The sequence below is a fragment of the Shewanella sediminis HAW-EB3 genome (assembly GCF_000018025.1).
GTDB classification, from domain to species: domain Bacteria; phylum Pseudomonadota; class Gammaproteobacteria; order Enterobacterales; family Shewanellaceae; genus Shewanella; species Shewanella sediminis.
In genome coordinates this window covers 230,687-288,357 of sequence record NC_009831.1, presented here as the reverse complement: position 1 = coordinate 288,357, position 57,671 = coordinate 230,687, and the positions used below count along the sequence as shown (strand labels likewise).

The 57,671-nt window shown below is 46.7% G+C and carries 52 protein-coding genes and 1 pseudogene (2 of these 53 running past the window's edge); 22 read left to right on the top strand and 31 right to left on the bottom strand.

What is annotated here, in order from left to right; translation table 11 throughout:
- On the bottom strand, positions 1 to 1,020 hold the 5' portion of the coding sequence (locus SSED_RS01290) for a multidrug effflux MFS transporter (protein ID WP_012004393.1). It extends 183 nt beyond the left edge of the window; 1,020 of the gene's 1,203 nt are visible here — the first part of the coding sequence; it begins with the start codon at positions 1,018 to 1,020; the stop codon falls past the left edge of the window.
- A 107-nt stretch (positions 1,021 to 1,127) separates the two neighbouring features.
- Between SSED_RS01290 and SSED_RS01285 the strand changes: the two genes are divergently transcribed.
- The gene (locus SSED_RS01285) at positions 1,128 to 2,090 is read left to right on the top strand and encodes a LysR substrate-binding domain-containing protein (RefSeq protein ID WP_012004392.1); all 963 of its coding nucleotides are present in this window, start codon (positions 1,128 to 1,130) and stop codon (positions 2,088 to 2,090) included.
- A 194-nt stretch (positions 2,091 to 2,284) separates the two neighbouring features.
- A complete protein-coding gene (locus SSED_RS01280) occupies positions 2,285 to 2,653 on the top strand; it encodes a hypothetical protein (protein WP_012004391.1) in 369 nt (122 codons plus the stop codon).
- A gap of 131 nt (positions 2,654 to 2,784) precedes the next feature.
- Here the strand turns inward: SSED_RS01280 and SSED_RS01275 are convergent, their stop codons facing one another.
- The 3 genes from SSED_RS01275 to SSED_RS01265 all read right to left on the bottom strand — a co-directional run bounded on the left by SSED_RS01275 (position 2,785) and on the right by SSED_RS01265 (position 6,326).
- The gene (locus tag SSED_RS01275) at positions 2,785 to 4,023 is read right to left on the bottom strand and encodes a hypothetical protein (protein ID WP_223295940.1); all 1,239 of its coding nucleotides are present in this window, start codon (positions 4,021 to 4,023) and stop codon (positions 2,785 to 2,787) included.
- A gap of 109 nt (positions 4,024 to 4,132) precedes the next feature.
- Positions 4,133 to 5,551: a tetratricopeptide repeat protein gene (locus SSED_RS01270; protein ID WP_012004389.1), complete on the bottom strand. Its 1,419-nt coding sequence runs from the start codon at positions 5,549 to 5,551 to the stop codon at positions 4,133 to 4,135.
- Positions 5,552 to 5,609: 58 nt separating this feature from the next.
- Positions 5,610 to 6,326, bottom strand: a complete 717-nt coding sequence (locus SSED_RS01265; RefSeq protein ID WP_012004388.1) for a hypothetical protein — start codon at positions 6,324 to 6,326, stop codon at positions 5,610 to 5,612.
- 184 nt (positions 6,327 to 6,510) lie between these two features.
- On the opposite strand from SSED_RS01265, the gene SSED_RS01260 reads away from it, so the two are divergent.
- Both SSED_RS01260 and SSED_RS01255 read left to right on the top strand, forming a co-directional pair.
- On the top strand, positions 6,511 to 7,029 hold the full coding sequence (locus SSED_RS01260; RefSeq protein WP_041421484.1) for a DUF2780 domain-containing protein: 519 nt from the start codon (positions 6,511 to 6,513) through the stop codon (positions 7,027 to 7,029).
- A 118-nt stretch (positions 7,030 to 7,147) separates the two neighbouring features.
- On the top strand, positions 7,148 to 7,600 hold the full coding sequence (locus SSED_RS01255; RefSeq protein WP_012004386.1) for a tellurite resistance TerB family protein: 453 nt from the start codon (positions 7,148 to 7,150) through the stop codon (positions 7,598 to 7,600).
- A gap of 60 nt (positions 7,601 to 7,660) precedes the next feature.
- Here SSED_RS01255 and SSED_RS01250 read toward each other — a convergent pair whose 3' ends face one another.
- The gene (locus tag SSED_RS01250; RefSeq protein ID WP_012004385.1) at positions 7,661 to 8,266 is read right to left on the bottom strand and encodes a methyltransferase domain-containing protein; all 606 of its coding nucleotides are present in this window, start codon (positions 8,264 to 8,266) and stop codon (positions 7,661 to 7,663) included.
- A gap of 262 nt (positions 8,267 to 8,528) precedes the next feature.
- Here SSED_RS01250 and SSED_RS23825 point away from each other — a divergent pair.
- Positions 8,529 to 8,669, top strand: a pseudogene (locus SSED_RS23825) (AsnC family transcriptional regulator); the annotation flags it as partial.
- Between the two features lie 102 nt (positions 8,670 to 8,771).
- Here the strand turns inward: SSED_RS23825 and SSED_RS01245 are convergent.
- From SSED_RS01245 to SSED_RS01225, 5 genes are all read right to left on the bottom strand, one after another.
- Positions 8,772 to 9,062, bottom strand: a complete 291-nt coding sequence (locus SSED_RS01245) for a cytochrome c3 family protein (RefSeq protein ID WP_012004383.1) — start codon at positions 9,060 to 9,062, stop codon at positions 8,772 to 8,774.
- Positions 9,063 to 9,083: 21 nt separating this feature from the next.
- Positions 9,084 to 10,025 (bottom strand): cytochrome c nitrite reductase subunit NrfD, encoded by a 942-nt coding sequence (nrfD, locus tag SSED_RS01240; protein ID WP_012004382.1) that lies wholly within the window; start codon positions 10,023 to 10,025, stop codon positions 9,084 to 9,086.
- The gene (locus SSED_RS01235; protein WP_012004381.1) at positions 10,022 to 10,699 is read right to left on the bottom strand and encodes a 4Fe-4S dicluster domain-containing protein; all 678 of its coding nucleotides are present in this window, start codon (positions 10,697 to 10,699) and stop codon (positions 10,022 to 10,024) included. The genes nrfD and SSED_RS01235 overlap by 4 nt, the downstream gene beginning before the upstream one ends.
- A 15-nt stretch (positions 10,700 to 10,714) precedes the next feature.
- Positions 10,715 to 11,188, bottom strand: coding sequence for a multiheme c-type cytochrome (locus tag SSED_RS01230; RefSeq protein WP_012004380.1), 474 nt, complete (start codon positions 11,186 to 11,188; stop codon positions 10,715 to 10,717).
- Positions 11,189 to 11,275: 87 nt separating this feature from the next.
- The gene (locus SSED_RS01225) at positions 11,276 to 11,776 is read right to left on the bottom strand and encodes a DUF2726 domain-containing protein (RefSeq protein ID WP_012004379.1); all 501 of its coding nucleotides are present in this window, start codon (positions 11,774 to 11,776) and stop codon (positions 11,276 to 11,278) included.
- Between the two features lie 531 nt (positions 11,777 to 12,307).
- On the opposite strand from SSED_RS01225, the gene SSED_RS01220 reads away from it, so the two are divergent.
- Positions 12,308 to 13,273, top strand: coding sequence for a LysR family transcriptional regulator (locus tag SSED_RS01220; protein WP_012004378.1), 966 nt, complete (start codon positions 12,308 to 12,310; stop codon positions 13,271 to 13,273).
- 217 nt (positions 13,274 to 13,490) lie between these two features.
- On the opposite strand, the gene SSED_RS01215 is transcribed toward SSED_RS01220, so the two are convergent.
- The 5 genes from SSED_RS01215 to SSED_RS01195 all read right to left on the bottom strand — a co-directional run bounded on the left by SSED_RS01215 (position 13,491) and on the right by SSED_RS01195 (position 19,068).
- The gene (locus SSED_RS01215; RefSeq protein ID WP_012004377.1) at positions 13,491 to 14,489 is read right to left on the bottom strand and encodes a LysR family transcriptional regulator; all 999 of its coding nucleotides are present in this window, start codon (positions 14,487 to 14,489) and stop codon (positions 13,491 to 13,493) included.
- Between the two features lie 785 nt (positions 14,490 to 15,274).
- On the bottom strand, positions 15,275 to 16,978 hold the full coding sequence (locus SSED_RS01210) for an aryl-sulfate sulfotransferase (RefSeq protein WP_012004376.1): 1,704 nt from the start codon (positions 16,976 to 16,978) through the stop codon (positions 15,275 to 15,277).
- A gap of 33 nt (positions 16,979 to 17,011) precedes the next feature.
- Positions 17,012 to 17,755 carry an outer membrane protein OmpK gene (locus SSED_RS01205; RefSeq protein WP_012004375.1) on the bottom strand — a complete coding sequence of 248 codons (744 nt, stop codon included), beginning with the start codon at positions 17,753 to 17,755 and terminating at the stop codon, positions 17,012 to 17,014.
- 60 nt (positions 17,756 to 17,815) lie between these two features.
- Complete coding sequence (locus tag SSED_RS01200) at positions 17,816 to 18,451, bottom strand: disulfide bond formation protein B (RefSeq protein ID WP_012004374.1); 636 nt, start codon at positions 18,449 to 18,451, stop codon at positions 17,816 to 17,818.
- Between the two features lie 8 nt (positions 18,452 to 18,459).
- Positions 18,460 to 19,068 (bottom strand): thiol:disulfide interchange protein DsbA/DsbL, encoded by a 609-nt coding sequence (locus tag SSED_RS01195; protein ID WP_012004373.1) that lies wholly within the window; start codon positions 19,066 to 19,068, stop codon positions 18,460 to 18,462.
- 243 nt (positions 19,069 to 19,311) lie between these two features.
- Here SSED_RS01195 and SSED_RS01190 point away from each other — a divergent pair, with 243 nt between their 5' ends.
- Positions 19,312 to 20,067 (top strand): TetR/AcrR family transcriptional regulator, encoded by a 756-nt coding sequence (locus SSED_RS01190; protein WP_041421483.1) that lies wholly within the window; start codon positions 19,312 to 19,314, stop codon positions 20,065 to 20,067.
- Between the two features lie 39 nt (positions 20,068 to 20,106).
- On the opposite strand, the gene SSED_RS01185 is transcribed toward SSED_RS01190, so the two are convergent.
- The 6 genes from SSED_RS01185 to SSED_RS01160 form a co-directional block, all read right to left on the bottom strand.
- The gene (locus SSED_RS01185) at positions 20,107 to 20,583 is read right to left on the bottom strand and encodes a hypothetical protein (protein ID WP_012004371.1); all 477 of its coding nucleotides are present in this window, start codon (positions 20,581 to 20,583) and stop codon (positions 20,107 to 20,109) included.
- A 40-nt stretch (positions 20,584 to 20,623) separates the two neighbouring features.
- A complete protein-coding gene (locus SSED_RS01180; protein ID WP_012004370.1) occupies positions 20,624 to 21,283 on the bottom strand; it encodes a TorD/DmsD family molecular chaperone in 660 nt (219 codons plus the stop codon).
- Positions 21,284 to 21,360: 77 nt separating this feature from the next.
- Positions 21,361 to 22,038, bottom strand: coding sequence for a DMSO/selenate family reductase complex B subunit (locus SSED_RS01175; RefSeq protein ID WP_012004369.1), 678 nt, complete (start codon positions 22,036 to 22,038; stop codon positions 21,361 to 21,363).
- Between the two features lie 14 nt (positions 22,039 to 22,052).
- Positions 22,053 to 24,569, bottom strand: a complete 2,517-nt coding sequence (locus SSED_RS01170; RefSeq protein ID WP_012004368.1) for a DMSO/selenate family reductase complex A subunit — start codon at positions 24,567 to 24,569, stop codon at positions 22,053 to 22,055.
- Between the two features lie 34 nt (positions 24,570 to 24,603).
- Complete coding sequence (locus tag SSED_RS01165; RefSeq protein ID WP_012004367.1) at positions 24,604 to 26,613, bottom strand: MtrB/PioB family decaheme-associated outer membrane protein; 2,010 nt, start codon at positions 26,611 to 26,613, stop codon at positions 24,604 to 24,606.
- Between the two features lie 14 nt (positions 26,614 to 26,627).
- Positions 26,628 to 27,578 carry a DmsE family decaheme c-type cytochrome gene (locus SSED_RS01160; protein WP_012004366.1) on the bottom strand — a complete coding sequence of 317 codons (951 nt, stop codon included), beginning with the start codon at positions 27,576 to 27,578 and terminating at the stop codon, positions 26,628 to 26,630.
- A 764-nt stretch (positions 27,579 to 28,342) separates the two neighbouring features.
- On the opposite strand from SSED_RS01160, the gene menD reads away from it, so the two are divergent.
- The 4 genes from menD to menE are packed head-to-tail and all read left to right on the top strand — an operon-like array spanning position 28,343 to position 33,410.
- On the top strand, positions 28,343 to 30,052 hold the full coding sequence (gene menD / locus SSED_RS01155; protein ID WP_012004365.1) for a 2-succinyl-5-enolpyruvyl-6-hydroxy-3-cyclohexene-1-carboxylic-acid synthase: 1,710 nt from the start codon (positions 28,343 to 28,345) through the stop codon (positions 30,050 to 30,052).
- On the top strand, positions 30,052 to 30,834 hold the full coding sequence (menH, locus tag SSED_RS01150; protein WP_012004364.1) for a 2-succinyl-6-hydroxy-2,4-cyclohexadiene-1-carboxylate synthase: 783 nt from the start codon (positions 30,052 to 30,054) through the stop codon (positions 30,832 to 30,834). Before menD ends, menH begins: the two co-directional genes overlap by 1 nt.
- Positions 30,831 to 31,886, top strand: coding sequence for an o-succinylbenzoate synthase (gene menC, locus SSED_RS01145; RefSeq protein WP_012004363.1), 1,056 nt, complete (start codon positions 30,831 to 30,833; stop codon positions 31,884 to 31,886). Before menH ends, menC begins: the two co-directional genes overlap by 4 nt.
- Before the next feature lie 9 nt (positions 31,887 to 31,895).
- Positions 31,896 to 33,410: an o-succinylbenzoate--CoA ligase gene (menE, locus tag SSED_RS01140; RefSeq protein WP_012004362.1), complete on the top strand. Its 1,515-nt coding sequence runs from the start codon at positions 31,896 to 31,898 to the stop codon at positions 33,408 to 33,410.
- Between the two features lie 427 nt (positions 33,411 to 33,837).
- On the opposite strand, the gene rpoH is transcribed toward menE, so the two are convergent.
- The 4 genes from rpoH to ftsY form a co-directional block, all read right to left on the bottom strand.
- On the bottom strand, positions 33,838 to 34,695 hold the full coding sequence (gene rpoH, locus SSED_RS01135) for an RNA polymerase sigma factor RpoH (RefSeq protein WP_012004361.1): 858 nt from the start codon (positions 34,693 to 34,695) through the stop codon (positions 33,838 to 33,840).
- Positions 34,696 to 34,959: 264 nt separating this feature from the next.
- The gene (ftsX, locus tag SSED_RS01130) at positions 34,960 to 35,925 is read right to left on the bottom strand and encodes a permease-like cell division protein FtsX (protein ID WP_012004360.1); all 966 of its coding nucleotides are present in this window, start codon (positions 35,923 to 35,925) and stop codon (positions 34,960 to 34,962) included.
- Between the two features lie 2 nt (positions 35,926 to 35,927).
- The gene (ftsE, locus tag SSED_RS01125; RefSeq protein WP_012004359.1) at positions 35,928 to 36,620 is read right to left on the bottom strand and encodes a cell division ATP-binding protein FtsE; all 693 of its coding nucleotides are present in this window, start codon (positions 36,618 to 36,620) and stop codon (positions 35,928 to 35,930) included.
- Between the two features lie 29 nt (positions 36,621 to 36,649).
- On the bottom strand, positions 36,650 to 38,272 hold the full coding sequence (gene ftsY / locus SSED_RS01120; protein WP_012004358.1) for a signal recognition particle-docking protein FtsY: 1,623 nt from the start codon (positions 38,270 to 38,272) through the stop codon (positions 36,650 to 36,652).
- 429 nt (positions 38,273 to 38,701) lie between these two features.
- Here ftsY and rsmD point away from each other — a divergent pair, with 429 nt between their 5' ends.
- On the top strand, positions 38,702 to 39,283 hold the full coding sequence (gene rsmD, locus SSED_RS01115; RefSeq protein ID WP_012004357.1) for a 16S rRNA (guanine(966)-N(2))-methyltransferase RsmD: 582 nt from the start codon (positions 38,702 to 38,704) through the stop codon (positions 39,281 to 39,283).
- Between the two features lie 62 nt (positions 39,284 to 39,345).
- Positions 39,346 to 39,636: a DUF1145 domain-containing protein gene (locus tag SSED_RS01110; protein ID WP_012004356.1), complete on the top strand. Its 291-nt coding sequence runs from the start codon at positions 39,346 to 39,348 to the stop codon at positions 39,634 to 39,636.
- A gap of 634 nt (positions 39,637 to 40,270) precedes the next feature.
- On the opposite strand, the gene SSED_RS01105 is transcribed toward SSED_RS01110, so the two are convergent.
- Positions 40,271 to 40,834 (bottom strand): NapC/NirT family cytochrome c, encoded by a 564-nt coding sequence (locus tag SSED_RS01105; RefSeq protein ID WP_012004355.1) that lies wholly within the window; start codon positions 40,832 to 40,834, stop codon positions 40,271 to 40,273.
- Positions 40,835 to 41,241: 407 nt separating this feature from the next.
- Here SSED_RS01105 and SSED_RS01100 point away from each other — a divergent pair, with 407 nt between their 5' ends.
- The 6 genes from SSED_RS01100 to SSED_RS01075 all read left to right on the top strand — a co-directional run bounded on the left by SSED_RS01100 (position 41,242) and on the right by SSED_RS01075 (position 49,027).
- Positions 41,242 to 41,754 carry a hypothetical protein gene (locus tag SSED_RS01100; protein WP_041421481.1) on the top strand — a complete coding sequence of 171 codons (513 nt, stop codon included), beginning with the start codon at positions 41,242 to 41,244 and terminating at the stop codon, positions 41,752 to 41,754.
- Between the two features lie 193 nt (positions 41,755 to 41,947).
- A complete protein-coding gene (locus SSED_RS01095; RefSeq protein WP_012004353.1) occupies positions 41,948 to 42,373 on the top strand; it encodes a DUF2057 family protein in 426 nt (141 codons plus the stop codon).
- A 129-nt stretch (positions 42,374 to 42,502) separates the two neighbouring features.
- On the top strand, positions 42,503 to 42,940 hold the full coding sequence (locus SSED_RS01090; protein WP_041421480.1) for a hypothetical protein: 438 nt from the start codon (positions 42,503 to 42,505) through the stop codon (positions 42,938 to 42,940).
- A gap of 264 nt (positions 42,941 to 43,204) precedes the next feature.
- On the top strand, positions 43,205 to 43,783 hold the full coding sequence (locus SSED_RS01085) for a heavy metal-binding domain-containing protein (RefSeq protein WP_012004351.1): 579 nt from the start codon (positions 43,205 to 43,207) through the stop codon (positions 43,781 to 43,783).
- A gap of 22 nt (positions 43,784 to 43,805) precedes the next feature.
- Complete coding sequence (locus SSED_RS01080) at positions 43,806 to 45,758, top strand: efflux RND transporter periplasmic adaptor subunit (RefSeq protein ID WP_012004350.1); 1,953 nt, start codon at positions 43,806 to 43,808, stop codon at positions 45,756 to 45,758.
- Between the two features lie 131 nt (positions 45,759 to 45,889).
- Positions 45,890 to 49,027: an efflux RND transporter permease subunit gene (locus SSED_RS01075; RefSeq protein WP_012004349.1), complete on the top strand. Its 3,138-nt coding sequence runs from the start codon at positions 45,890 to 45,892 to the stop codon at positions 49,025 to 49,027.
- Positions 49,028 to 49,094: 67 nt separating this feature from the next.
- Here SSED_RS01075 and SSED_RS01070 read toward each other — a convergent pair whose 3' ends face one another.
- Both SSED_RS01070 and SSED_RS01065 read right to left on the bottom strand, forming a co-directional pair.
- Positions 49,095 to 51,128, bottom strand: a complete 2,034-nt coding sequence (locus SSED_RS01070; RefSeq protein ID WP_012004348.1) for a methyl-accepting chemotaxis protein — start codon at positions 51,126 to 51,128, stop codon at positions 49,095 to 49,097.
- A gap of 119 nt (positions 51,129 to 51,247) precedes the next feature.
- Positions 51,248 to 52,036, bottom strand: coding sequence for a VOC family protein (locus tag SSED_RS01065; RefSeq protein WP_012004347.1), 789 nt, complete (start codon positions 52,034 to 52,036; stop codon positions 51,248 to 51,250).
- Between the two features lie 223 nt (positions 52,037 to 52,259).
- Here SSED_RS01065 and SSED_RS01060 point away from each other — a divergent pair, with 223 nt between their 5' ends.
- Both SSED_RS01060 and SSED_RS01055 read left to right on the top strand, forming a co-directional pair.
- Positions 52,260 to 52,673: a globin family protein gene (locus SSED_RS01060; protein ID WP_012004346.1), complete on the top strand. Its 414-nt coding sequence runs from the start codon at positions 52,260 to 52,262 to the stop codon at positions 52,671 to 52,673.
- Positions 52,674 to 52,852: 179 nt separating this feature from the next.
- The gene (locus tag SSED_RS01055; protein ID WP_012004345.1) at positions 52,853 to 54,043 is read left to right on the top strand and encodes a GGDEF domain-containing protein; all 1,191 of its coding nucleotides are present in this window, start codon (positions 52,853 to 52,855) and stop codon (positions 54,041 to 54,043) included.
- Positions 54,044 to 54,101: 58 nt separating this feature from the next.
- On the opposite strand, the gene SSED_RS01050 is transcribed toward SSED_RS01055, so the two are convergent.
- Entirely contained in the window at positions 54,102 to 55,325 is a 1,224-nt protein-coding gene (locus SSED_RS01050) for an HlyD family secretion protein (RefSeq protein WP_012004344.1), read from the bottom strand.
- Positions 55,318 to 55,653, bottom strand: a complete 336-nt coding sequence (locus SSED_RS01045; protein ID WP_012004343.1) for a hypothetical protein — start codon at positions 55,651 to 55,653, stop codon at positions 55,318 to 55,320. Before SSED_RS01045 ends, SSED_RS01050 begins: the two co-directional genes overlap by 8 nt.
- 137 nt (positions 55,654 to 55,790) lie before the next feature.
- On the opposite strand from SSED_RS01045, the gene SSED_RS01040 reads away from it, so the two are divergent.
- A complete protein-coding gene (locus tag SSED_RS01040; RefSeq protein WP_041421479.1) occupies positions 55,791 to 56,807 on the top strand; it encodes an AraC family transcriptional regulator in 1,017 nt (338 codons plus the stop codon).
- A 70-nt stretch (positions 56,808 to 56,877) separates the two neighbouring features.
- Here the strand turns inward: SSED_RS01040 and mtr are convergent, their stop codons facing one another.
- Positions 56,878 to 57,671: the 3' portion of a tryptophan permease gene (mtr, locus tag SSED_RS01035; RefSeq protein ID WP_012004341.1), read on the bottom strand. The gene runs 463 nt beyond the window's last position; the window shows 794 of its 1,257 coding nt (coding positions 464-1,257); its start codon lies off the right edge, out of view — the gene reads right to left on this strand; its stop codon occupies positions 56,878 to 56,880.

Below are 57,671 nucleotides of genomic sequence, written 5' to 3'. Positions count from 1 at the left end.
TGCCGTTCCCGCTCGTTCACCGAATGCAGCCAGTGCCATACTCGTCGCAGGACCAAGCAGCAGGGCGAAGCCGATACAGAGCAACATCATAGGCAACATAAAGCTTAATGCTGCAGGTAGTCCGGTTGCCGGTCCCCATTGCTGTAAGAGCACCTGCATGATAGCCGATACAAGCATAGTGCTTAACGCCAGCATCACCGTTGGTCGATTGCCTAACTTAGCGATCACCATAGGCGCGGCAAAACAGGCAACAATATTAACCGCGGCATTGAGGCCAAATAGTCCGCTGAATGTCAGCTCTGACATGCCTAAAGTTTCGATTATCCAAACCGGCGCGTATGAGACATAACTCAGAATAGCGGCCATACCCGCCATGCATGAGAAGGCATAGAAAAGAAAGTGTGGCTCTATGATAACGGGCTTGTAACGTGACCAACGATATAGCGGCCCTGTCGTCACAGTGTTCGCAGGACGGGTTTCGGGCAGACGATACCCGACCAGGACCATCATGACGATGGCATAAAGCGTCATAAATACAAAGGTGGAGCGCCAGCCGAACTGCATTGCCAGTAGGCCACCTAAAGTTGGGGCCAGCGCCGGGATCACACAGATAACTCCGTTCAGATAACTGTAATAGCGTGCGCTCTCTTTGGGTGTGAAACAATCACGCACGGCGCTGAAGACCACTATTGAGGTAGAACAAGCAGCTAACCCCTGAAGCACCCTGGCTATCTGCAGCCAATGAAATTCCATGGCCACAGCCGCGAGTATACTGCTGGCGATATAAAGCAAAATACCACCCAGAGCGATGGGGCGACGACCATATCTATCGGCCAGAGGACCTATAACAATTTGCCCTACTCCCATAGCGAACAAAAAGAGTACCAGTGTCGACTGCACCTCACTTGCCGATACCGAGAACTCGGCAGCCATCGTTGGCATGGAAGGCAGGTAAATATCGATGGCTAAGGGACTTAACACAACCATAGACATTAAGATGGGTAACAGATTTCGACGCATGATTTCTCTCTATTTGGAACGTTATTCTATGAAAGCTATTTTAGCGCACCCAAGTTATGAACAGAAATGGTATAATTTCAGAACTGAATTTCCCTGTAGGAATATCTATGAATCTTGATAACCTGGCTAGAATCGATCTGAACCTGCTGGTGATCCTGCAAGTACTACTCGAGGAACAAAGTGTCACCCGAGCAGCCAGTCGACTCCACCTGAGTCAGTCGGCACTGAGTAAGAGCCTCAACCGGTTACGGGATACCTTAGATGACCCACTTTTTATTCGTACCGCTCATGGGTTAAAGCCGACTGCTCACGCAGTACAACTCAGCGATAAACTGCCAAGCCTACTGGAAAATCTATCACAACTGACTCAGCCGCCCACTTTTACTCCTGCGAGCAGCGATCGCAAATTCTCTTTTGCTATGGTCGAGAGTGCCTATGAGACTCTACTTCCCTACTTTATCGGGCCATTGCTAAGCAATGCGCCTAACTTAAGGCTGGATAGCTATGGTTGGATGGGGAAATCGATACAAGATCTGCAAAAAGGTCAGGTAGATTTTGGCATTGCCGGGCGCGATCTCCACCCCAAATCAAACGTTCATATGGATCGCCTACCTGATGGCATTGCCCATCAGTTACTTTTTACCGATCATCAAATATGTCTGGTCAGAGAGGAGCACCCCATCCTCTCTGCCATCACGACAGGCAACTGGAACCTGGATATCTACCTAGAGATGTCACATGTACAAGTTCGTTGCGAAGGGAATGAATGGTGGGCTTTAGATTATCATCTGGCAGAGCAAGGTCATAGGCGGCGACTTAGCACAACCGTTCCTGATTTTTATGGGGCTGCAAGTGTCTGTGCCCACAGCGATCTGATCTTTACCGTACCCTCAAGCTTTGCTCGTCACGCTAAAAAGTTATACCCATTGGTTGAGCTACCGCTACCTTTTGACTTTATCCCTTTAGCCTATGTACTCCTGTGGCATGAACGTAATAATGACGAACCCGGACACAGGTGGATGCGAGAAACCATCTGCAAGAGTGTTGCCGATGCGTTTAGTAATATTTAGAATTGGGCATCATTATGCTATTCAGCTTACATTAACCATGAGTATCGTATCATAGTCATTTATCGCCTCAGGTCGCTACATTAGAGGCCTTGAAGACAATCTGTTACATTTTCTGCCCAAGATTAACTGAATTTAACGTGATCTGAGGTCAATAAATATGCAGACTAAGTATCAGACTATTTTTTGGAGTTTTTATGATCTACAGTCAATTTCAGCAATCACCTTTCCAGAATAGGTTCTCCGGTGTCAAAGGCTGGATGGCTTTCGCGATAGGTCTGGCCGTGATAACACTAACACTGATAGCACTACCGTTTGTGTTGCTTATCGGTGCAGTCAGTTTCATTTTATTGAGCCTATTTGGACGTATATTCCTTAAGAGGCAGCTTGCGCGTTTTCGTCAGCAGCAGGAACAAGGAGTCTACGGCGCACAGCAGCAGGAAGCAGATTTTTCACAGGCCAATGTAGAGAGAGACTCTCAAGTATTCACAGAGAGTCCTTTTGCCGAACGCCGTCCCCGAGTGACCCCACATCAAGGACGTACCTTCGAGCACGATCCGAGCTAATACATCACTATTAACTCGTGACTAGTAGAAACGCTTGCCTCGGCAGGCGTTTTTTCGTTTTAGGGAGTCATGAACCAATACCATTCACAAGTAACTACTGTTTAGAGGATTAGGGGCTTAGAGGTAAGTTTTTAGATCGTAAACTGAGATGCGCTAAGCGGTCTTCTCAGCAGGGCTTCGAAACGTCTCCAACGCTCAACTGGTGTGGTATTACCGCCTCTCTCCACCCAACGCGCCACACTCTCTTCACCATGATTATAATTAATAACATAGGCACGATTAGAGAGATAAAACTTGACCCTCTGCCTGGCGCGTGACTCGCTATATAATCCGTAATCTCTCAAGAGACATTCGGCATCACTCACACAGATATGGCCATCGGTTAACTGCTCACATACCAGATTATCCAGATAAGCCAACCTCTTATAACAGGTGAGCACCCTATGGTAATGCTCAATATCTCCCTCGATGCCAGCTAAGGGCATCAGATAATCACGCTCAAACCCGAGCACTTCATCTTCTGACATGATCAGACGCAAGCCATAGTTAGCACTGCCTTCCGACAAAAATGAGATAGGGCTATAGAGTGGGTATATCGCATATTCTATCCACTGTTCATTTCTGACTAAATCTTGTTCCTGCAGCAGATTAAACACGTGATGGCCAGGATAGCCTTCATGACTGGCAAGCTCCAGGCAGCGCTCGATATAGAGAGGTTGATCTTGATTGAGCTGTATCAGACTCTGATAGTTACCCTGATACCAATTGTACGCCGTCCAAATCTTGTCATTGACAAACTCCATGCTGAAACTTTCACTCTCGGGCAGGGAGATATGAGCGCCGGTTAAAGCTCTTGCCTTCTCAACCGCCGCCTCGAACACCTGCGGCACTCTGTTTTGAGGTACGATAAAACCGGATCTGAATGCTTCGAAGCGTTCGGCTAACGGCCCTTCACCCGGTAATAACCCGGCCATCTCCGTCAGAACAGAATCAAAAGACTCCAGGCTGAACTTATTAGCCTGAGTGTCGTATAGCCCCATAGATTCAACATCGAAACTTCCCCTCTCTCCCTGCAGGTGACGAATAAAGTACCCAACCGAAGCGACTTGTGTTCTCAGGAATCTCTGCCGTGAAACCAGCTTAGCGTCGGCATTAGCCAAGGCAACGGCATCTAACTCGCAAAGCAGTCTTTTAGCATCGAGATCCAATAAGGAAAGTGGCACTAACTGGCACTCTTTGCGCCACAACTCCGGGCCATAATAGGCGTCGACATAGAAAGGGTCATGCATACCGACAGCGAGCACCAGCTTTACATAAGATTGTGCCAACTCATTGAGTCGTTCATTTTCTGATTGGGAAGCGGTAGGCAAGGGTATTTCCATTCACATAGGACAAGGAAACAATGCTACCACTTTGAATATTGTATGCAAAGATTTGAGTGATCATAAACTCACAATGAGAGTATCGACACGTTAAGGATTAAGAGAGCAGCTCTTTTGCCCGCTGAAGAGAGGCGACTTCATCGGTGTTATCAGTCATCGACAACACGTTTTCAACCTGCAGGGACAGTGACTCCCACAAGGGTTCTATCACGGCCAGCTCTTGGGGATTACTCCGCTCACGAGCCAGTTTTAGCAGGGCCGCAGATCCCACGACATCAATTTTTCCCAACATACCATCGGCAAGCGCGATACTCAGTTCAATCATAGCGGGTACACTGTGGCCATATTTAATCGCCTCCCGTAAGTACAGCTCGGCCTGTGAGAGGTCGCAACCGAAAGCATTATCGTCATTCAACATAGATTGTGCGCGGGCCAACATAGCATCTACCTGTCCCTGCTCCGCCGCCTCGGCCATCCACTGCTCACCGGCAATCGAATCGGCATCGCAACCCTCGCCTCGAGCCAACATTAACGCCAGATGATACTGAGCATGGGGAAAGCCTGCCTGAGCCGCTTTAGCGATAAAATGCTTCGCCTTTTCAAGATCGCCGCGCTGATAAAACAGGACCCCTAAATTGGCTATTGCTTCTGATTGTTCAAGATCTGCAGCCAGCTGAAGATAATGCAGGGCCTTATCCGAATCAAGTTTAATGCTCTCACCGCCTACCAGATGAAAATAGCCGAGTAGCGCCATGGCATTAGCCACATTCGCCTCAGCTGCGGCCGCAATGACTTGTTCACCGGCTGCAATATCGACCTTACCGCTATAACCATGAATAAGGGCCACGCCCGATTCATAGAGCGCATCCATATTGCTATCGGCGGCTTGAGTAAACCAATACTCGGCTTTTTTGAATGTACTGTCAGAAAACTTATCCGGGGGGGATCCTTGTTCTTCCTCCGGCTCGGCTAACGCCTGCTCCTGCTCTCGCTGCATCAAGGCTTTAGTCTTAAGCGACATGCCGACTAAGTATTGCGCCTGAGGGTCTGACTCCATCACGGCTCGATAACAGAGATCCCGCCCGGCAAAAGAGTCGAACGCTTCGAAGCGATATTCGGGAAGGGGGTTGGTGGTAACTTGAGTAAACAGAGACGCGACCAGGCTCAGCAGTTTCTCTATCGACTTTTCACTTAACTCGAGTAACTGCTCAGAAGTCAGGTGATACTTTTCCGGATGTGCCCCGCGGTTACCGTCACCTCGCAATTTGTGCAAAGCTCTGGTGGTACGCACGTTGATCACTCGCTTCCGGTTAAGCATTTCGATCCTGTCGTATAGGTTGGGGCTATCGAAGGTTATTCGTTTAGGCTTAGCCAGCAGCTCGGTCAGCTTATGAGTAAAGCTGCGGATTTGAAGCAAGGCTTGGGTGGGGACATCCCGGACATAGCTTTTGGCTACCCCGTAATCATGGCCCAGCTCAGTAGAAAACTGAGTAACGAATTCGACATCAGTAAGCACAACAGCTACTCCGGGGAATTGAGTTCCCAGGCGCTAATGCCTGGGAACGTCTTTGATGTTAAGCCTGCTCTTCCACTTTAGGACGTGACACCATATATAAACGGAACAGCGCAACGTTGACGAAAAGCCCAATGAAGGCAATAAAGACTTCAACGATCAACTGAAGTGGGAAGCCAACTGCATCTTGTGCTAAAGACGAGAGCGTACCACCTATCAAAGACAATGGGATATAAAGCATCAACACCAACAGGGTTTTGAATGCTATAGCACCACTGAACTTAAAGCTTCCCTTAATCGCTTCCAGAGGAGTTAATCGCTCGACAACCACCATGAAGTTTACGTAGGCCAATCTGGCGAAAATATAGATACTAATGACCAGTCCCACCAGCCATAGCGGTCCGAAGGCAGCAAATAGCATGACAGGCGCTAAGATAGCTAAACCAGAGAATACCCCCGCGAGCAGTAGTGGAGGTACGAAACTCAAACTCGTTTTAAGAATAAGCGCCGTATTCGCTTCATGTCCCTGTGAACGTATCTCCATGAAGAGTGTTAAAGATGCGATCAGCAGAGAGAATACCAGTAGCAACGCCATTACGGCCGCCATATGCAGCGCACCAAACTGAGGATTTTCCAGATCTGCGTTCGCCATCTCCATACCCAACCAAAGTTGAATACCTACCTGAATAAATAGAATAGGAACAGTGAGAGCAGCTAACTGACTAATATGATTGCGAAAGAAGTTATATGCTTCGGTAAATATCGCGGACAATGACATGCGCGTTTCCAATTAATAAATTAAATAAGACAATAAGGCCAATAGAATACCCAAGTTTCATATTGTTTGCACAGAAGAAATGGACAATTGGTGAGCTATCTAACGTAAAAAAGCTGCAATGTTTTTGTTAAAAAAGCTAGAATGCTCGCAATATTCGGATTTATTCACCACTGGAAGGCTAACAATGAAACTATCTGCTGTGACAGGCTTACTACTCGGCAGCCTAATGATGAGCTCACCTGCAACGGCAGGTTGGTTTGACGATCTAACGTCAAAGAAAGAGGTGAAACCCCAGGTAACACAAACCCAGAGCAGTGACCTCGTTGGCAGTGTTATGTCGCAGCTCGGACTCAATCAGTCTCAGGCTGAGGGAGGCTTGGGCAGCTTGTTTTCTCTGGCTCAATCCACATTAGGTAGTGATGACTTCGGACCGATAGCCAGTGCCATTCCAAACATGGATAGCCTACTCTCTGCGGCCCCGGCTATCGATAGTGGCTCGGGAATTTCCGGACTCCTCTCTCAAGCCGGCGATCTGGGGGCTTCTCTGCAAGGTGGCGCTCAAATCTATGATGCCTTCGAGAAGCTTGGGATCTCAAAAGAGCTTGCGGTTCCTATGATAGATATTGTCAAAGGCTACTTAGATGCCAATGCAGGCAATGGCACCACAGATCTCTTGATCAAAGGGTTAGGTGCGATTCTTTAAGCTCCATATCAGAGTTCATTTTTCGCCCCCTCATATTGATGAGAAGTGAACTCTTAGCTCTTCTATGACTCTAACCCTGTATGCTTCAATCTTTAGATTATTCACAGGTATCCCATTCATGATTGCGAAATTAAAAAAGTTTCTGAGTTCACACTCACAAGCCGTGACGCCGGAAGAGCAGGCTCGTCAGCTTAATTTGGCCGCAGTGAGCTTACTGTTGGAAGTGGTATTTGCCGACGAGACCTTGTCTACGGAGGAAGCTAAACTTCTGCCTACACTTTTAACTTCTGCGCTGTCATTGACTCAAGCCGAGGCAGAAGAGTTGGTAGATGAAGCGAAGAAGATACAGGGGAACTCGATTTCACTCTATGAATTCACCCATGAGATCAATCAGCAATGTAGTATTGAACAGAAACAAAAACTGATCCTCGCCATGTGGAAACTCGCCTACGCCGATGGCCAGTTATGTCGCTATGAAAATCAGATAATTCGCCGCACATCGGCTCTGCTTCACCTGAAACACAGCGAACTGATCCAGATGCGTAACCTGGCCATAGAGAGCCAGCGCTGATTATTCACAACTTAACGACGCGGTTAACCTGCCCCTGTCCAATCTGACCACCAGTTACACTTAGTTTGTCTGCGGTTTTGTAAACTTCAACATATAGCGGCTCGTCTTCCCTCTGATTGCCTTATCGAACACTGAGATGGTAAGTGGGTCTGCATCATTCTTAAGAAGACCGGCGCTATCGGTTAATACAAACCCTGCCTGAGTCATCTTGCTAATGACATGCTCTGATGATAATCGATGAAACTCCTGTGCCGTCTCTTTCCCTGCACCGGAAACGGCATCATGATCGATTACCGCAATAATTCCGCCCGGCTTAAGACTATGAAATAGATTGGCAACCAGTTTGTCATCATCAATCTCGGGCCAGGTTTCATCACGGTAATAGATATCATGAAACCCCAGAATATAAAAAACTCTGTCGAGAGAATCTGCCGCAAAATTCAGATCATTAGCCTCGCTTAACAAGGGAGTGACATTCGGCAGCCTAGTGGCATAACTGCGTTCATCGAGATCTTCTTTCGCAAAAGGAAGGTAAGCCTGATTATTGTGAGCAATAACTTCCCCTTCTCCTCCGACAACATAAGAGAGAAGTTCGGAGTAATAGCCACCTCCGGAGAAGAGATCTAAGACAGTTTGCCCTTGCTCAATCTCAAAGAAAGCCAACACCTCTCAGGGGTGTCGGGTCGCATCCCTTTTAATATCCCTATCTAAGCGAGATTCGGACTGAACTGCAAGATGATATATGTCATAGGTTAGAGCCTGACGAGCCCATGATGCAGAGCTCAAGAAGAGCACGAATAGCGTAAATAAAATCCCTTTAATTAATTTCATCAGAGCTCCCTTCAAATATTAGCTTCAAAAAAATAACTTTCAAAAGGATAGCTCCAACCAATAGTTCATAGGTGAAGCATTTGTAAGAAATTAATTCGACATGGGTCTACTTGCCTATGTACAGGGGAACTCGATGAAAAGATTACATGAAATTCGAGAATATATTGATGCGCAGACAGATATCATCAAGATCAAAACCCATGTAGTTCTGAGTGAGTGGATAGACAATCAGGGATAAGAAAAATCATCAATCTAAAAATTCTGGTGAAGAGGGCGATAGGCTTAAAAATCTAGAAAGAAAAGCCACCCCAAACTAGCGGGTGGCAAACCATTAAACAAATTAGTGACAATTGTCGCAGGAATCCTTAGCCAATGCCTCCTCATGCACCACATGGCAGTCATTACACAACAAGGCGCCTTCATGTTTATTATGAACATCACTATCAAATTCCTTCAAGGGCCCGTGGCAAGAGGCACAAGCTTCATTTTCAAAAGCCCCATCGTCCGAGGGGGCCCCGTCCTCATGGCAGGATTCACAGCCTGACATTTCGGCATGAGAATCGGCAATTCCCCCCGCAAATACAGCTCCAGAAAAACTTATTAATATTGATAACCCTAAGGCTTTAAACATGGTGAACTCCCAATTAGATAGTTAAGCAACAGTCATCTGTCCGGTATACAGAATGAAATTACGCAGAAGAAATACCCCAATCAGGCTACAACTGGCGGTAATAGCCACATAGGAGAATTTACGCTTCGAAGAGGCCTTCATGAAGAGATTGAATGCCAGTGGTAAGCTTAGGCCCACAATGATTATGCCTCCCCAGAATACCCAGCCCCAAAAACCTTCACCTATAGCAGTCAGGGCAGCGATTTTACTTTGGCCCCCCGAGATGATGAGTCCAATGAAGAAAGTAAACAGCAGCACCAGCTCCACTAAGATGATCGGGATCTCTATGTTATGTATGAAGTGCACCTCTTTACCGTCAGGGTTACCCTTAAGCAATACACCACCTAGCAGGGTACCTGCGGCACCCGAAGAAAGTCCGGAGATCAAGAAGAGTAAGGGCAATACCGGATTGTTCAGCATTGGATAGGTGGTCAGCGCAGAGAGCAGGAAGCCAGTATAAGCCCCCAGAGAAAGCGCGAGAATAGTCAAAAAACCGGTAATGCTCGGCTCATGCTTAGCCAAAGCACTCAATAACCGGTTAACCAGAGGCCAGCGACCATGACACCAATTCAATACTGGCTCTTTAAATACACAGATTAGCCAGGCAAAGAGGATCAGTTGATAGATCATCAGTACGGCAACGCCGACAGACATCACTGAAGTCCCATTGTAAAAAACCAAGATCTTCCAAAAATCGAATGGCTTGGTGAGATCCAGCACCAAGATACCCAGCCCAGCGAAGACTGATAAGGGAGCGATGAGACAAGCGGCCTGAATGAAACCGGATTTATAGGCGTTATTACCCAGCTTAAAATGCTTAAGTAATATGGCAAAAGTTATAGCTCCGGCGGAGACTCCAGCCAAAAACAGATAGATGGCAATTGGCCAATGCCAGACAAGGCCGTCAAAGTGAAATGGACTCATAGCGTTACCTCTCCCTCTCTTGATGCAATACGGAACACCTTAGGCCGGGTACCAAGCTCAGTCTTACTGCGATAATTGGGAGCCGACTTAAGTACTTTGACTATATTTGACTCGGGATCTTTCAGATCGCCGAAGGTAAGTGCCTGGGTCGGACATGCTGACACACATGCGGGCTGCTTCCCCTCTTTTAAGCGCGTCTCTTTGCAGAAATCACATTTATCGGCGGCGTGGGTAACAGGATTAATGAAACGCACCTGATAGGGGCAGGCAGCGATACAATACTGACAACCGACACACTTCCAAGAATCGACACTGACGATGCCCGTTTCCGGGTCTTTATAAGCGGCCCCGGTGGGGCAAACTTTGACGCATGGTGTATCTTCACATTGCTGGCAAGATTTACGCGTAAAGCGAAAATATTGATCCGGATATTCACCATAGGGCCCTTCACGCTCAATCTTTAAGCGACTGACACCCTCGGGGACCTGGTTAACTTCCCGGCAGGCGATGGAGCAGGCATCACAGCCAATACATTTCGTTTCATCATGCACCAGGGCATATTTTTTTCCGTCAATTTCCACAGACTCAGTGGAACTCTTAGCAATCGTATAACCCGATGCGGCAACGACAACGGCACACGCGCTCTTAAGGAAGAGTCTTCTTGAGTTTTTCATTGGGTATCCTCCTGGTTATTTGGCACTATGGCAGCCGCTGCACAATTCGCTACGATCAAGCGCTGTCACGCCTATGATAGGATCGACTTCAGGGTGTAACTGATGGCAACTGGCACAATTAACCTTGTTGGAATGCACATCGTGGGTCCAATCGGCCTGACTCAGCGTTTCAACATCATGGCATTGAAGACATGCGGCAGTTTGAACGGCAGGTTCGGCGACAGATTTAGCACTAAATCCGATTAGCTCGGATGCTTTCCTCGGATGACCAGCCTTTTCACCATGGCAATTTTGGCAGGTTAGATCCAATGCATCATTAGCATGAAGTCCAAACATTTTTCCGTTGCGCTTATGGCACATGATGCATTGTTTATTCTGGTTTATTTTTAACTCCACTTTCCCAGCAGTCGCTGCAGGAGAGAAGGATCCCAGCACCAACATGAGTATTGAAGCCAGTAGCGGAGTGACGAATCTATCAATTTTGGACATAAGGAGTCCTCACATAACGAGTGATACAGATTTCTAAGAAATTAGGAAAGGCGGTGCCGCAGTCTATGCTACAGCACTCAATTAGTGCTATGCGGCCAAGCCGTTTCTGATAAGACTTTCATCCCACTTTTGATTCTTGGCGAGGTGAATGACCTTAACCCCGACTTCTGCTAATGAATTATCGATAAATTCAGATTGCTCGGGTGAGTTATGCTCAGGGTCGGTGATCACCAGTTTTACCGATGATGATTCACTGTCGACCAGGACATAATCCAGATGACATCCTCTCAAATAGGAGTGGACATCGTCAGGCGTTTCCGCTTTGTCAATATCCAGTATGCTATCGAGACAGGTTCCATATAAAACATTGTATTTATCTTTAACGATCGTATTCAACTTATTAATAAACCCAACCGACTTAGGTTCCATTGGGTGACGGCTAAACTTTATTTTAGCTCCTACGGATTCCGTATCGTTTGGTTTAAAAAACTTTATACAGGTCATGGTGAATGTCACTAGAACAAATGGCACCACAAGGAATAATACAAAGTACATAAAAGCATAGCTAAAAATTACTGATGCATTCATAAACGCCTCCAAAACTACAGTTTAATTATTTGATTTCATTTTTAACGCACAGCTAGTATTCGTATTGACCACAATTAAAACCTTGATTTAAATCAAACAATCAAATTTATTGTTATTTTCATATTTAAACATCAAGGCCAGCTTAAACTACCAAATTCAACAATTAACAAGAAAACAATTTCAAATGCTGAATTTGTATATTTCAGCATTTGAAATTTCACAAAACATCAAGCTAGAGCGCCAAAAATCAAGAAACGAGTTTGAAACAAATACAACCAAAGCTGGCAACAGGCAGCGGCGAGTGCAACTATAGGCCTTAAAAACAATTGGTTACAAAAACAAGAAAAATTTCAAATTTAAAACCAATATTCTTCCAGTCATTCAATATTGATATATTTAGTATCGAATATGTGAATAACCAAATTAGTGACTTAACAAACAGTTTTACAAAGCAACTTGAATAAAATGATATAATAAAATTCAAATTAGTTATTATGGAAAAGCAAACATCATTTAAAAGAGGCATTAATAATGAGGGATATAACTTTTAGTGACTTGGATTTATTGAGTTTAAATATACTGGTTAATCTCTATGAGAGTAAATCGGCAACTTCTGTATCTCACAAGTTAAACATTCCCGCACCGAAAATTAGTCGATGCCTCAAGCATGCCAGAGAGCTCTTTGGTAATGAGCTATTTATCAGAAAAAAATATGGCTTGGTACCGAATGAATTCGCAGGAAAAATTTATCCAATTGCGAAGGAAATTGTAGAATGTTCGAAAAGCTTGCAAAAGCTACACTGTGAAAATAGTGTCGAACTAGCTCACCATTTTGAAATAGCCTCACCAGACCTTATCTCCTACACATTCCCAAAGGTACTATTAACCTCTATTAGGAATGCAGGAAAAGATATGAGCTTTAATATCTCAACCTGCACAAGAAAATCAATAGATAGTATCGTCACCGGTGAAATTGATATAGGCCTCTGCTGCTGTAATATTATTGATGACATCAAGAATATTGATGAGAATCTCGAAGCCATACCATTAAAAAAACTGAATAAACTCTTTCTCATCTGTCACCATGAACATCCAATACTCAAGCAAGAGATCACCTTAGAATCTATTGCAGCGTATCCGTTTGTTAACGTGAATGTTGATGACACCAAACAAAAAAGGAGTCCATTTCAAGCGTATTGCGATGCAAACAACATCCAACTTAACACAGAGATGGATCTCAGCAGTCTATCCGGCATATTTGAATACCTGAGATCGACCCAAGCCGTTGCCTTGCTCCCCTACAGTTCGATATATAACATGATAAACAGTACCCATAACCTGCATGCTTGTCGGATTTCAGATGTCGAGTCAGAGCGACTCTATATGCAAATCAAAGTGCCAACTTTATATCTGGTTTACAATAAAGCCAAAGCAGATCCTAATCTGCAATGGTTATCGACTCAAATTCAAGACTTAGTCAACACCGCACTGCACTGATACTTGGCATTATTAATACTGGGGCTCAAATACTTAGCCATCTGTACTTGGGCATCAATAGTGAGTGAACAAGTACTCAGTATTTTGACAAATATCGACACAAAACATACTGACTCGAGTTAAACACAGCTATGACACTCGTCCCTAGCGATTAAATAGCAAGTTAGACTCGCCGGTATCAGGCACCTTTCATCTAGCCAGGTTCGACGGCCCGACGTTAGCTCGCGACGAGTGATTTAGCTTGTTCATATTCGTCTTGCATCAAGTCAAGTTTACGCTTCATTATTTCCGACAAAAGATGAGTAAATTCATGCTCATTAGAATGATGATATTGCAGGTAATAATAATCTTTTTGATGCTCTGCCGGCGCCAACTCTTTTTTAGCCTTAGCTAACTCAACATGACTGAAGTCTGTGGCATCGAAAAAGTCAGTATCATCACGATTCTTAAAATTTTGATAGGCAAAAATGGATGCAGTACAACACACATCATCGGATTTAACGATATGATCCAGCGCCATGTTGAGACTAGAGGTCTTTAAGGTTAGCTTTAATTCCTCACCCCGCAGCTTCACACTGGATTCGAACCAGTTAGGCTTCGAGCCCACTTGGCAGTAATTGATGAAAACCAGTCGATTCTCGATAAGCCCTGAGTAGCTCAGGGGCTTTCGAAAAATGGGATGACCTTTCTTGGCGACGACGAACCGATAACGCACCTCCCCCAGTTCGAGGTTTTCTATCATCTCGTGGTAAGTTGAATTGACTGTAATCGCATAGTCAAGCTTGCCCTGAGCAATCAGCTGGGAAACATTGTCACACCAGGACTGAACATTGACGACTACTTCCTGGTTCAAATGAACGCTGGCTTCCGATATTGCCTCCAAAAAAAATGCAGACATATGCTCCTGAACCGCGACATTTACGACACGTCTCGTATCCGGTTCACTCATAGCCACAAGGTCTATCTCTTCCAGTGTAGCGACTATCGATTTAGCCAGGGGATAGATTTTTTCGGCCATCGAATTTGGCTGTAAGCCATACTGCTGACGCACAAATAATTCATTCTGGATCACTTCACGGAGACAGCTCAAGGCGCGGCTGACTTTAGGCTGAGTTGTATTTAGTTTCTCAGCCACGACACTGCAACTCTTAAACTCAAATAAACCGATGAGCACTTTAAGAGTGAAATAATCTAACCTAGAGAGTTCCTTTCGCATTAAAAGACATCCATGAATAAATGAGGGTTAAATCTACCAATAAATAATATTTCTTTCCGTTGCATCAATCACACATATACATCTGCAACTAAAGATTAAACCTAATCTCACTATTAGGTAAGCTTACAAACACCAACAACAAGGATACAAACTGTTACACCTTTCATAATTCCTAATAACTAGCAACGAATACAAGAGGACGCCCCCTAAAGAGGTGGTGATTAACACATAAAACACAATAACTTAGACATTGAAGGAGGACGAGACAGCTAGGTTATTGAGGGTAATTTTGGGCTTTAATTATCTATCCAACCAATATCTATGTTCGCAAGTTATATATTAGTTATAAAATAGAATCAGCAAGTACCAACTCTGAATTGATTGCGCACACAAACCTTACCAATGCAAATATTAATAACAATTAAAATATGGTAATAGTAAAGATATAATAACAGTCATATGTTATAAAGGCTCCGCCACAATATCACTCACTCTATAAAAACAATGGAAACTAAAACATATTCATTTCAACAGCTTTTATTTCTGTTTAGAATTATTCCTAAAAAGCTATTTGCAGTGTCATAAATTCACGTAATACCATCATTAATTCTTAAGGGTTCATCGCCTGCTTGGGCTTTCGGTAAATTAGCAAGCACTTAATAATCGGCGATATGATAATAGACACTTAAGAATGACTAACTTAGTCATCCGGCAAATATTCGGATAAAGATAGCATCAAGCCTCTGCCATAGCAGAGGCTTGATAAGTTTATAGCATCTTACCTGTTAGAACATGATATTAGGATCGATGATCAGGGCGCGATAGCTAGGTTCTGTCTTAGCCATAGAGTTGATGGTCATCTCAACTTTTACCTTGCCCTTCTCGGTGACCTCATTAATAAAGTGCTTACCGGGCTCGCCCGTAAACAGACCCGCCGATGCCGAGTACATGAAGAAGGTGTCTTTATCTTCACGCCATTCTATGTTTGAAGTGATAGGTGAATACCACTCATATCCACGCTCTTTACCATATTCGAAGGTTTGCTGAACCGTCATCTTCTCTTCGTCGATCTTGTACTCGACACCACGGCTGTACTTCATCGTAGGCATCGCCGGCTGTTCGAAGTTGCGACCATCACCGTTATCAAATGACACTAAGGTGCCGCGACTGGTCAACCAAGAGGTGTGTTGCGTCCATGGGAAGTCAAAGTTTGTCTCACACTCACCGGTATTGTTATTACACTTAAGTGGTTTGCCTTTGGCGTTCACCGGAGTTAGCACCTTGTCAGAGAGATCTCCCCAACCTTTATTGGCAGCCAGAATCCACTTAACTTCATGATCTCGACCGACCTTCATCGTTCCCTGATGGCGCAGTGACAAAATAATCGAATCATCTTTCTCGTCATAATCGATTGAGTTCACGTGTGCCCAGTTACGTCCGGCCGCCACGCCTGGCAGATCACCGAATGGTGCATCTGGCTCCAGTTTTGCTGTCTCTCCGGCATGAGATTCATCGACATTCAGGCATACGGCTCCGGCATCTAAGCCTTTAAGCAGATCGTCCCGCATGTTGTCGAAAATCTTGTTCAGGTCCCAGACCTCTACAACCTTACCGTTGCGGTCGACTTCGATGATATGATCGCGCACGGTATCGATCCGCTTGCCATCTTTACGCAGGTAATCCTCTTTCGCGACACGAAGCAGGTAGTTGCCATTTGGCATCTCTTTCATAGCATGACTAAAGCCATTGAAGCCTCGCGGAATATCACGCTTAAACACTTTACGACCTAAGAGATCGTAGCGGGCATAATAGCTTTCAAATCCCCAATAAAGGTCGCCATTATCAGCCTGATGAAAGCCCATGGCGATACCGGGATCATTTTCTTGATCGTAAACGGCGTCCCAATCCATAAACCAGCGCACTTCACCCTTAGTGTCGGTCACAAAAACTACCGGGTAGTTATCCCAGCCTACGGTGTTTTCATCGGCACCTAAGTGATTGACCATGTATAGACGATCTTTAAACTTCTTATCCACGGTAACCGGCTTTACCTCCGGGAAGGTTCTAACCTGGCCATCGAACAGTAAAGGCTTTAAGGGACCAGTTTTAATCTTATATTTCTCACTGATCTTCTTACCATTTTTCACATATTCGACGCTTACGGTATTTTCAAAGTCCGGATATAAGCCAAACACCGGGATACCGTTATGGGTCGTGACGCCCTCCTTAGTCACCGGATAGTCGATAGCAACGCCGCCTTTTTTAGGCTCTACACGCACATGAACATCACTGATCTCAAAACCGTTAAGATCGATAAGCGCCGTCAACGGAGCGAAATCATAGGGGTTAACCTTAACGATACCCAACTCTCCCTGGGTATTGACCGAAGTCAGATATTTATCCGCCCAATCATCACCGGCAAAGACAGGCTGAGCGCCGAGTCCCATTAATCCAATACTTAACGCTGCGACCAAAATAGATTTTTTCATTATCATTCTCCCTCTCGATGGCTACCGAGATAATTAAAAGTTGTATTGCAATGAATAGAACACGCCGTCATGAAAACCCTCTTTCCCCATATTGTTTTCTGCATAGCGGTAGGTCAGGGCTGCGGAGATCTGCTCATGAAAATGCCAACGCAAGATAGCCGAACCATTAAAACCAAAATCTTTGCCATCACCGGAGAGCTTCAAATAGAGGTCATCCCGGCCAAAAAAGTGCTCCTGCCACCAGACAAAGGAAAAATTCTGATCACCGATATCGAAGTCCTTCATCAGGGTGTAGATAAAATACCCCCCGTTGAATCCCCCCTTGAAGTCGGAGTTGAAGTGCTTATAGTCCGCAGTGACTATGTGGCCTGCCAGCGCCAGCTGAGCATACAAACCGTTATCGAACTGCTTGTCCCAGCTCACTCCTAAGGTGGTATTGGTCTCGGACCAGACGGGTTTCTGCTTATTGAATACCTGGCCATACCAATTAAAATCACTGTCTCCCATATTGATCTGACCGACGATATTGATCTCAGATCCTATAGCCGCGGAATCTTCGATATCTTCCAGCTTCACGTGTGCATACAGGTCGCCAAATGCACTTCCCGTGGCGCCTTTCATCTGTATAAAGCTGTTCTCGCTCTTGCCCTCACCAAAATAATCTTCAGCCTGTTGGCTCCAGTCCATCACTCCCGCTTCAACCGCCAGCATTCCAGCCTGTGAGGCCGGCGCAGCCGCAAGCAAACTCAGCGCTATCACATTACGCAAGTACTTCATTTTCAATACCTTGAGGTTATTTTTATAAATTAACTCGATGCTTCTATTGAAGAATCGAGGTTAGTGAGCCTTAACGCTCGAATGCCCTTGAGTGAGCCTGGAGATCCAGCCAAACGTCACGGCGCTGAGTGCGATACCAAAGACCGAGTAGGCGATGATGCAATACTGCGCCATATTGAGTCCCAATAAACTCCAATCATCTTCACCGCAGATACCCGATGGTTGAAATTCATAGGGGAACCACTCATGCAGAGGTAAGCCCAGTGGGAATGTTGGTTCTGTAGAGCAAGCACCTCCACCGCCGCCTGCGGCAAAGAGGTCTCCACCACCCGCCATCACATCATCCATCGCATGTGATGCATCGTGCAGCATAGACAGGTCAATCGACCACATCATGCCTTGCACGACGCCATACCAGGCCAGTGTCAGGCCCAGGACTTTAAGTAATACTTGATTAGGGTTTATGGCTATGACCAGACCAGCAAAGAGGATGCAGAACTGGCTGAATCGAATGTAGACACATATCTCACATGGGTCCATCTCCAGGAACCACTGGAAATATCCCATCGCCGAGCCGATTAGAAATGCGGCTGCGCCACTCATCAGGAGCCATATCCAACGTTGCTCTTGCCATTGCTGTAGTGTGCTAACTGGTGCAGTTTTAAGGTCCTGCCAACCTTGTGAAATAGCATTCATAACAGGACCTATTTCTCCAACAGTTCAGCAGTCAACTCATCGAGCATTGTCATGCTGGTGATAGTTTTTGTGTTGATTAAATACTTACCATTAACCACGATAGCCGGAATGCCTCTCACCTTAGCCACGGCCACTCCCTGATCCCATTGAGTCAGTAGCGCTTTCACCTCTGATGTATCCTTGTGGGCAGAGAAAGTCACACTATCTATCTTCGCGGCTTTCAAACCAAAGGAGATCGCATCTTCGGCAGAGCTAAACTTTTTCTTATCGTCATGAATGTGTTTGTAATAAGCCATCTTGGCCGTTTTATACTGCTTATCGCCCAATACCTTAGCCACCGCTATTACCGTCGCCTTCTCTTTGCCGAAAGGGGGCTTAGTCGTGATGTGATAGGAGTCGAAGCTCACTCCATCCGGCAAGTTTTTAACAAAACCGGGTATGACCGCTTTTTCATATTTGTAACAGAATGGGCAGTTAACCGAGTAAACTTTGGTCACTTGATTAGGTGCATTGAACGCCGCCTCACCCAGGTCAACGTAATGCTCACCTTGAGTGAAGCTGGCCGCGGATGCACCAAACGAAAGCAGGATAGCCGCAGTAGAAAGAAGTTTTATCATTTTAATCCCCTTGAAATTAATAGCCCTAAATTGCTATTTCAAAACTTGGGGAAATTGTATGACCAGAGAGGTTTTATTAATGTGACTATTCAAAGTTAAAATATGGGGAATCTTTTCACCAATGTTAATTTAAATGTGACATAGATCCATTCAAGCTACAAATCGCACCAAACCACGACAAGTATGAGTAACAGTTCACGAAATAGAATATCCATATAATCTATAATAAATGCACAATAACATTTGCTGACCAAATTAATGGCCAACAGAACCAGTTTAAAAAGACAACGAATTTCAGCGATATTAGATTCAGCCGAAAAAGCCATAGTAGAAAATGGACTTTTCTCCCTGAGCCTACTGGAACTCGCCAGGCAGTCAGGTTGCTCGGTGAACACCCTCTATAATTATTTTTCCAATAGGGAAGATATTGCCGTGAGTCTGTTTAACCGCTATATCGGAAAGTGGGGAGTTCAGGCCAGTCGGGAGATAAGTCAGCATAGATATAGTTTCGCCGAGCGCTTTCTCGCGATGCAGATGATCTGGGTATATCGTCAACATCGGGATATTGATGAAGGTGGAGTACAGTTCCTGGCCGCAATCCCCTGCGTATGGAAGCACGCATCCCATCAGAGGATCTCGACAACCAGACAGCTCTTGGATACCTGGTTTACTCTAAACAGAGAGTTCTTAATGATGGCAAGGGAACAGGGGGAGATGACGGCATCAGATGCTCAGATTGATGAATGCTTACTTATGGTATCAATCACCGAAAGAGGCTTTTCTTTATTAGCTAATAATTATCTATTCCGTGAAAACATAATAAACATGCCACTTAGCAAAATATTTGATTCGATGAATGAAGAGTTAAAACAGTTAGAGTGGAAAACAGCAATTAGTGATAGTAGTTTTAATCGTGTATTAGAGTTAGTCACACATGTAAATGAACAGCTATCCGATCACCATATTGACAACCTTATATATGATATCGAAGATAAATAATCGAATAATAAGCGTACTCCTTCGATGTGAACATAGGATTTAACGCCCCATGTTACTCTGCATCCCTCGCCTTTGCAGATATAAATCATCCAGTTGTGACGATGCTATAAGCACCTGCTTTAATTTATTTCTAAGCTCAAGATGCTGCTCTGTTCGAGAGCCATCAGTTAGTTCAGGTACAAAATCAGCTTCGAGTTTCGCCGCATAATATTGCGTTAACCGCAGAATAAGATGCTCGGCCTGATTTAAAGAGCCATGCTGAACCTCTTTGATAAACAACAGGTGAAAGCCATCGAATAACACGGAAAACACCAGCTCGGTGTCGAGTGAGGTCACAGCAAAACGCTCGTCACTCTCCCGATAGCTCAATGCGGCAATAAGATTAACCACGGTAGTCATGTTAGTGGCACCGGTGAACAGCTCGCACACTTCGGCACTCTGACTTAAATAGCCTTGCAACAGGTAGGCAAACTCGGCTTTAGTATGTTGCTGGCCAAATGCCTTAATCACGCTCATCTCAACCTCATTACCTTCTCGTCAATTTCTATAACAATAACTATCGATACAAACGAACCGGCATGGGGATCACCTGAAACACTTCAGCTAATACCTTTTGAAAGTCCAGCGCCAGATGGGCAATGCCTGAATAGAAATCGGTTTGTGAATGCTCAATGGCCAACTCGAGGCAGCGATGTGACCATGGCAACATATGATGCTGCAGTAGCACACTCAAGGTTCGTCGTACGGATTCATCATCGGGATTTTCGACTAACAGGCCCAGAAGCCGATCGATCACGGAAAAAAACAGGGCAATATGATCCTGCGGCTGATTGTACTCCAGCTCAAATTCGATCCCTTGCTGCTTATAGAAGGCTATCAAGTCTAGTGTCGATCTGTCGTTGAGTAGTTGCGCCTCTCCCAGGTATACCGAGCCCCAGGGCATGGCTTTGGGTTCTTCGGGTCCGAAAAATAGCTGACCATAATCGAGTTTCAACTCATCTAACTGCTCATCCGAGTACAGAGACAGATACCGACTCAGTGCTGCTTTTCCCGTTTGGTTATCTTGTGATTGACCGAACTCGGGCCAGGTCTCTACGACCTCATATTGCTTAAAGTTATTCAACAGTTCGCCTGTCGGATAACTGAGCAGGACGTTGTGCAGAATACGTGCTATCCCTTGGCCTGCTTGAAAATCGAATGTGTTGATTGATGGCATAATAGACTCAATATACAAATTAAAGGCGCCCTGATGGGCGCCTGACACGGTTCAATAATATTAGAACCGCTATGAAATTAAACTTCAGATAAGTTTAAGATCTGCCCTTCACCACTGCCAGCCGGACGGCCATTGACGTTAGCCTTGATTATCAGGTTAGGCGAAGTGATTGAAGGTGATGGCAGCGGAGCAATATGACCGTCTCCATCGCCATATTTAGCGCGTAGGTTATCCATAGTATCGAAGTCCAGTGCACGTAGCGGGCAAGACTCGACACACACAGGCTTACGACCTTCGGCGATTCGCTCGAAGCAGCCATCACACTTAGTCATCACTTTACGTTCGCGATCAATTTGCGGCGCATCGTATGGACATGCTCGAGCACAGCTCTCACAACCGATACACAGCTCTTGAGCCACGTGAACCAGACCATCTTCACGACGTTTATGCATAGCGCCGGTAGGGCAGGCTTTCACACATACTGGCTCAGAGCAATGGTTACAGCCGATAGACATGTAATAAGCAAATACATTTTGCTCAAAACAGCCATTGTTACCTTTGGTCCACTCTCCGCCACCATACTCATACACACGACGCCAGGTTACGCCCTCGAGTGCAGGTAAGGCATTGCCTTCCGGGTTGCTGTTATTACGAATTTCGTTGCTTTGACGGTCTTTGCAAGACACGTGACATGCTTTACAGCCACTGCACTTAGTGCTGTCTACATAAAAACCATATTGAGTTGGTTGAGTCATAATTAACTAGTCTCTTAAATCTTTTTAATTGCAACACGGTTAGTGTGCTGTGGGTTGCCTTTAGCGACAGGGCTTGGCTGATAGCGGGTTAGCGTATTGATCGCGCCGCCTTCATCTATGATGTGACCCGTGCTGCCAACAGTGTTACCTGGCTTAAACCAGGCACCCTGACCCAACGCAAACACACCAGGTGCGACACGTGGAGTGATACGCACCTTAACGGCAATCGAGCCACGTTCGTTATACATCTCAATCTTATCGCCAGCGCTCAGACCGTTCTCTGCAGCATCCATTGGGTTCACCCAAACCGCATCTTCAACCGCTTCACGAAGCCAAGGCACGTTGTGATAGCTTGAGTGAGTACGACCCTTGGTGTGGTAACCCGCTAACTGAATTGGGTAATCAGTGCTGGTGTCTTCATCTTCATAACCATCCCAAGTCACTGTGTACTGAGGAATTGCTGTGATGGTGTCACCCTTAACGTCAGTCGTAAGCTCTTGATCCCAGTTAGCTGCTCGCCATGCAAGCTCGGCAGAGTAGATCTCAATCTTGCCACTTGGGGTCGACAGTGCTTTACCGCCATTGATATAACTTTTAAGCGCAACATGGTTGTCGTTCATGTTTTTACGGAAGAAGCCAATCTCTTGTGCTTCTTTGTAAGTCGCCGGGAAGGCTGGCACGACGCCTAAGTTAGTGCTGCTGTCTTTGGTCTTCTGGTATAACTCTTCGAGCCACTGCTCTTCAGTTTTACCTTCGGTGAATTCAGCTTCACAACCCATGTACTTAGCAATCAGTGCTGATGCTTCATACATAGACTTACAGTCCCACATAGGTTCAATCGCCGACTTCATCGCCGTGATGTAACCCAGTGCACCGGAGGCATAGCTGTCGTTAACTAAGTCATTTGATTCTAACCAGCTGGTATCGGGCAAGATGATATCGGCAAACTTAGCCCCTGGAGTCATCCAGCAATCACAGCTGACAATCAGCTCAACACCCGTTTCATCTTCTAAGATCTTAGCGGTGTTGTTGATCTCGGCATGTTGGTTCAGCAGCGAGCTGTCTGACGCAGAGATGATGACCTTGATATTGGTGCCCAGTGGCGTGTCCAAACCGTCGGTACCACGAACGCCGTGGCTGCGTGCAGTCATGGTTTCGCCGTTATGAATAGCTTCAGACCAGGTAAAGAATGAGATGCTTTCTTTAACCGGGTTGCTACCCGTTGGAATACCGGCGCGGTACATTCCGCTCATGGATGGCAGTTCACCGTTCGATGCACCTAAGGTACCCAACTTACCCGTCAATACAGATAGCATGTAAAGCGCGCGCATGCTTTGTTCACCATTGGCCTGACGGTTAACACCGGCGCCAACGACGATATAGGGGGCTTTAGCATTTTGTAGGTCGGTCGCAATTTGCTCAAGCTGCGCAGCCGGAATACCGGTAATTTTTTCGGCCCACTCAGACGTCTTCAACGGCTGATCGGCGTAGACGCCCTGGCTTAAGATGTAATCACGGTAGTTTTCCTCCGGCTTCATCACCTTAGCGTATTCTTGCTTGGTGGCATCGCCGCTATTTGCAAAAAGTTCTTTTTGCGCAGTAATAGAGGCAGCGTCGAAACCTACGGCATACTTGTTGATAAAGCTGAGTGAGTTCTGGTCGACCCAACCAGAGCTGATCATCTGATAAGCGATGGCTTCAGCAAAGGCCGCATCGGTACCCGGGCGGATAGGCAACCACTTAGACTCTTTACCTAACATAGAGTCAGTGTAGCGAGGATCGATCATCACGACTTTCAGGCCGTTGCTCTTTTGCAGTGCCTTCAGGTAGTCATAACCTTCACCCGAACCCGACTGACGAATTTCGCTTGGGTTATAAGCCACACCCAACAGGAAGTCACTGTTTGCCAGAGTCACCGTCGATGACCCCGAAGTACTACCGGTACCGAAGGTATGCTTAGCCGCTTCCATCTGCTGTGCCCAAGAGTAGTTACCATAGGCATTCAGGCAGCCACCGTTTAAGTTAAACAGACGGTTAAAACAGGCGTTAGAAGCGAAACCATAGTAAGCCCCAGAGCCATAGCTACGGAAGATAGCCTTGTTGCCATGCTCGGCAATCACAGACGTTAGCTTAGTACCGATAGTTTTTGCCGCTTCATCCCAGCTGATAGGCACAAACTTACCTTCACCACGCTTACCAACACGCTTCATCGGTGTTTTTAAGCGATCGACGGCATAGGTGCGCTGGCGTAGTGAACGACCACGGGCACAGGCGCGCACTTGGTAAACATCATCGCCATCGGCAACGTCGTGATCGGTTTCAACGCGTGTAATAACACCATCACGGCTAAACACTTTAACCGGGCAGTTAGAGCCACAGTTAACCAGACAAGATGACCAGGTTATTTGCTCTTCACCGACAGGTGGCTGTGGTGGTACAACATTGGCATCATCTGAACTGGTTTTACAACCTGTTACGCTTGCTGCACAACCCATGGCTGCACTCATTTTTAAGAAACTTCTGCGTTCCATTAATATTTCCTCTTGCGATTTTCCGCACTGCGCCTTAGCGCAACAAATAGCTAAACGACAACATCACTTCGTGCGCGTTATAGTCATGGTTAAGCTCACCTAACGTGGTTAGCCCCGGCACAGCATTCGTCGCGACTTGAGCCGCATCTGTGTCGTAATAACGTTCATATTGATAACTCAGCTTCAATGCCATCTGTTTGCTCAAGGCATAATCGGCATACATACGCACGCTGTGGTTATAGGAGAAGTAATCACCGTATGGCTGGCTACCATTGGTCGTAACCAGGGTCCCCCCGACCGAGGTGTCACTGATTGAATTACTGAACAGGTAATCACCGCCTAAGGTGAGTTTGTCCTGCATCAGACCGCCATAGCTAAAACCGGCACCGATATTGATAAACTCATCTTCGATATCGGCGTTCCAGTCCGGGCTACTGAAACTCTGGCTACCGGCTTGTGCCGAGTTAATCCACTGCTGACCAGCAAAACCGTAGGCCGACAGATGCTTACTGAACTGCAGGCTCAGATTGACGTCATAGCCGAAGTCTTCCGATTCTGTCAGGCCTATCTCGGTGGCGTCATAGTCGTCTTTGGCATAACGCCCGGTAACATCGATACTCATCCAGGACAGAGGCGAGTGATTAACCTTAAGCTCAACGGCATTACGTTTACGATCCGCAAGATAGTACTTGCGCATCAAGGCGTTCTCTTGTGAAGAGGTGACCTCGTCAACTTCATAATCCGAACCACCTCGATTGCCGTGGCTGGCTTTAAGATTGACCTTGAACGTGTCGAAGGCACTCACATTAAATTTGGCCCACAGGCTATCTTCATTGGTCTGCTCACGTTCGCTATAGCTACGGTCGACCTCTTTCCTGTCATAACCGGCTTGCAGACGGTAACCACTGGCAATGCGGTAACTGGCATTGACCTTATAGGTGTTGCGCTCGATATCCTGGGGCACATTTTGCTTAAATGAGCCGCTTAAGCCGTTGTAACTGTACTGGGTAAATTCCCACACAGAGCTCTTGTTATCGCGTTTGCTGTAATCGACGCTACCACCTAAACGCAGGCGATTGCTCAACATGGAGGTCACCGCAAAACGACCATCTAAGGTATCTATCTGCCCATCCCAGCTTTGCAGCGGATTACCACTCATCTGGATAAGCGCGTCATCCTGGATCATTCGTCCCGTCACGAGACGGCCACTCATCACGGTACGATTAAACTGGTACTGACCCGAGAGTGACACCTGATGAGCCTCATTATCCGGCGTTGCAGAATAGACATCATTCATATGAGGCAGGCTCAGGTCTTTGATGTTATTGCCGTAATAACTACCGAAATAGCTCAACTCAGTTAACCAGTTATCGCCGGCTAACGATGCGCCTGCATCGAGCTGCTTAGTGGTAGCATCGACAGGCAAACCGAAGTTGACCGGACTTGGCGCGACCAGGCTGCTCGATTGATGACCCGTTTTCTCTTCCTGACTATAGCGGATGAAGGTGTTATAAAACCCCTCTCCATAATTGAAGCCTATCGCCGACTTCTCGCGCTTTAGCGCCAGATCAAACTCATTGGTGTAGCTGCTGGGGGTTAACATCCCATCGTCATGCCAAAGCTGACTCTGCACATCGCCCGCCTGATAACTCTTAAGCGATTGATAATCCAGCTCCAGCTCGTAGAGGCCAGACTTTCCCACCTTGATATTGGCAAAGCCATTATCCATGCCCAACTGGTGAGCTTGAATTTGTGCCCGGTACCCGGTCTCATTTTGATAACGGATATCACCACTCACGGCGGCGATGGCGCCATCTTCGGCACTTCCCAGCGCGTTCCCCGCATGGATATCGTCCACTGAGTTGTAACCCGCCGAGACTGAGACCTCACCAATATATCCATTGGTCGAGACACAACGTTTGCACTGGTACTTATCCATATTGATCGAGTCAGTATTGGCGTTACCGACACCGAAGTTTGTAGCCATCGCCGAGCCAGAAACAGCCAGGAGCGACACCGTGATGATATTGAGTTTAAATCCCATGATATTGCTCCCTATTAACGCTGCAGCAAGCTGCCTGACGGATGGTTAGAACCGTGGATCTTGCTGTGACAATTCAAGCAACTCTTACCACCGCCGAAGGCATCCATTCCCGGTTCCTGCACCACTCGACTGGCATGACCGTCGGGTGCATGACACTGTTGACAGAGTTGAGGCGCACGGCTTTTCAGCATGCCTTCATTGACGCTGCCATGAGGGTTATGACAGGTGACACAGTTCTCTGTGACCGGTGCGTGTTCCCACAAAACCGGACCACGTTTTTCACTGTGACATGAATAGCAGGTGTCATTAATCGTCGGCTTATTCAGAGCGCTTTCACTCATAGAACCATGAGGAGAGTGACAATCGATACAGGTCATCTGGTCCCATTTCAAAGGATGAGATGAGCGCTTATTCATATCGGCTTTTTCTTTGGTATGGCACGAGCTACAGGTGTCATTCACACTGAGCTTGTCCAGAGCGGGGTCTTTGGCGCTGTGCAGAGTATGACAGTCGGCACATGCCACCTCTTCAAGGTTATGGGTACTGCTGTGCCACGCCATCTGTTTAGGGTCGTTATGACACCCCTGACAAACACTGTTTTGCGCGGAGGCCGACAGCTTGCTGTCTGTACCGAAGGCGATCATCGGCTCCTTGCCGCCCCTGTTATGCTTCCCTTGAGGACCATGACAGGCTTCACATTGCAGGCCCGCCATTGGCGACTGCTTACTGTTCATCATGCCGTGGGTACCATCGAAAATAGCCATCACGGCTTCATCTTTACGGTGACACATCAAGCAGGAGTCGGCGCCTTTCGATGAGTATTCACCAGCCGAGAATTTTTCAGCTAACTTTTGTTCAAGTTGTTCACCGGTGAGATTTTGCCAGGGAACGGCATGTGCACTTAGGGATAAACACAAGACAGTGATCACCCCACATAATAAGTTGTAGAAAACGCGATAAATCATTAACTCGACCTTACATAAATAATAAACCAAGCTATTAACCGCAATAAAACAATTAATAACATTCAGCTCAGATATAAATATTTTAAGGTAATTAAATATAAAACTTCATTTGTTAAAAACAATTAAATAAAACTGAGAGGCAATTAATAAATACAGGGAACCTGTGATGTAGCGCGCTACCAGTTGATAATAGCTATCATTACCAACCACAACATATGCAAGAGTAAGCCACTGAAAAACGAAGAAAAAGAAAAATGCACTAGGTTACAATGGTTACCGTTTGTTAAAGCCTGCACCGGGGCTTGTTAACTGTCGGTTTTAGCCTAAAAACTGCAGATATGATGGAGTTCAAAATAATGAGATTTTGTTGTAATGCATTAAAAAACAGCATAAAACAAGGAGCCTCTATCAGAGTCATAGAAAATATATTTATGTGTCCCGCCCCGCAACAAGCAATATGTATAAAGTGATCTACAACTCAAATAGTATAATGAAAAACTACTTAAGAAATTTATTTAACAACAATAAAATGTAATAAAAGTTCACTTGTTAATTAAGCTGCCTATATTAAGCGTCACAATTTTAGAGTCATAAAAATATGATGCATTTTAAATGTAAGTTTAAACAGTGTTTATCGTGACAAAATATAAAACAGAACGTTCTAGTTTTACCCTAGAGACAGTTATCAAGCATCTCCCGTTAAAAAATACTCCTTTAAAGTGAATCGGGGTACACTATCAGCATCAAACAACGGGTACTAATCCATGCAAATCGACAAGACAGCAGAGCTAAATCTATTATGGGGCACTCTTATACTCGAGGAGCTCTCTCGCCTAGGGGTTCAACATGTGTGTATGGCTCCTGGCTCACGCTCGACACCTTTAACTCTCGCCGCCGCAAAACAATCTAAGCTTAAACAGCATCTGCATTTCGATGAGCGCGGGCTTGGATTTATGGCACTGGGTCTTGCAAAAACAAGCCATGCTCCGGTGGCAATTATCACGACCTCCGGGACCGCTGTCGCGAATCTCTATCCGGCGATAATCGAGGCCTGGCTAACGCAAGTACCTTTGGTAGTCTTGTCCGGAGACAGACCCCCGGAACTGATCGATTGCGGTGCCAATCAGGCCATCATTCAACCGGCGCTCTTTGCACAATATGCCAAGCAGATTAATCTGCCCACACCGGATATAGCTATCCGGCCGGAGGCGCTGCTCACCATGTTAGATGAAGCTATCAGCAATCAAAGCCTGCCCGTTCATATTAATTGCATGTTTCGTGAGCCACTTTACCCATCGACCATGAGTGCCGACTTTACCCAGTACCTGAGTACACTGGGTAATTGGCAGCATACGACGTCCCCTTTTAATCAATACGGTAAAACGTCACAGCACAGCCTGCCAACCCAAGACTCATTGGCCCGCTTTGTTCATGGAAAAGGCGTGATCATTGCCGGCACTCTTTCGCCACAAGAGTCGCCGGAAATCCTTGTAGAGCTATCACAGAAACTGGGTTGGCCACTACTCACCGATGCTCAATCTCAGCTTAGACAGCATTCCGGTGTCATTGGTAATGTGGATCAACTCCTACACCAACCCAAAGCCAGGGCTTTGCTGGCCCAGGCTGAATCTGTGCTGGTATTTGGCGGACGCCTGCTCTCAAAACGCCTGATTAACTTCTTAAGCGAACAGAAATGGAAGCGCTATTGGCAGGTATTACCCCAACAGATGAGATTAGACCCAAGCCACAGTGCTAAGCAGGTATGGCACTCGAGTGTAGCCGCCTTCGCTTCACAAGCCTGGCCGCGATCATCCGACGCCAACTGGGCACTGCAACTCATCCAGTTTAATGACGGGCTTGAGACGCTGTTTCAACAGCAGATCGATAATGCCGAGTTTGGTGAGGCGATGGTCGTCCGTGCAATAGCTAAAGCACAAAATCGCCAAAGCCAACTCTTTATCGGAAATAGCCTGCCGGTACGCTTATATGACATGTATGCTCCGATCACTCCTGACTATCCCCGCACCTATACCAATCGCGGCGCCTCGGGCATCGATGGCCTGCTCGCCACCGCTTGCGGTGTCGCTAAGCATGAAGGGAAAGCCACCACCTTACTCATAGGCGATATATCTCAGTTACACGACCTCAACTCTCTGGCCATTGCCCGAACGATTGAGAGCCCTTTTGTCATCGTCATATTGAATAATGATGGCGGTAATATCTTTAACTTACTTCCGGTCCCCGACGAGAAGCTCAGGAGTGATTATTACCGTCTGGCCCATGGGCTGGAGTTTGGCTATGGCGCGGCTATGTTCGGCCTGGCCTACAACCGGGTCGATGACTTCGAGAGTTTCAACGAAGCCTATCAAGAGGCTATCGCCTTTCAGGGTCCTTCGGTGATTGAGGTTTCGGTCGCCCAACATCAAGCGAGTGAGCAGATCGCCAGCATTGCCACCTGGGTAAAACAAAGCTGATGTTGGCCCTGTCATGTCATGGAGATAGCCGAAAGCCCGCACTGGTGATGCTGCATGGTTTTCTTGGCAGTAAAAACGATTGGGACACGCTTATTTCGGATTTACTCCCGCATTTCTACTGTATCTGCATCGATCTTCCCGGCCATGGGCAGAGCCCTGTACTAGCGCCGGGTTCATCAGCATTTGAGCGGGTCGCAGATGCGATTCAGACTACGCTAAACAGCTTATCCATAGAAAGGTACCACCTGTTAGGCTACTCGTTAGGCGGACGTATCGCGCTGCATGTGGCACAGGCATACCCGGACAATTTGCTCAGCCTGAGCCTGGAATCATCCCATCCCGGCCTGCAGACGCTAGCAGAGAGGCAGGTGAGAGCCCGTAACGACCATAGCTGGAGCGAGAAACTCTCATCTGTCCCCATCGAGTCTTTTCTCTCACAGTGGTACCAGCAGGGAGTATTTGCCGAACTGACGGAGTCGAAGCGCCAGGCCTTGATCCTCAAGCGCAGCAACAACAGCTCGGAAGCCCTGCTCACTGTTTTTGAGTCAACCTCTCTCGCTAAGCAGGAAGACTTGTGGCAACTACCGGGTCAACTGCAGCTGCCCTGTCATTATTTCGTGGGTAAGGATGACAGTAAATTTTCGGCATTGGCATCGCGGTGGGCGAGTCTGGCAGATATACAGGTTCATGAAATTGCCGATGCCGGTCATAACGTACACCTGGCATCTCCGACACTCTTCTGTCGACAGCTTATTAAACACTTAATCGAGGATGCTCAATGATCATCTCAGCGCTTCACCTTTATCAATATCAGATCCCTTTAGACAAGTTACTGCCGGTCGGTAGCCAGCGCATCGATGTCCGCAGAGGCTTAGTATTAAAAGTTGAAGTCATAGATGAGACAGGAGAGACCCTCACCGAGCAAGTTGAGATCGCGCCACTGTCAGGAATAGACATCGATGGCAATCCACTGCACGGTTTCAGCAAGGAAAGCCTTACTCAGGTGAGCGAAAAGCTGGAGAGCCTGTTAGAACGGTTAGTTCAAAAACCAATAGATAACTTATTAGATATCGCCGATATTGAATATCTCCCATCCCTAGCCTTCGGTCTGAGTTTGATGCACGCCAAGCTCAAAGGACAACTCAACGGACACACGATATCGCTTAATGAGGACCTGAGGACAATTCCTCTGCTCTACCGTAACAGTGATGAGTCGATAAACGCACTGCGTCAACGCGTCGGTGACTTACCTGCCGATATGCATGCCGCCAAGGTCAAAGTTTCGCAAACCTCACTGGAAGAGGAGGTTCAGCTCATCCATCAGATATTAGCTATCAGGCCAGATCTAAAACTCAGGTTAGACGCAAACCGAGGCTTCAGCCTGGAGCAAGCCATAGATTTTGCCGCTTGCTTACCCCTTGCCTCTATCGAATATATCGAGGAGCCATGTCAAAGACCGAGTGACAACGCCGCTTTCTATGAGGCAATTGGCATGCCCTGGGCGTTAGATGAGAGCCTTAACGATCCTATATTTCAATTTGCCATGCAGCCGGGACTCACCGCGCTGGTCGTAAAGCCTATGCTGATTGGCAGTCTGGAGAAGTTACAAAAACTTCAAGCCGAAGCCGAGCATTCAGGAGTCAGGTTTATCTTAAGCTCCAGCCTGGAAGCCAGCTTAGGCATAGAGGCTCTCGCAAGGTTAAGCCAGATAATGATTCCCGATGAGATCCCGGGGCTCGATACCCTCACAGCCTTTAGCTGTGATCTATTAGTCGGCTCCGGGAAACCTCGCTGCCAATCATGGATCGATCTCACCTTAATCAAAAGCTGTTAGGAGCAAGCCTTGAAAGCGTTACTATCTCCGCTTCATCAGAGCGCCAGGCAACACCCCAACCAAACGGCACTGACCTATATTCAAGATGGGGTTAACCGACAGATTGACTACTCGACACTGAGTCAGAGAGTCATTGCGCTCGGCGAGCAGTTAATCGCAAAGGGGCTTGCTAAAGGTGACCGCCTTGCCTGTATCGATAACAACTCCGTCGAGTTAGTCATGCTTTACTGGGCCTGTATCGATCATCAGATCCTATTTTGCCCCCTATCACCCCGCTTTCCGGCAAGTCAGGTTTCGGCGCTCATTGAGTCACATCGGCTAAATTTTCTATGGACGGGAGAAGGCTTCACCGAATTGGCATCTGAGCTCTCAGTATCGAGGAGCGGCTCCGGCACTAACACTGTCACAGTCACTCCAAGGGCTATGACACTGAATTTCTCCTTAACAGCAGATAATACTCCGACTCCTATCGATCACTACGCACCCGCCAATATAATCCTGACCTCGGGAAGCAGTGGCCAACCTAAGGCCGCGGTTCACAGCCTTAGCAACCATAAGGCGAGCGCCGAGGGTTCGAGGAGCCTGATATCACTCGAGCCAGGTGATGTCTGGCTATTGTCACTGCCGCTTTTTCATATAGGTGGACTAGCCATTATCAATCGCTGTGCCTTCGTTGGGGCTACTGTGGTACTGCAAGACCGGGATGTAGGCCTTTCTATACAGATATCACGAGATCAGATCACTCACCTCTCTCTGGTCTCCACTCAGCTGGTACGCTTGCTAAAGGAAGATGCTGACAGCCTCAAAGGGGTAAAATCACTTCTTCTCGGCGGCGGAGCCATATCATCGTCTCTTCTGGGCCAATTGAACGCCCTCTCGATTAACAGCTTCACCAGTTATGGCATGACCGAGATGGCCTCTCAAGTCACCACGGGGCCAGCCAACAGTGATGGCAGCAGTGGTCGACTCTTGCCATCAAGAGAGCTGAAGATTATCGATGAGAAGATCTATGTGAAGGGGGAGACACTCTTCCTCGGCTATCTCGATGCGCAGGCCCAGACTCATGAGCAAAATAGTTGTGCAGATGACGTTTGCAAACTCATTCGCCCCACAGATGAGGATGGCTGGTTTTTTACCAAGGATAGAGGATATTGGGATGCAGCCGGCAAGCTTCATATTCTGGGACGCATCGATAATATGTTTATCTGTGGCGGGGAGAACCTGCAACCCGAAGAGGTGGAGGCCGCACTCAAACAGCATCCGGCTATCGAAGATGCCATCGTATTTGCTCAGGCAGATGAGGAGTTTGGTAACCTTCCCGCAGCAATAATAAAAGTGAGCCACTCCAAAAGTGCAAAGCCATCTTGTGATGAGCTAACTCAATTCCTCGCCGATAAGGTAGCCAGATTTAAGCGACCCAGAGTCTATTATACTTGGCCAAATATTGAATCGACCAGCCTGAAGGTATCGAGAAAGCAGGTTATAGAGGCAGTATTGAAGAAGGTTCTAGGTTCTAAAAGCTAAGACGGCGGCCTCGGCCTTTCGCTTCGCGGACGGCTCCGCCTATTCGACGGGCTTCACCCTATTGGGAAAAGGCTAGGTACAAGCCCACCTTAGCCCTAACAGCGTAGCGTCATCTCAGCCCTACCAGCGTAGCGTCATCTTAGCCCTACCAGCGTAGCATCATCTTAGCCCTACCAGCGCAGCGTCATCTTAGCCTTACCAGCGAAGCGTCATCTTAGCCTTACCAGCGAAGCGTCATCTTAGCCTTACCAGCGAAGCGTCATCTCAGCCTTACCAGCGAAGCGTCTTCTTAGCCCTACCAGCGTAGCGTCATCTCAGCCTTAGGCACAAACCCCCTCCATCGCTATCCCTGCGATCGGGGATAAGTATATCCATATACAAAAAAACCTGCCGTAGCAGGTTTTATTTATTCGATCTTAGAATGCAATTAGGCTTCCATTCGGCCTTTCAGCTTATTCATGGCATTCTTTTCCAGCTGCCTGATTCGCTCGGCTGATACCTGGTAAGTTGCAGCAAGCTCTTGCAGTGTCGTCTTATCTTCATTTAACCAACGCGCCTGCAGAATATGCTGACTACGCTCATCCAACGTCTTGATAGCGGACAGAAGGCGGGCCTGATTACTCGCTTCTAAATTATCATTTTCAACTTGAGATGCTAAATCCGACGAATGATCTTCCAGATAATGCATAGGCGCAAAATCGTGATCGTCATCGTTATCACTGGCAAGATCGAAAGCGGGATCCTGAGCTGCCATGCGTGACTCCATTTCGGTCACATCGGCTTTAGAAACACCCAGATTATCGGCAACCATACCGACCTCTTCATCGCTGAACCAACCCAGACGTTTTTTAGATTTACGCAGGTTAAAAAAGAGTTTACGTTGCGCTTTAGTGGTAGCGACTTTGACTATGCGCCAGTTTTTAAGCACATATTCATGAATTTCAGCTTTAATCCAGTGAACAGCAAAAGAGACAAGGCGGACACCGACATTGGGATCGAAGCGTTTTACGGCCTTCATCAAACCAATATTGCCTTCCTGGATAAGGTCCGCTTGTGGTAAGCCGTAACCGGAATACCCTTTAGCAACGTGCACGACAAAACGCAGGTGAGACATAATCAGCTGCTTCGCAGCCTGTAGGTCTCCCGTTTCTTGCAAACGCTTGGCTAACTCATACTCTTGCTCTGGCTGCAACATCGAGATGTTGTGGGCCGAGTGAACATAAGCTTCCAGGCTACCGCTTCCGTGGGGAACAGTCAGTGCCATTGATTGCGTTTGATTAGTCATTCACGCTCCTACTCTTACAAATACTTTAAAATTCTAGCTGCTAACAATTAGCTCTTTAGCAAAATTTTTTACCCGTCTTACAACAAGACACTGTTTATAGTAAAAAACTTCCAACAAGATTAATTAAATCTCATTTGTCGCCTTAAAATCGATTAAGGACAAGCTGACGAACTATCGGCGATCTGACAAGTTATGTCAACCTTGGACCTGCATCGACGGGTTATTTTTGCCCTATCACGGTTAACAAAGCAAATGAAAGTTAGTTCATGAAGGCTCTATCGCCCTGAGGTGTTGACGTACCGAGAGGTAAGATCCCAGCCAACCTAGAAATGAGGCCAGGCCGACTAACTGACCAAGCTCTACGAGAGTCAAAGACTGCATCTCTAACTGACTCCCATACAAGCCCAGCAATTCGGCCAATGCGCTATCGAGATACCAGACTAACAGGTTAATGATTATCCATGCCAGAACACCACCTATTATTCCATACCAGATCCCGGTATAGAGGAAGGGTCTCTGAATAAAGGCTTCGGTCGCACCGACGAGTTTCATCACCTCGATCTCGGTGCGGCGATTCATGATAGCTAAGCGAATCGTATTGCCTATCACCAGTACCACCGCTAACACTAAGAGTGCCGCAATGGCGAGTACCGTTCGCTCCAGTAGCCTCACGACCGCCTGAAGTCGCTCCAACCACTCGATATCGAGTCGACCAAAACTGACTTCGGGTTCCATTTCCAGTTTCTTAAGTAATTCGCGCGCCCCGACCGGGCTTGAATATTTAAGGCTTGGAGTCACTGTGACGACCGCAGGGAGCGGATTAGTATCTAAATAGGAAAGAGCTTCGCCAAACCCGGATAAGCGTTGAAACTCTTCGAGGGCCTGAGCCCGGTTAATATAGTTAACCTCGCTCACTTCAGGGTAAACTTTAATGCGAGTGATCAAGCTCTGAATCGTTCTTTCACTTCGTCCTTCATCAACAAAAAGTGAAATTTCAGCCGCGCTATTCCATGATTGGGTGATGGTCTCTGCATTCTTAACCAGTACCTGCAGCGCTGCAGGTAGGCTCAAGCTAACCCCAAGCACGGCCATGGTCATAAGAGAGGATACCGGGTTACGCCACAACTCACCCATACTGCCCATAGCGTGTTGGATATGACGAATAAAGAACATCACAATACGACCCGAAATAGGCAATTTGCTTCTGGTTAACTGAGGTTTATTGCTCATCGTTATCCCTTTACCCCATCAGCCGAAGACATCAGCTCTTCGCCACCCAGCACATGTCCCTGTTTCAAAGTCAGTGTACGATATTTCATGCGTGCGATAAGTCCCAAATCATGGGTCGCAATCAGTACTGTGGTGCCTGAGTCATTAAAGGTTTCAAATAACCGTAGGATATCCATAGACAACTTAGGATCTAAGTTACCCGTAGGTTCATCGGCCAACAATAACGGCGGCTTATTAACGATTGCACGTGCAATGCCCACACGCTGCTGTTCACCACCAGACAACATGATGGGACTATGGCGCTCTTTGCCATAGAGTCCCACCATATCCAATGCGGCCAAGACCCTTTTTTTTATCTCACCATGGGAAAAACCTTCGATCACCAAAGGCAGGGCGACATTATCGAAAACACTCTTTTCCATCAACAGATGATGACTCTGGAAAATCATCCCAATGTCACGCCTTAAAAATGGAACATCCGAGCGTGAAAGCTTTGCAATATCATGTCCGTTAATTAACACACGCCCGGCATTAGCGCGTTCGATCACTGTGATTAATTTAAGCAATGTACTTTTACCTGCGCCGGAGTGACCCGTTAAAAAGGCCATCTCGCCGCGCTTTAGGTGAAAGTTAACATCTGACAAGGCTTTCTGCCCACCAGGATAAACCTTACTTACCTGCTCAAATCGAATCATCTATTTCTCATTCTTTTTTGAAAAGAGCCCTACGACTTATTCTCATCACTCTCTTGAGTAAAAAGCGCATCGACAAAATCTTTGGCATCGAAGGTGCGTAGATCATCGATCTGCTCACCGACACCGATATGACGGATAGGAATACCGAACTTATCGGCAATAGCAAAAATCACACCGCCTTTAGCAGTACCATCAAGCTTACTGATTGTGATGCCGGTAACACCAACCGCTTTTTTAAATAACTCTGCCTGACTAATTGCATTTTGGCCAGTGCTCGCATCTAAGGTCAACATAACCTCATGGGGCGCGGACTCATCTTGCTTCTTCATCACTCGGATAACCTTCTTCAGCTCATCCATCAGATGTGCCTTATTCTGAAGTCGACCCGCGGTATCGGCGATCAAAATATCAATATTACGAGCACGAGCCGCCTGAAGTGCATCAAACAACACCGATGCACTATCGGCACCAGTATGTTGTGCCACGACAGGAATGTCATTTCGCTGTCCCCACACCTGTAACTGCTCAACCGCAGCCGCACGGAAGGTATCACCGGCAGCCAGCATTACGGACTTACCTTGCGCCTGATATTGCTTAGCCAGTTTACCAATTGTCGTCGTTTTTCCGACCCCATTCACACCGACCATCAGGATAACAAAAGGTCCGTCGGCACTTTCAGGAACGAGTGGGATTGAGACAGGCTCTAATGTCTTTTGCATCTCATCACGCAAAATTTCATATAAAGCTTCACCATCTTTTAACTGTTTACGACTAGCTTGCTCGGTCAGACTATCGATTAACCGTGTTGTTGTTTCAACACCGACATCCGCAATAAGCAACTGTTCTTCAAGCTCTTCGAAAAGATCATCATCGATCTTCTTACCGCTAAACAGGCTAACGAACCCGCTACCGATATTTTCACTCGTGCGTTTAAGACCTCGCTTAAGGCGAGCGAAAAAGCCCTCTTTGGTGGGTTTTTCCTGAGGCTCTGGTTGTTTTTCGGTTTCTTGCTCTGCCGCCACTTGTTCAGCGTCCAGCTCGGCTTGCTTTGCCTGCTCTTCGGCAAGTGCCGCAGCCTCTGTCTCGATACGTGCCTGCTCGGCTTGCTTAGCTTGCTCTTCGGCCAATGCCGCAGCCTCTGCCTCGATACGTGCCAGCTCGGCTTGCTTAGCTTGCTCTTCGGCCAATGCCGCAGCTTCTGCCTCGATACGTGCCTGCTCGGCTTGCTTAGCCTGCTCTTCGGCAAGTGCTGCAGCTTCAGCCTCGATACGTGCCTGCTCGGCTTGCTTAGCCTGCTCTTCGGCAAGTGCTGCAGCTTCAGCCTCGATACGTGCCTGCTCGGCTTGCTTAGCCTGCTCTTCGGCAAGTGCGAGAGCTTCAGCCTCAATACGTGCCAGCTCGGCTTGCTTAGCCTGCTCTTCGGCAAGTGCCAGAGCTTCTGCCTCGATACGAGCCTGCTCGGCCTGCTCTTCGGCAAGTGCTAGAGCTTCAGCCTCGATACGTGCCTGCTCGGCTTGCTTAGCCTGTTCTTCGGAAAGCGCCTCAGCTTCGACAGCATCTTGTGATTCAGTTACAACTTCTGCTTCTGGCGCACTAACTTCATCTTTCGACTTATCTTTGCGAAACCAGGAAAAAAAACCTTTCTTTGCCATGTGTAATACCAGTACTCAACTAACTGACTTAACTTTATAAACCGGAAGGCCTACGAACTCTTACGCAAACGAACTGTTAAGCAAAAGTTGAAGACCATCCTGTCATGCATTTTGTATGTTTATCTGACGACTCTATTCTGCCGCTATATCTTCCCGAGCTTAACCACTAGTGTTCCCAAAAAAGAGCTCACATAAGCTGAACTCATTTTTGGTGCACATTATAACCAGAAGGCTATTTATGACCAGAAAATAGGGCTAAATATGTAGAGGAACTAACCATTTCCGGCATTAGCTATTAGGTTTTCACCATTTAGCCCTGCTTTGAGTTAAAATAACTTCCTCAATCAAGCGAGACAGTCTACCACTTTCTCACTTCAGGAAAAATCGCAGTACTATTTACAATCAATAATTCGCCTAACAGGATTTCAGATGGCTAAAAATCGACCTTCCAGCGGTCAAGTTCGTATCATTGCCGGCCAATGGCGTTCCCGTCGTTTACCCATTCAGGATCTAGAAGGGTTAAGGCCTACAACGGATCGCGTCAGAGAGACCCTGTTCAACTGGCTGGCCGGAGATCTTACCGGGGCTCGCATACTCGACTGTTTCGGTGGCAGTGGGGCTTTATGTCTGGAGTCGCTATCTCGTTATGCGAGCTACGCCAAGGTGTTCGAGCTACAGGCAAGCGCGGCAGAGCAACTTAAAGATAACCTGAAAACACTCAAGTGCGACTCATCAACTGCTGAAGTAATTAAAGGTGACACCCTGAAGTTATTGGCGACCAAGCCAAGCGAAGGGTTCGATATTATCTACATCGACCCGCCATTTCGAAAAGGGTTAGCGGAAAAGACGATTCAGCTTATCGCAGGCAATGGTTGGCTCAATGAAAACGCGCAAATTTATGTCGAGACCGAAAGTGAAACGGCACAGCTAGCCGTGCCAAGCGATTGGGTTCAGCTAAAAGAGAAAAAAGCCGGACAAGTGATCTACCGCTTATATCAATATCAGCCTTAAGCTACGAGCTACGAGCTACGAGCTACGTAGATTAGCGCTACGCTTTGAGAATAGAGAAGCATATGAAATTTGTAATTACTACAGGTAAGGCTGTCACCCTATTTGCCTGGCTTTTGATGACATACAACCTGATCATGCCATTTGAAGGCAATATTGCCATCATTCTATATATACTGCTGGCAATCACCACATTTATGCACTGTTTTCAGGTCGTTATATTCCACACCATATTCAAATCACTACTCTCTTTAAAGAAAGGTGACTACTTCAGTGTCTTTATATTTGGGGCATTTAGCCTGTTGCAATATAGAAGTAAGGTAATGCAGAACTTAGGTAATGCGGAGACCAGGTAAGAGCACTTAGGCTCGAGGAAAGAGATAAGATCAAGTCATCTTGGTCTTACATTCAGCTAGTTGATGGGCAACAATCTCCTTCTCTCAATCGAAGAGTATCACCTTCCAAACAAGATCCACCGCCACACCGAAGCAGTCAGCCATCAAGCAGCCTCCCCTGACTCAGCTGATTTCAACCAAGTTAACTTTTTATAAAGCTCTAAGATTAGAAACGATTAAATCGAAGAGATAGATCAACAATGTAGGCACGGCTGTGACCGTCCGTGACAAGGCCGTTCTATGACATCCATGTCACCACGGCATTTGTGAATCCATTCACATCAGATGTCACGGCCGAGGCTATAGTGGACCTTTCTATTAATAGAGAGGGTGCCGTGTCACAGAAGTGCCTGCATAAAAGTACGCTACAGGCGATAGCTAACAATGAAGCAAGACAATACCTACCAGCTCTAAAATAGACACTAAGTATTTTGTCCCAAATACAAACCCACTCCTACGCCATCCGTGGCGTTCGCGGATAAGTACTTCAAACGAGAACTCCATGTACAAAAAAGCCCCGTTGATAACAACGAGGCTTCTTAGTCACACAATGCCGACGAATCGATATTGCTAGCTGCTCACATGCTAAATAGCATTATCCCTTAGGGTATGGGTGAGCAACGCCTTTGTGACAATCGATACAAGTCTTTCTCTTGTCTTCAGCTTTCTTGAAGTTATTGCTATGCATTCTCTTAGCCATCTTCTTCATAGTCTCAGGCTGATCTTCGTAGATACGCTTGTGACAGTTCTGACAAGTAGAAGAATCGATAGAACGTAGGAAATCACGAGCGTGATCGGCCTGTTCTTTACGGTTTGCTTCTAACCACTCTTGAGTGTTGAAACCATCAATCGTTAAGAAGCCGATAACATCTTTAGATACGATGATCTTTTTAATAAGATACTGGAAAGGCTCTTGCGGAAGGTGACACTGCTGACATTCAACAACGATACCTGACTTACCGCCACCGTGTGCTGACGCCAGTACTTCATCCTTAAGAGAATGGTTGCTGTGACAAGTCATACAAAACTCATCAGAGCTTGTCGCGTGTAAAGTTTGTTGTGTAGCAAAGTAGCCAACAACACCGACTACAATACCAACCACTAGTAGGGCAAATATTGAGTATTTCGCGCTTGGTCTAAATAGTGCACGCAAGTTCATTACTCTTCTCCAAATTTTTTGATTATTATATATAAACTGATGTTACTTCATCTCTTTGAGCCCGAATTATAAACTAGATCATACTGATTGATCTGGCTGAAATAGTACAAAATGAGACCTAGCTCTAACTCTATATTGCGAAATATAGAAAATTGACCTTTGCTCAAATTATATTCAGCATCCCTAAAGTTAACTCAAAGCGATCACCTTAGCAATAGAACACGCCTAATCATCTGATTAGTAGTAATTTTTATGTTTATTAACATGGTTTTTATGTTTATTAACTTCTTAAATGAAAAAAATTTACGAAGAATTTTTAAAAAAACTTTTTGAGGAATGAAACTTTTTCCAGAACCTCTTGGTCTACTCATTCATAACCTTTATTCAATTTGCGAATAACAATAAGTATGTCGAAGCAATTAGCACATTTGGTATTAATCATCTCTCTGGTAGGGCAATTTTTGCTTTCACCAGCGATGGCTATGCCGAGTTTGTTACATGCTTTCTCTCACTCTCAGATGTCATTACTTTCTAACTCAGAGCTTTCTGAATCCGAGCTCTCTGACTCTGAACTCATGCCTGCAGAGGCTATGACTGTTGTTACAAATCAAACGCAGCCGAATAATAATCTTCCCGCGAACGAAGACCAAGCCATGACACATGGCCAGCAAGACTGTGATATGGCGATGTCAGGTTTAAGCAATCATGATGGCCCGACTATCGATTGTGATGCGTTATGTGAAATGATGGGAGCCGGCAACTGTGCCTCTCACTGCACTTCAGCAACAGGCATCTTAACTCAACCTCAGATTAGCCTAATATCGCCAGAAACAAGCGGTAGAGTGCAATCAGGCTCATGGTCAACCCAGACTGTCGAGCTATCATCATCTAATCCTCCTCCCAAATTTGAGCAAGCTTAACGTTATCCGTTATTAGTTTGGCGCATTCGCTGCGCACTCAATATTATATTTCTGCCTCAACATAGACAGATGCACGACGCTGAAAATAATTGCATAGAAAATTGATCTGATGATTCGATGATCTAATGTGATGATAACAGCCGCAATTTGACTGCATTTCTGTCGGGGCACATGCTCAAAATTGGAGTTTATTATGAAAACATTAATTACAGCTGTTGCACTTACCCTTGCAAGTTTTACCTCTATCGCTGCGAGCGTCTCTTTTCCTGACTCGCTGGTCGTTACAGGCATTAATGGAGAAAAGAGATTTGATGCTCATCAACCTCAGCTAGCAGACGGAGAGAATTTAATTCAACTTAGATATCACGATATTTTTGAGGTCAATGCGGATGACTCAGGCGCATGGGTAAAATCTGAGCCTCTGTACCTTTTAGTCGACTTCCAGGGTCAACAAGAGTACCAAGCTGCCACGCCGACTATTAACACTGAAGATGAAGCCTATGATTTCATCGAAAATCCGATTATTACACTTGAAGATGCTCAGGGTAAAAACAAAACAGTGGCCCTGCTCACTCATCAACAGCTGATGGCCAAAGTGTTATTGACACGAAAAAACTAGCCTTAAGCTTGAACTCAATAGTGCGTTGATTAGAAAAATATCATTTACAACTCTGATAAATGTGAATTACGTCAATGCGCTATTGCTTTCTCATGATAGACTTATCACAACTCATTATTCGGATGCATCATGTTTAAATCAGTACGCCGTCATGCTTTAGTCTTTTTGGCCTTGCTCGCAATGTTGAGCCAGGGCCTGATGACTAATGGTTTTTCGATGGTAAGAAATGCTGAAGCACATGAAGCTATGATGTCTGAATCACACGATTCAGACATGATGAGTATGGGAGATGGAGCTAACTGCCACTCAGAACAGACAAGCAACACTGACCATTGCTGCGATAATGAGCAGAACGAGGTGCTTCCCGGCACTGCTCAGAACTGCTGTGACGGCGACGGATTTTGCCAGGGTAATTGTAGCCACTGTCTTGTTATCTCTGTGACTGGTACTCTATTTTACGCTAAATCTTGGCCTGGATTTAGTCCTTCCCAACTTTCAATGGCCACTCAAATGCCTTATTTCCACTCTATCTCGTTAACGACAGATCTCAGACCTCCTATAGCTTGATTAACATTGGCTCAGGCCAACTAGATCATCAATCTAATCGATTGATACGCTATATCTAAGAACAATTATTATCGATCCAATTTATATCAAGAGTTCAGTAAGCGATTTCGAACCTATGTATTTTTTGTAGGCTCAATCTCTGCATATGCTGAGCACTGCTACTAATTGCGATTGTATATTAGCCGTTATTTGTGATGCGCCAGTCAGTATTTCAGACACTTGCTCGCGATATCACTGCGGCCATCTATACGATGGAGTGAATTAATGAAAACCTTGTTAAGCCTAGTTTTATCAGTCTTTATTCTAGTTTCAATGGTGCCGGCAGCTTCTGCACATCAGCACGAACATGCACAACATGAAAGTGCCGATTATGCATGCCCTATGCACCCGGAAGTTACCGGACAGAAGGGTGATAGCTGCCCAAAATGCGGTATGAATTTAGAAGCAAATAAGGCTACTACCTCTAAACATCAGGGGAAAAAATGTGACTCTTGCCCTAACCATAAAGCGAAAGCACATAAGGATATGCATGCAGATACCCATGCCTGTCCAATGCACCCAAGTGTTACCGGAGAAAAGGGCGATACTTGCCCTGATTGCGGTATGAACTTAACCGCCTCTAAAGCAGCTTCCCAACATCATGGAAAAAAATGCGATTCTTGCCCTAATCACGGAGCAAAAGCGCATAAGGATATGCATGCTGACACTCATGCCTGCCCTATGAATCCAAAGATCACAGGAAAAAAGGGTGATACCTGCCCTAAATGTGGAATGAACTTAGAGCCAATCAAAACGGCGGCTAACGGAGCAGGGAAACACCCAGCTCACCACAAGCAGCAATAAGTAAGAGCGGAGACAAGGCATTATGAGTCATTTAGAATCGAACAATAAGCGCACCAAATTAGCCTATCTGCTTAGCCTGTTTATGGTTATCACCCCGCAGTTAGCCCATTCACAACAGCTATTAGCTCAGGAGAATACAGCCCAGCATACAGAGCACAGTCATACGGATGCAAAAACGGCAACTTACTCCTGCCCCATGCATCCTGATGAGACCAGTCATGAAGCCGGAAGCCGCTGCTCTATCTGTAACATGTTCCTCGTCAATGAAGGAGTTGAGGAAGAGGAAGGCAGAGCCAAGACGAGCCTAAGTGCAAGCGAGCAGAAAACCTATGTGTGCCCCATGCATCCTGATGAGACCAGTCATGAAGCCGGAAGCCGCTGCTCTATCTGTAACATGTTCCTCGTCAATGAAGGAGTTGAGGAAGAGGAAGGCGGAGCCAAGACGAACCTAAGTGCAAGCGAGCAGAAAACCTATGTGTGCCCCATGCATCCTGATGAGACCAGTCATGAAGCCGGAAGCCGCTGCTCTATCTGTAACATGTTCCTCGTCAATGAAGGAGTTGAGGAAGAGGAAGGCGGAGCCAAGACTAGCCTGACTGCCAATGAGCAGAAAACCTATGTCTGCCCTATGCATCCGGACGAGACCAGTCATGAGGCGGGAAGCCGCTGTCCGATATGTAACATGTTCCTCGTCGAAGAGGAGGAAGAGGAGAAAGGGAGCGTCGATCACTCATCTCATAATATGAGTAGTTCTACCCCTGAAGACCACTCGGGTCACGCACATCAAACCCAAGAGGCAGATACACCGGCAGATACTGTCTTCAATAGTGCAAAACCAGCCCCTCTCGATGATGGGGCAAATATTAAGTATGTCTGTCCTATGCATGCCCATATCATCAGCGATGTACCAGGTACATGCCCTATCTGTGGTATGAACCTGGAAAAAGTTGAGTTAGGAGGAAACAGCAAGGAGATCCAGATAGATGTTTCAGGCGGCATGCAACAGGCATTAGCCCTTAAGGTTGCCAGAGTCGAAAAAGATACCCTTTGGAAGTTTGTCCAAACCGTTGGTCAGATAGATTATGACGAGAGCAAGATAAATCATATCCATGCACGTGTGAATGGCTGGATAGAGAAGCTCACCATTGAGTCTGTCGGTGACAAAATTATCAAGGGACAACTGCTATATGAGATCTACTCTCCCGATCTGATCAATGCCCAAGATGATTTCCTGCTCGCACAAGATACCTTAAAGCGCTCAGGAAGCAGCGAGAACTATAAAGACTTAGTGAGAAAAGCCGGTTTAAGATTAGAATTGCTCGGCTTTAACAAAAGCCAGATAAAGGCTCTGGCCAAATCTAAGAAAACCCAATATCGAGTCCCATTTTACGCTAAGAGTGGCGGCATAGTTAAGGCACTATCTGTCAGAGACGGCATGTATATCCAACCATCGACGGAAGTGATGTCTGTCGTCGACCTGTCCAAGGTTTGGGTCATCGCCGATGTGTTTGAGAATGAGCAGAGCTGGCTTGAGATAGGCCAGAAAGCCGAAGTCTCTGTACCAGCGATGGGTATCAAGGGAATTGAGGGGGAAATTGACTATATCTATCCGGAACTCGATGCCGTTACCCGTAGCTTAAGAGTCAGAATCGTAGTGAAAAACAAGGATTTGGAACTGAGACCTAATACGCTGGCTAAGATAGACATATTTGGTGGTCCCAACAGAGACACCTTAGTCATTCCACAAGAAGCTCTGATTCAGACGGGTAAAGAGAACCGCGTCATTGTTAAGCTCGAAGACAATAGCTTTACCGCCCGTAAGGTGACAGTAGGCATGCTTAGTCAAGGCAAAGCCGAGATAAAAAATGGCCTTGAAGCGGGAGAGCGCGTGGTGACTTCGGGTCAATTTCTTCTCGACTCCGAAGCCAGTCTCAAGGGTAGTTTGATGCGCCTCAGCAGCGGCCACCAGCATTAAGGGAGAGGATTCATGCTTAAGAACATTAACGATGAAGCCTCAATTAATCAGAGGCTCACTATGCTGGTGATCGACAAGGTTGAAGCTCTGATAACCAGACTAACCCCCTTGGATAATTGGAGGAGTAGATAATGCTTAAGAAAATTATCGAGGCCTCAATCAAGCAACGCCTCATGGTATTGATCATCACCATCATGATCACGGTATGGGGCGTTCAAGAGCTGAGAAATACCCCGTTAGATGCCCTTCCGGATCTTTCCGATGTGCAGGTGATCATTAAAACCCCATTCCCCGGACAGGCACCAAAACTTGTCGAGGAGCAGGTGACTTACCCGTTATCCACGGCCATGCTCGCTGTACCCGGCGCCAAGACAGTTCGAGGCTACTCTTTCTTCGGTGACTCCTATGTGTATGTCATTTTTGAAGATGGTACCGATATCTATTGGGCAAGATCCCGGGTTCTGGAATACCTCAATCAGGTCAGCAGCCGCTTACCTCAAGGTATCCAACCCTCTCTGGGACCGGATGCTTCCGGAGTTGGCTGGATATTCGAGTACGCCTTAGTGGACAGATCCGGTAATTTAGATCTGTCTCAACTGAAAAGCCTACAAGATTGGTATCTGAAACTGGAGCTCCAAAGTGTCGCTGGAGTCTCCGAAGTCGCCACCGTCGGCGGTATGGAGCAGACCTATCAGATAGTGATCGAACCCGATAAGTTGGCCATCTATAAGTTGGATATCGCCTCGATTAAGAATGCGATAGCTAAGTCGAATACCGAAGCCGGTGGTTCGGTTATCGAGATGGCCGAAGCCGAATACATGGTGCGAGCCAAAGGCTATCGACAGACATTAGATGATTTCAGAGAGATCCCTCTGGGAATAACGAGCCCCTCCGGTACCCCTCTGCTGCTTAAAGATGTGGCTACCATTCGAAAAGGCCCCGCGTCTCGCCGAGGTATTGCCGAGCTCGACGGTGAAGGAGAGGTGGTCGGTGGCATTATCATCATGCGTTATGGCGAGAATGCATTAGCCACAATCGAAGCGGTAAAAGATAAGCTGGAACAGCTTAAGGCCGGTCTCCCGGAAGGGGTTGAGATCATCCCAACCTACGACAGATCTCAACTGATCGAAAGTTCGGTCGAAAATCTACTCCATAAGGTCGTAGAGGAGATGTTTGTGGTCGGTCTGGTGTGTCTGCTTTTCTTGCTGCATGCTCGCTCGACACTCGTTGCCGTGATCACCTTGCCTTTGGCTATTCTCATCGCCTTTATCGTGATGAACAAGATGGGGGTGAATGCCAATATTATGAGCCTCGGCGGCATTGCAATTGCTATCGGGGCGGTGGTCGATGGCGCCATCGTCATGATCGAGAATATGCATAAACATCTCGAGCATTTTAAAGAGAAATATCAACGGCCACCTAACAATAAGGAGCACTGGAAGATAGTCACAGAGGCGTCCATCGAGGTCGGTCCTGCGCTGTTCTTTTCACTGCTGATTATTACGTTAAGCTTCGTGCCCGTCTTTGCACTCGAAGCCCAAGAGGGTCGGTTATTCAGCCCCTTAGCCTATACCAAGACCTTTGCGATGGCTGCGGCGGCCCTGCTTTCGATAACCTTAGTGCCCATTCTGATGGGTTTCTTCATTCGAGGTAAGATCCCCAAGGAGACCAGTAATCCAATCAGTCGGGTGTTGATCGCAATTTACAAGCCCTCACTGACACTGGTGTTAAGATTTCCTAAGATCACACTCGTTATCGCCGTCATTACCCTACTCAGCGCCTGGTATCCTCTGAATAACTTAGGCAGTGAATTTATGCCTGAGCTTGAAGAGGGCGATCTACTCTATATGCCTACCGCTCTGCCGGGGATCAGTGCCAGTAAGGCCGCGGAGATATTGCAACAAACCGATCGACTGATTAAAACCGTGCCTGAGGTCAAGCGGGTATTTGGTAAAGTCGGCAGGGCCGAAACGGCCACCGATCCTGCACCATTAACTATGCTTGAAACCACCATCATGTTGAATCCAAGAGATGAGTGGAGAGAAGGCGTCGCGCTTCAAGATATTATCGACCAACTGCAGCAGACGGTAAAAGTTCCCGGCCTGACTAACGCCTGGGTTCAACCCATCAAAACCCGCATAGATATGCTCTCTACCGGTATCAAGACGCCGGTAGGCATTAAGATAACGGGGGCCGATGTCGATGAACTGCAGAAAATTGGTACCAATATCGAAGCCATCCTCAGCAAGCTGCCGAATACTAAATCAGCCTATGCCGAACGCGTCGGTGGTGGCCGATACATAGATATTACGCCTAAACTCGATGTTGCTTCCCGCTACGACATGACCCTCACCGACATACAGGATGTGGTTCGTTACGCCATCGGCGGTATGGAGATAGGTGAATCGGTACAGGGCGCGGAGCGATATCCAATTAACCTTCGCTACCCCAGAGAGCTCAGGGATAATATCGAGAAACTCAGGGAGCTTCCCGTGATCACCAAAACGGGTCATTACCTGCCGCTGCGTAACTTAGCCGATATCGAGATCACCGATGGGGCACCTATGCTCAAGAGTGAAAATGGTCGCCTGATATCCTGGGTGTTTGTCGATATTGAGGGCACCTCAATTGGCGAATATATCGATGAGGCAAAGCAGGCACTGGATAACGTGCTCACTATACCTCCCAGATATAGCTATGGTTTCGCAGGTCAGTATGAGTATATGCAACGCGTCGATGCCAAACTGAAGAAAGTGATACCTATGGCACTCGGGGTTATCTTCATTCTGCTTATGATGACCTTCGGCTCGACACTACAGGCGGGGATTATCATGCTCAGCCTGCCGTTTGCCTTGGTTGGTAGCACCTGGTTACTCTATGCCTTGGAATACAACATGTCAGTTGCCGTCGCCGTCGGTATGATCGCACTGGCGGGGGTTGCAGCCGAATTCGGAGTGGTGATGTTGGTCTACCTGAATAACGCCATCAAGCATAGAAAGGAGACCGGCGGCTATGAATCTGTCACGGATCTCAAGGAAGCCTTAATCGAAGGCGCAGTTATGCGTATTCGCCCTAAGGCCATGACAGTCGCGACCATCTTCTTCGGACTCCTACCCATCATGTGGGGATCGGGAGCGGGCAATGATGTGATGCAGAAGATTGCCGCACCTATGATAGGAGGAATGGTCACAGCGCCCTTGTTATCTCTTTTCGTGTTGCCGGCACTCTACCTGATCATCTATGGCAGAAAGTTAAACTCGACGCAGTAATCCCCATTGGTATAAGCCATCATTAAAAAAGCACAGTCCACTGGTGGGCTGTGCTTTTATTTATCAGTTATAAACGAAATCGCTTCACACAACGGGTAAGTGAACGCGCGAGTTCATTAACCTCGGCACTACGGTCGGCCACCCCACTCGCCTCTTGGGCATTTTGATTGGCAGTATTGAGGGTTTCACCCATGCTGACTTCAATATTCTGACTATCGGCTAACTGCTCATCTGCGACCTGAGCAATATGTTTACTCATCTGTTCAATCGTATTCAAGGAGGCATCCATATGTTCAATCGCCTGCCCCAGCTCCTGACTCTGAATGACGCACTCTGCAGCTTTAGATTGCCCGAGAGAGATAGACTCGGCTACCGACTCTGTTTCCTGCTGCAGTGCCGTGATTGTCGTCTGGATCTCGGCGGTAGACTCTTGCGTCCGCATGGCTAAGGTTCGCACCTCATCGGCAACCACCGCAAAGCCCCTGCCATGCTCGCCCGCCCTGGCCGACTCAATGGCCGCATTCAGCGCCAATAGATTGGTCTGTTCGGCGATACCAACAATTGTATCTAAGATCCCACCGATATCTTGACTATGATGACTCAAGCGAGACATCACCTCTACCGATTCACTGAGCCCGTTTGACAAGTTTTGAATCGTTTCGCTGTTGGTCGATGCTATGCCCTTAATTTCACGACTGCTTACCGATGCCTGAGTCACATTATCGGCCGTCCTATCGGCTTCATTTTTCACCACCGTCGAACTCGTGAACAGCTGCTCTGCTCTTATTCTGACATTTTCCACCCGCTCTATCTGCTCTGCTGCGACAGATGCAATACGTTGACTCTGTTGACTGGATGCTAACGCCGAACCATCGAGGGAGTGAGCATTCTCACTAATCTCATTGAGCAGCTGAGTCAGATCTTGAGATAATTTATTGATGTTGTCGGTCAAGGTGCCGAACTCATCATCTGTTTGCTTAGTGATACGCTGAGACAGGTCCCCATCGGCAATACGCCCCAGAGCCTGGTTCACCAATTGAAGGGGTCCCAACATGGCTCTGGAAGTAACGATTGAGATGAAACTCGCCATCAAAACAAACACCAATGCAAGTATAATGGCTAGAGTTTCACCGGCGGATATCTTATCTTTTGCCGTTGCTTGCAATTGAACAAGCCGTTGGTCGGCTAAATTGGCCAGCAGATCGAGTTGTTCATAACTGGCAGCGAAACTCTTCTCCCCTTCAGTATAAGCTCCCAGCGCCAGTTGCCCTTGGGCAATAATTCGATGCTGCAACAGATACAAGTCTCCCGGTTGAAGTAAGTATTGCTTCAGCAAGTCTATTTTCTGGGAAGACTCTCCCATAATATCTTGAATATTTAAGGGTTCAGCCTGCCTTCTTAAAAAATCAAAATTGGTTGTCAGGTTACTCATTAAAAAGCCAATATCTTCCTGATGAGCCGTCACTCCTGAAGCGATATCGACTCGAGTCAGTCTGGACATGGTATTCCCCATGGTAAATAACATGTCGTCGATTCGGGTGCCTGTGCCGATGACCTCCTCTAACAAGCGCGCCTCTTGGGGAGCCGAAATCAACTCCAGATCCAGCATCAGATTACTCGCATCGAAGCGGTTTCTTTCAAACTCCCGGTACTGCTCTTGAAACCTGGAACTCGCTTCGATAATGGCTATCTTTGCCTCAAACATGTTCTTACTCTCTGCAAGAAATTGTTGAAACTCCACTTCGGCCTGATTAAGTGAATTGAGCATTTTACTCTGGTCTAAGACTTTGCCCTTAAGCCTCGATAACTCCTCGTCATAGCGGGTTTGTAACTGAATAAATTGGTTGTGACTGCGATCCAGTTCAGAGCGCTCTTTATGAGTGTTGGCGACGGCTAATAATTTTACCATCTTCAGGAGTGTCAGCTGCAGCGCATGACTCTGCTTTAATACTGGCACGGCCAGGGTTTCAACATTTTGGTTGGCAAGGTTTATCTGACTGAGGGAGTAATAGAAAAAGCTGCTGCCAGCAATGAGCAGCACGCCAATAGCGCTAAAGCCAAAGGTGATTTTCTGTCGAATGCTAAACTGTAGCGTCATCATAGACAAACCTATATTTAATGCACTCAAGCCCAAACCTAAGCGGTGCTATTTATAAGTAATCGAATTTAAGTTTAGCAGTAATTTTTCACCACTCATAAATGGAGAATGCAAAGACTCCCTTAGGTATTGAGAGCAATCACAGAGAAAAAGCCTCCCTGAGGATCATTGATAACGGCAAAGCGACCCACTTTCGGGATAGTAGTCGGAGGTACACAGATCTTGCCCCCGAGCTTGGCTGCTTTAACCGCTGTTTCATCGCAATCGGCCACGGTAAAATAGAGCATCCAATGGGGCGCAATGTCTCCCCACGCCTCAGTCATCTCCATCATGCTACCAAAAGGTTGCCCATCGACAAGCCACTCGGTGTACTCAAAGTCGGGCATATCACCTGGCTGCGCCTTCCAGCCTAAGATGTTAGGGTAAAACTGTTTTGCGAGCTCGCTATCCCGACACGCTAACTCCACCCAGCAAAGCGTTCCGACCTCTCCTCTTTTCCCAGCCCCTTTATGCTCACCCGCTTGCCATATCGCAAATTTTGCCCCTTCAGAATCACTGAGCAAGGCCATTCTACCAGCGGTGCCGACATCGTGGGGGCCAAGCAACAACTCCCCACCATAGGTTCTAACTAATTCTATGGTGGTATCGACGCTATCGACAGCAAAATAGACGGTCCAGTTCGTTGGCACTCCCTGCTCACTCGTCTCGACATGCATCTGATAGGCAGCACCTATCTCATCGATTTCCTCACCGAGAGCCAGATTAAACATGGTGTATACACCGTCTGGAATAGGCATATCCTGCAAACCCCAGCCTAACAATTCACTATAAAATTGCTTGCCCGCTTTCGCATCGTGACTGGCGAGTTCAATCCAACAAGGCTGTCCCTGAATATATCGTTCGACTTTCATAAACAGCCCCTTTGGCTGATAAATAGAAACAACAAATATTCGCATCTAACTGAATTTAGTTAAGCTTGTTTTCTGATTTCTGTCTATGCTAAATGCAATATAGTTACCCGTTCTGCTCGCTAAAGTGCGTATATAGCACTCTTATCCATAGTAGATACCCTTTCTAAACTTAGAAAGTTGACGTGACGTCTCAGGATGAAAGAAACGATATTAAGGAAAGCCAATGTCATTGACTCAAAAACAGATCCTTTTAGTACAACACTCATTCTCTCAGGTAGAGCCCATAGCAGAGCAAGCCGCCGATATTTTTTATGGTGCTCTTTTCGAGATAGACCCCTCACTCAAACCTCTTTTTCGAAGCAATATAAAAATGCAGGGGCGCAAGCTGATGTCAATGTTAAAAGCTGCCGTAGACGGGTTAAACGATCTCGATTCCTTAGTGCCTGTTCTGCAGCAATTAGCCGAGAGACATAATGGCTACGGCACGAAGAAAAGCCACTTCACTCCGGTAGGAAACGCCTTACTCTATACCCTGAAGACCGGGTTGGGGGAAGCCTATACTGAGGAGGTAAGACAGGCGTGGATCACGGTTATTCATCTGGTCGCCGATACGATGAAACCAGAGATCACAGCCTGATATGTAAACCGCTATTAAAAACAAAATAAACTCCATATACTGCTTTATGTATAGGGGAAATATGTCGTCTTATATAAACTATTCGAGAGTTCAACGGCTTAGATCGCACTTGAAATTCAATTCAAGCTGAACTTAATTGTGAATGATTGTTATAAGCTAAGTCATCATTGAGGTTTGTTTTGTCTGCTTTTTATCACAGGTGTCGCTATTTCTTTCTTCCGCTGCTAGTCACAGCTTTTTCATTAGGCTTGCTTCAATTTACACAAGCTAACTGGCAAATTTGGCAGGGGAGCATCAACCAGCTTCCTTTTTGGCTACTCGTCACAGCAACCGCCCTTGCACTACAATTTAATCGTAGTCGTTTAGCCTATCTCGCTACACTGCTATTGCTGTTTTATGCTGACAAACAACATCATCTCCTCCCCTCATCTCTTAGCTCGTACACCGAAGCGAACTTTTTAGGAGGTGCGATGATTATCACCTGCTTCTCCTTCTTCAAAGATAGGGGGCTACTCTCTCCCCACAGTCTGGTTAGAGTTTTTTCAATTTTTCTCTGCTTTGGCATGGCCTACGGCTGGCTATGGGGGATTGAACATTTTCAGGCAGAGATCACTGCTAAGTCACCCTTGAGCCTCTCCTTTCAATTTCAAGCGGCTCTACCGCTATACTTATGTGGACTTCTCGTTTTAACCCGTACCCTATGGCAAGCAAATCTGGTCAACACCTCGATACTCATCACCTTCGTCATATGGGTGCTGTATGATTTAACCCCCGGGCAGCTTCCACTTTCCGTGCTTCTATCGGCACTAGCGGTCATCTTCCTGTTTACTATCTTAATCGACTCCTACTTTCTCGCTTACCGCGATGAACTCACGGGGCTCGCATCGAGACGAGCACTCTATAATCTAGTGCTATCTCTGGGGAGAAAGTACAGTGTAGCCATGCTCGATATCGATCACTTTAAGAAGTTTAACGACACCTACGGTCACGATGTTGGCGATCAGGTGTTAAAACTCGTTGCCGCTAAAATGGCTCGCGTATCCGGTGGCGGCAAAGTATTCAGATACGGCGGTGAAGAGTTCACCATCGTTTTTCCCCGCAAGGACACGGACTCGGTTATCGATCACCTCGAAGATGTCAGAGAGTCCATCGAGGAGTATCGAATAGTATTACGGGACGATAAACGCAAACGCAGCACGAAAGCAAAACGTAACGCTGCCAACAAATCAAACAAGAAAACCGTGAGCGTCACCATCTCCATCGGGGTTGCCGAGAGGCTGGGAGGCGAGACGTTCGATCAGACGTTGAAGCAAGCCGATGAGGCCCTCTACAGAGCCAAGAAGAAAGGACGCAACCAGATCTGTACCTGATTTGGCTTGGACGAGTCCCGGCAAAATATCTGTCTTGCCGGGACGAATACCAATGACATCAAATAGAATAGAAGTAATAGATTTGCGACTTCATTCTGATGATGATCCCTCTAATCACGTCCAGAAATGCGAGAAAAGAGACAGGTTTCTCACCAGAGATCCACGCCAATCCGACCGAGCCAACCGGAATATCATAATCCTCAGTTTCATTTAATTTCAGTCGCACAAAGTGGTGCTTATTATTCAGGTTCTGCCCGGTTGTCTGACGTACGTTATCATCACGGGCAAACAAACTTCCCTGAGACTCTCCCGTGGCTTCGATAATCCCCTCAACCTCAGCATTAAACACCTTTCCCGGGTAGACCGCCGATGCAAACTCCGCATTCTGACCTACCTTAACGTTACGAATAGCCTGATGGTTGACCCGCATCAGCACATACTTTTCATTGGTATACATCTGAATGCGTGGTACCAGGCCTACAAACTGCCCCTCTCGCATAATATAGTTAGTCAGGTAGCCATCTGCCGGAGCGTAGACCTTAGTGTTATCTAAGTTCCATTGAGCCTGAGCAACGTTTTCTACCTCGCTGCTATAGTCTGACTCACCGCTCTTTACCGCTAACTCCGCTTTTTCAATATTCAGTTTAGCCTTATGCTCGGCCAAACTTGCCTTATCAATTTGGGAGCCATATGTATGAACATTGGCCTCGGCCAGATCGATGCCATTGGTCTGTTCATCCATTTGGCTCGCCGTAATGGTATTTGGAACGACGCGATTCTGTTCGGTATACCTTGCCAGCGTCTTCTGTTTCCAAAGAAGATCTTTTGTTGCTGCTGCTAACTGGTTTTTGACTATCTCGATGTCGGTTATCGCTGTCTGATACTCTTTATGAGCCAGCTTCACATCCTCTTTAGCCACAGAAAGAGAAACATTGGCAGACTCTTTAGCAACCAGTGCCTTATTGAGTGCTATCTGATAGGTCTCATCATCGAGTTCATAGATTAACTGCCCAGCCTCAATCTTCTGGTTTGGCTGAACATAGATCTGTTTCACCTGGCCTTTGATTTGACTCGAAGCCGGTCTGAGTTGAATATGCGGTGACTGCACCAAGGACCCGCCGGATAGATCCATGGGTGTAAAGTTCAACAGCCCAACCCACACAAACAGCAACCAACCGCCGCCACCAATGTAGGCAAAACCTTTACTGAATTTGTTCCACGGCATACCGACTAAGCGGAGCAGATAGATAAATAACGCCCATACGGCTAAACCTTCAAGCATTATTGTTCTCCTCTAGGGTGCTTTGCTGGTGTTCAGCGGGCTCATGCCAGATGTCTCGCAGACGTCGCAACGCCTTCTCACCATCGATAAAGGCCACGAACACAGCTAATACCCACACCCAATGCCAGACAAAGCCGATCCAGGTGAGCGCCGTGATAAGCCCTAGCTGATGATGCTCCTCTTTATGGGCTTTATTGATGGGCAGCTCGTGGATTTTCCAAAAACCTACGGCCAACGCCGTGACCGTGCCAACCATGACAACTAAGGCCACAACATGCAGCACCGTGTCCGCGCTAGTATCGACAAACGGCATACCGATTAAACTCATGAAAATGGTCTCTTAAATTTAAACAAGAGGGTTAGTTTGACGTTTATCCGATAACGAACAAGACTTAAGGTCTATTTATATCAATTTCGAATCATTAATGATTAAATTAGCCTTTATTTGCTAAGCGGATGCTGCCGATGAAATTTAATACCTCCTTTATTCGCGTCTGTTATGTGAAACCCGTTTTTGATGGCGTCGAGCAGGTTTATGGTCTCAATCACCGGGCCCTGTCAATTCCCGATGCGCTGATGAACGAGCCTATGGCCTTGATCCCTTTTACCCAGTTTGGTGAATGGTTATCTGAGTTAGCCCTCCTTACTCAAGACCCCGCTTACATAGTTAAACTAGAACAACAGCTAAACTTCGACCGACTCGATATCAGCGGCATCGACCTGTTATCGACCCCGGATCTGGCCATGAGTATACGTCGCATCAACTATGGCATCGTCAGCCTGCAATCCGGCGGCAGTTACTATGTCAGTATGTCCGGAAAGATAATGAAATGGTGCTATAAAAATCCCTACGCCTTTAAGCAGGAGAAAAGCTACGACTCTCTCAGGGTCGCCATCATGCTGCTTAATGCACTGCGTCACTTTCTGGGTGGTAAATATCGCCCGATTCAGGTACGTATCAGTGGTTCGGCTGTCGCGCAGCGGGAGACGGAACACCTGTTTAAATGCCCGGTTATCTGGAATGCTGCGCAAACTGAAATTTGGTTGGAACTTGATGATATGCTGCAGCCTTTGATAGAGCCGCAGTTAGAAAACAGCCCGGTGACCATGACACGTTCGCTATTTGAAAAGTACCTCAATATGCCGCAACCCCACGACACCCCGAAGGTGCTTTTCGAAATGGTCAATTATGCAAGATTTTATGGTTTACCTAAGATCGAAGATATTGCCAAACTCTTCAATATCTCTAAGCAGCAGCTGCAGAGGCGATTACAGCAGCAAGGTTTCACTTTTTCTGCCTTGTGTAGTTACATCTACAGTAATCAAGCCATCAAATATATGCTCGATGGTAAGAGTGTCGCGGAAATTAGCCCCCTTTTGGGATATGCGAATCAGCAAAGCTTCAGCCGAGCCTTTAAACGACTCAGAAAATGTACCCCTCAGCAATATCTCGACAGGCTCAACCAAAACAAGCCTGATTAACTAGGGGTTAACCTCAGGCATAAAAAAGCCCTCATCGAGGGCTATTTTATCTATCTTTCGATTTAGTTGGCTAACCGTAAACAGGCAATAACTCTGCCATCGCAAGCAGATGACACGCTCCGGTGACCACACCAAACAAAATGACGATGGCAATCACAAAGGTCCCACCAGGAACCCTAAAGCTCTCGCTGTTTGGATAGAGCTTCCGGGCTTTATAGGCCATCATAGCCGGCACAATCGCCGCCCAGATAGTCGCTGCCAGTGCCGCAAAACCTATTGCAATCAGGAAACCATTAGGGAACAACAACCCCAGTACCGTCGGTGGCAGGAAAGTTACCGCTGCCGTTTTAAAACGACCGCTACGAGACTCATCGAAACCAAAGAGATCGGCCAGGTAATCGAATAATCCTAAGGTAACTCCTAAGAAAGAGGAAGCTACCGCCAGGTTAGCAAAAACCGTTAGCATGGTCGTTAACCAACCACTGCTCATCACATCGGATAGGGCGCTAACCAGTACCCCCATATTGCCACCCTGGGCAATAATATCGACAAAATCATTGCGAGGGATATTCCCCATGGTCGCCACCAACCAGCACACATAGATAACGAAGGCTATCAGGGTTCCGGTGACAATCGCTTTTATAATGGTGCTGGCGTCTTTCCCATAGTATTTAACCAGGCTGGGCACATTACCATGATAACCAAAGCTCACTAATCCAAAGGGGATAGCCGCCAACATATAGGGCAGATATCGGCTCTCTCCATCTGGCGTGAACAACTTCACCGTATCGATCTCTATCAGTAAATTACCTACGGCGAGAAAGAAAGTGATGATCATTCCGCCAAGCATAATGGTCGTGATCC

Coding starts and splice junctions, on each gene's coding strand:
- SSED_RS01285 (WP_012004392.1), top strand. CDS start 1,128: ATGAATCTTGATAACCTGGCTAGAATCGATCTGAACCTGCTGGTGATC.
- SSED_RS01280 (WP_012004391.1), top strand. CDS start 2,285: ATGATCTACAGTCAATTTCAGCAATCACCTTTCCAGAATAGGTTCTCC.
- SSED_RS01265 (WP_012004388.1), bottom strand. CDS start 6,326: ATGTCATTGTCCGCGATATTTACCGAAGCATATAACTTCTTTCGCAAT.
- SSED_RS01260 (WP_041421484.1), top strand. CDS start 6,511: ATGAAACTATCTGCTGTGACAGGCTTACTACTCGGCAGCCTAATGATG.
- SSED_RS01255 (WP_012004386.1), top strand. CDS start 7,148: ATGATTGCGAAATTAAAAAAGTTTCTGAGTTCACACTCACAAGCCGTG.
- SSED_RS01245 (WP_012004383.1), bottom strand. CDS start 9,062: ATGTTTAAAGCCTTAGGGTTATCAATATTAATAAGTTTTTCTGGAGCT.
- nrfD (WP_012004382.1), bottom strand. CDS start 10,025: ATGAGTCCATTTCACTTTGACGGCCTTGTCTGGCATTGGCCAATTGCC.
- SSED_RS01235 (WP_012004381.1), bottom strand. CDS start 10,699: ATGAAAAACTCAAGAAGACTCTTCCTTAAGAGCGCGTGTGCCGTTGTC.
- SSED_RS01230 (WP_012004380.1), bottom strand. CDS start 11,188: ATGTCCAAAATTGATAGATTCGTCACTCCGCTACTGGCTTCAATACTC.
- SSED_RS01225 (WP_012004379.1), bottom strand. CDS start 11,776: ATGAATGCATCAGTAATTTTTAGCTATGCTTTTATGTACTTTGTATTA.
- SSED_RS01220 (WP_012004378.1), top strand. CDS start 12,308: ATGAGGGATATAACTTTTAGTGACTTGGATTTATTGAGTTTAAATATA.
- SSED_RS01215 (WP_012004377.1), bottom strand. CDS start 14,489: ATGCGAAAGGAACTCTCTAGGTTAGATTATTTCACTCTTAAAGTGCTC.
- SSED_RS01210 (WP_012004376.1), bottom strand. CDS start 16,978: ATGAAAAAATCTATTTTGGTCGCAGCGTTAAGTATTGGATTAATGGGA.
- SSED_RS01205 (WP_012004375.1), bottom strand. CDS start 17,755: ATGAAGTACTTGCGTAATGTGATAGCGCTGAGTTTGCTTGCGGCTGCG.
- SSED_RS01200 (WP_012004374.1), bottom strand. CDS start 18,451: ATGAATGCTATTTCACAAGGTTGGCAGGACCTTAAAACTGCACCAGTT.
- SSED_RS01195 (WP_012004373.1), bottom strand. CDS start 19,068: ATGATAAAACTTCTTTCTACTGCGGCTATCCTGCTTTCGTTTGGTGCA.
- SSED_RS01185 (WP_012004371.1), bottom strand. CDS start 20,583: ATGAGCGTGATTAAGGCATTTGGCCAGCAACATACTAAAGCCGAGTTT.
- SSED_RS01180 (WP_012004370.1), bottom strand. CDS start 21,283: ATGCCATCAATCAACACATTCGATTTTCAAGCAGGCCAAGGGATAGCA.
- SSED_RS01175 (WP_012004369.1), bottom strand. CDS start 22,038: ATGACTCAACCAACTCAATATGGTTTTTATGTAGACAGCACTAAGTGC.
- SSED_RS01170 (WP_012004368.1), bottom strand. CDS start 24,569: ATGGAACGCAGAAGTTTCTTAAAAATGAGTGCAGCCATGGGTTGTGCA.
- SSED_RS01165 (WP_012004367.1), bottom strand. CDS start 26,613: ATGGGATTTAAACTCAATATCATCACGGTGTCGCTCCTGGCTGTTTCT.
- SSED_RS01160 (WP_012004366.1), bottom strand. CDS start 27,578: ATGATTTATCGCGTTTTCTACAACTTATTATGTGGGGTGATCACTGTC.
- menD (WP_012004365.1), top strand. CDS start 28,343: ATGCAAATCGACAAGACAGCAGAGCTAAATCTATTATGGGGCACTCTT.
- menH (WP_012004364.1), top strand. CDS start 30,052: ATGTTGGCCCTGTCATGTCATGGAGATAGCCGAAAGCCCGCACTGGTG.
- menC (WP_012004363.1), top strand. CDS start 30,831: ATGATCATCTCAGCGCTTCACCTTTATCAATATCAGATCCCTTTAGAC.
- rpoH (WP_012004361.1), bottom strand. CDS start 34,695: ATGACTAATCAAACGCAATCAATGGCACTGACTGTTCCCCACGGAAGC.
- ftsX (WP_012004360.1), bottom strand. CDS start 35,925: ATGAGCAATAAACCTCAGTTAACCAGAAGCAAATTGCCTATTTCGGGT.
- ftsE (WP_012004359.1), bottom strand. CDS start 36,620: ATGATTCGATTTGAGCAGGTAAGTAAGGTTTATCCTGGTGGGCAGAAA.
- ftsY (WP_012004358.1), bottom strand. CDS start 38,272: ATGGCAAAGAAAGGTTTTTTTTCCTGGTTTCGCAAAGATAAGTCGAAA.
- rsmD (WP_012004357.1), top strand. CDS start 38,702: ATGGCTAAAAATCGACCTTCCAGCGGTCAAGTTCGTATCATTGCCGGC.
- SSED_RS01110 (WP_012004356.1), top strand. CDS start 39,346: ATGAAATTTGTAATTACTACAGGTAAGGCTGTCACCCTATTTGCCTGG.
- SSED_RS01105 (WP_012004355.1), bottom strand. CDS start 40,834: ATGAACTTGCGTGCACTATTTAGACCAAGCGCGAAATACTCAATATTT.
- SSED_RS01100 (WP_041421481.1), top strand. CDS start 41,242: ATGTCGAAGCAATTAGCACATTTGGTATTAATCATCTCTCTGGTAGGG.
- SSED_RS01095 (WP_012004353.1), top strand. CDS start 41,948: ATGAAAACATTAATTACAGCTGTTGCACTTACCCTTGCAAGTTTTACC.
- SSED_RS01090 (WP_041421480.1), top strand. CDS start 42,503: ATGTTTAAATCAGTACGCCGTCATGCTTTAGTCTTTTTGGCCTTGCTC.
- SSED_RS01085 (WP_012004351.1), top strand. CDS start 43,205: ATGAAAACCTTGTTAAGCCTAGTTTTATCAGTCTTTATTCTAGTTTCA.
- SSED_RS01080 (WP_012004350.1), top strand. CDS start 43,806: ATGAGTCATTTAGAATCGAACAATAAGCGCACCAAATTAGCCTATCTG.
- SSED_RS01075 (WP_012004349.1), top strand. CDS start 45,890: ATGCTTAAGAAAATTATCGAGGCCTCAATCAAGCAACGCCTCATGGTA.
- SSED_RS01070 (WP_012004348.1), bottom strand. CDS start 51,128: ATGATGACGCTACAGTTTAGCATTCGACAGAAAATCACCTTTGGCTTT.
- SSED_RS01065 (WP_012004347.1), bottom strand. CDS start 52,036: ATGAAAGTCGAACGATATATTCAGGGACAGCCTTGTTGGATTGAACTC.
- SSED_RS01060 (WP_012004346.1), top strand. CDS start 52,260: ATGTCATTGACTCAAAAACAGATCCTTTTAGTACAACACTCATTCTCT.
- SSED_RS01050 (WP_012004344.1), bottom strand. CDS start 55,325: ATGCTTGAAGGTTTAGCCGTATGGGCGTTATTTATCTATCTGCTCCGC.
- SSED_RS01045 (WP_012004343.1), bottom strand. CDS start 55,653: ATGAGTTTAATCGGTATGCCGTTTGTCGATACTAGCGCGGACACGGTG.
- SSED_RS01040 (WP_041421479.1), top strand. CDS start 55,791: ATGAAATTTAATACCTCCTTTATTCGCGTCTGTTATGTGAAACCCGTT.